Source organism: Franconibacter sp. IITDAS19 (assembly GCF_023079515.1).
Taxonomy (GTDB): domain Bacteria; phylum Pseudomonadota; class Gammaproteobacteria; order Enterobacterales; family Enterobacteriaceae; genus Franconibacter; species Franconibacter pulveris.
On record NZ_JALJCP010000005.1, the window covers coordinates 287,695 to 344,733 of the forward strand.

52 protein-coding genes (1 of these 52 only partly in view) are annotated in these 57,039 nt (G+C 57.2%); 27 read left to right on the plus strand and 25 right to left on the minus strand.

From position 1 onward, the window contains the following. Positions 1 to 44: the 3' end of a rhomboid family intramembrane serine protease GlpG gene (glpG, locus tag MT962_RS15685; RefSeq protein WP_029590580.1), read on the plus strand. Its footprint begins 784 nt before the window's first position; the window shows 44 of its 828 coding nt (coding positions 785-828); the start codon falls outside the window, past its left edge; it ends in the stop codon at positions 42 to 44. A gap of 27 nt (positions 45 to 71) precedes the next feature. Then, entirely contained in the window at positions 72 to 830 is a 759-nt protein-coding gene (locus tag MT962_RS15690) for a DeoR/GlpR family transcriptional regulator (RefSeq protein WP_024557024.1), read from the plus strand. A gap of 99 nt (positions 831 to 929) precedes the next feature. Here the strand turns inward: MT962_RS15690 and malT are convergent, their stop codons facing one another. Beyond that, positions 930 to 3,635 carry an HTH-type transcriptional regulator MalT gene (gene malT / locus MT962_RS15695; RefSeq protein ID WP_024557023.1) on the minus strand — a complete coding sequence of 902 codons (2,706 nt, stop codon included), beginning with the start codon at positions 3,633 to 3,635 and terminating at the stop codon, positions 930 to 932. A gap of 686 nt (positions 3,636 to 4,321) precedes the next feature. On the opposite strand from malT, the gene malP reads away from it, so the two are divergent. Together malP and malQ are read left to right on the plus strand one after the other, a co-directional pair. Continuing rightward, on the plus strand, positions 4,322 to 6,724 hold the full coding sequence (gene malP, locus MT962_RS15700) for a maltodextrin phosphorylase (RefSeq protein WP_247366017.1): 2,403 nt from the start codon (positions 4,322 to 4,324) through the stop codon (positions 6,722 to 6,724). Between the two features lie 9 nt (positions 6,725 to 6,733). Next, positions 6,734 to 8,857 (plus strand): 4-alpha-glucanotransferase, encoded by a 2,124-nt coding sequence (gene malQ, locus MT962_RS15705; protein ID WP_247366018.1) that lies wholly within the window; start codon positions 6,734 to 6,736, stop codon positions 8,855 to 8,857. Between the two features lie 145 nt (positions 8,858 to 9,002). Here malQ and nfuA read toward each other — a convergent pair whose 3' ends face one another. After that, entirely contained in the window at positions 9,003 to 9,578 is a 576-nt protein-coding gene (gene nfuA / locus MT962_RS15710; RefSeq protein ID WP_024554015.1) for a Fe-S biogenesis protein NfuA, read from the minus strand. A gap of 58 nt (positions 9,579 to 9,636) precedes the next feature. Then, complete coding sequence (gene gntX, locus MT962_RS15715; RefSeq protein WP_247366019.1) at positions 9,637 to 10,317, minus strand: DNA utilization protein GntX; 681 nt, start codon at positions 10,315 to 10,317, stop codon at positions 9,637 to 9,639. A gap of 39 nt (positions 10,318 to 10,356) precedes the next feature. Here gntX and bioH point away from each other — a divergent pair, with 39 nt between their 5' ends. Both bioH and MT962_RS15725 read left to right on the plus strand, forming a co-directional pair. After that, positions 10,357 to 11,130: a pimeloyl-ACP methyl ester esterase BioH gene (gene bioH / locus MT962_RS15720; RefSeq protein WP_247366020.1), complete on the plus strand. Its 774-nt coding sequence runs from the start codon at positions 10,357 to 10,359 to the stop codon at positions 11,128 to 11,130. A gap of 154 nt (positions 11,131 to 11,284) precedes the next feature. Continuing rightward, positions 11,285 to 11,554 (plus strand): YdgH/BhsA/McbA-like domain containing protein, encoded by a 270-nt coding sequence (locus MT962_RS15725; RefSeq protein WP_024557018.1) that lies wholly within the window; start codon positions 11,285 to 11,287, stop codon positions 11,552 to 11,554. Between the two features lie 25 nt (positions 11,555 to 11,579). Here MT962_RS15725 and feoC read toward each other — a convergent pair whose 3' ends face one another. The 5 genes from feoC to greB all read right to left on the minus strand — a co-directional run bounded on the left by feoC (position 11,580) and on the right by greB (position 17,995). Then, positions 11,580 to 11,819 (minus strand): [Fe-S]-dependent transcriptional repressor FeoC, encoded by a 240-nt coding sequence (gene feoC / locus MT962_RS15730; protein WP_247366021.1) that lies wholly within the window; start codon positions 11,817 to 11,819, stop codon positions 11,580 to 11,582. 9 nt (positions 11,820 to 11,828) lie between these two features. Further along, a complete protein-coding gene (gene feoB, locus MT962_RS15735; RefSeq protein ID WP_247366022.1) occupies positions 11,829 to 14,147 on the minus strand; it encodes a Fe(2+) transporter permease subunit FeoB in 2,319 nt (772 codons plus the stop codon). A gap of 29 nt (positions 14,148 to 14,176) precedes the next feature. Next, a complete protein-coding gene (gene feoA, locus MT962_RS15740; protein WP_024557015.1) occupies positions 14,177 to 14,398 on the minus strand; it encodes a ferrous iron transporter A in 222 nt (73 codons plus the stop codon). Positions 14,399 to 15,081: 683 nt separating this feature from the next. Next, a complete protein-coding gene (locus tag MT962_RS15745) occupies positions 15,082 to 17,406 on the minus strand; it encodes a Tex family protein (protein WP_247366023.1) in 2,325 nt (774 codons plus the stop codon). Between the two features lie 115 nt (positions 17,407 to 17,521). Continuing rightward, complete coding sequence (greB, locus tag MT962_RS15750) at positions 17,522 to 17,995, minus strand: transcription elongation factor GreB (protein ID WP_024558209.1); 474 nt, start codon at positions 17,993 to 17,995, stop codon at positions 17,522 to 17,524. Between the two features lie 79 nt (positions 17,996 to 18,074). Between greB and MT962_RS15755 the strand changes: the two genes are divergently transcribed. The 5 genes from MT962_RS15755 to envZ all read left to right on the plus strand — a co-directional run bounded on the left by MT962_RS15755 (position 18,075) and on the right by envZ (position 22,038). Next, the gene (locus MT962_RS15755) at positions 18,075 to 18,257 is read left to right on the plus strand and encodes a hypothetical protein (RefSeq protein ID WP_048888789.1); all 183 of its coding nucleotides are present in this window, start codon (positions 18,075 to 18,077) and stop codon (positions 18,255 to 18,257) included. A gap of 46 nt (positions 18,258 to 18,303) precedes the next feature. Next, the gene (locus MT962_RS15760; protein ID WP_247366024.1) at positions 18,304 to 19,146 is read left to right on the plus strand and encodes a DUF3289 family protein; all 843 of its coding nucleotides are present in this window, start codon (positions 18,304 to 18,306) and stop codon (positions 19,144 to 19,146) included. Continuing rightward, positions 19,143 to 19,592, plus strand: a complete 450-nt coding sequence (locus MT962_RS15765) for a DUF943 family protein (protein ID WP_247366025.1) — start codon at positions 19,143 to 19,145, stop codon at positions 19,590 to 19,592. The genes MT962_RS15760 and MT962_RS15765 overlap by 4 nt, the downstream gene beginning before the upstream one ends. A gap of 368 nt (positions 19,593 to 19,960) precedes the next feature. Continuing rightward, on the plus strand, positions 19,961 to 20,680 hold the full coding sequence (gene ompR / locus MT962_RS15770; RefSeq protein ID WP_001157751.1) for a two-component system response regulator OmpR: 720 nt from the start codon (positions 19,961 to 19,963) through the stop codon (positions 20,678 to 20,680). Next, positions 20,677 to 22,038 (plus strand): two-component system sensor histidine kinase EnvZ, encoded by a 1,362-nt coding sequence (gene envZ / locus MT962_RS15775; protein ID WP_024558205.1) that lies wholly within the window; start codon positions 20,677 to 20,679, stop codon positions 22,036 to 22,038. The genes ompR and envZ overlap by 4 nt, the downstream gene beginning before the upstream one ends. 45 nt (positions 22,039 to 22,083) lie before the next feature. Here envZ and pckA read toward each other — a convergent pair whose 3' ends face one another. The 5 genes from pckA to MT962_RS15800 form a co-directional block, all read right to left on the minus strand. Beyond that, positions 22,084 to 23,703: a phosphoenolpyruvate carboxykinase (ATP) gene (pckA, locus tag MT962_RS15780; RefSeq protein WP_024561146.1), complete on the minus strand. Its 1,620-nt coding sequence runs from the start codon at positions 23,701 to 23,703 to the stop codon at positions 22,084 to 22,086. Between the two features lie 396 nt (positions 23,704 to 24,099). Further along, positions 24,100 to 24,978 carry an Hsp33 family molecular chaperone HslO gene (gene hslO, locus MT962_RS15785; protein WP_024558203.1) on the minus strand — a complete coding sequence of 293 codons (879 nt, stop codon included), beginning with the start codon at positions 24,976 to 24,978 and terminating at the stop codon, positions 24,100 to 24,102. Between the two features lie 23 nt (positions 24,979 to 25,001). Next, a complete protein-coding gene (gene hslR, locus MT962_RS15790; protein WP_024558202.1) occupies positions 25,002 to 25,403 on the minus strand; it encodes a ribosome-associated heat shock protein Hsp15 in 402 nt (133 codons plus the stop codon). Beyond that, a complete protein-coding gene (gene yrfG / locus MT962_RS15795) occupies positions 25,400 to 26,083 on the minus strand; it encodes a GMP/IMP nucleotidase (RefSeq protein ID WP_247366026.1) in 684 nt (227 codons plus the stop codon). Before yrfG ends, hslR begins: the two co-directional genes overlap by 4 nt. Before the next feature lie 61 nt (positions 26,084 to 26,144). Next, on the minus strand, positions 26,145 to 28,283 hold the full coding sequence (locus MT962_RS15800; protein ID WP_048888792.1) for an intracellular growth attenuator family protein: 2,139 nt from the start codon (positions 28,281 to 28,283) through the stop codon (positions 26,145 to 26,147). A 331-nt stretch (positions 28,284 to 28,614) separates the two neighbouring features. Here MT962_RS15800 and nudE point away from each other — a divergent pair, with 331 nt between their 5' ends. Then, positions 28,615 to 29,175 (plus strand): ADP compounds hydrolase NudE, encoded by a 561-nt coding sequence (gene nudE / locus MT962_RS15805; RefSeq protein ID WP_048888793.1) that lies wholly within the window; start codon positions 28,615 to 28,617, stop codon positions 29,173 to 29,175. A 55-nt stretch (positions 29,176 to 29,230) separates the two neighbouring features. Here nudE and mrcA read toward each other — a convergent pair whose 3' ends face one another. Beyond that, the gene (gene mrcA, locus MT962_RS15810; protein WP_024561144.1) at positions 29,231 to 31,783 is read right to left on the minus strand and encodes a peptidoglycan glycosyltransferase/peptidoglycan DD-transpeptidase MrcA; all 2,553 of its coding nucleotides are present in this window, start codon (positions 31,781 to 31,783) and stop codon (positions 29,231 to 29,233) included. Between the two features lie 119 nt (positions 31,784 to 31,902). Between mrcA and MT962_RS15815 the strand changes: the two genes are divergently transcribed. The 11 genes from MT962_RS15815 (at position 31,903) to trpS (ending at position 42,054) form a co-directional block, all read left to right on the plus strand. Further along, positions 31,903 to 32,700, plus strand: coding sequence for a pilus assembly protein (locus tag MT962_RS15815; protein ID WP_247366027.1), 798 nt, complete (start codon positions 31,903 to 31,905; stop codon positions 32,698 to 32,700). Then, positions 32,697 to 33,248 carry a PilN domain-containing protein gene (locus MT962_RS15820; RefSeq protein WP_247366028.1) on the plus strand — a complete coding sequence of 184 codons (552 nt, stop codon included), beginning with the start codon at positions 32,697 to 32,699 and terminating at the stop codon, positions 33,246 to 33,248. The genes MT962_RS15815 and MT962_RS15820 overlap by 4 nt, the downstream gene beginning before the upstream one ends. Beyond that, on the plus strand, positions 33,232 to 33,714 hold the full coding sequence (locus tag MT962_RS15825; RefSeq protein ID WP_247366031.1) for a hypothetical protein: 483 nt from the start codon (positions 33,232 to 33,234) through the stop codon (positions 33,712 to 33,714). Before MT962_RS15820 ends, MT962_RS15825 begins: the two co-directional genes overlap by 17 nt. A 302-nt stretch (positions 33,715 to 34,016) precedes the next feature. Continuing rightward, entirely contained in the window at positions 34,017 to 35,276 is a 1,260-nt protein-coding gene (hofQ, locus tag MT962_RS15830) for a DNA uptake porin HofQ (protein WP_247366034.1), read from the plus strand. Positions 35,277 to 35,580: 304 nt separating this feature from the next. Then, positions 35,581 to 36,102: a shikimate kinase AroK gene (gene aroK, locus MT962_RS15835; RefSeq protein WP_024552823.1), complete on the plus strand. Its 522-nt coding sequence runs from the start codon at positions 35,581 to 35,583 to the stop codon at positions 36,100 to 36,102. Between the two features lie 56 nt (positions 36,103 to 36,158). Next, positions 36,159 to 37,247, plus strand: coding sequence for a 3-dehydroquinate synthase (aroB, locus tag MT962_RS15840; protein ID WP_024558192.1), 1,089 nt, complete (start codon positions 36,159 to 36,161; stop codon positions 37,245 to 37,247). Positions 37,248 to 37,342: 95 nt separating this feature from the next. Beyond that, the gene (gene damX, locus MT962_RS15845; RefSeq protein ID WP_247366036.1) at positions 37,343 to 38,704 is read left to right on the plus strand and encodes a cell division protein DamX; all 1,362 of its coding nucleotides are present in this window, start codon (positions 37,343 to 37,345) and stop codon (positions 38,702 to 38,704) included. Positions 38,705 to 38,771: 67 nt separating this feature from the next. Further along, positions 38,772 to 39,584 carry an adenine-specific DNA-methyltransferase gene (gene dam, locus MT962_RS15850; protein WP_024558190.1) on the plus strand — a complete coding sequence of 271 codons (813 nt, stop codon included), beginning with the start codon at positions 38,772 to 38,774 and terminating at the stop codon, positions 39,582 to 39,584. Positions 39,585 to 39,625: 41 nt separating this feature from the next. Then, positions 39,626 to 40,303 carry a ribulose-phosphate 3-epimerase gene (gene rpe, locus MT962_RS15855; RefSeq protein WP_024560244.1) on the plus strand — a complete coding sequence of 226 codons (678 nt, stop codon included), beginning with the start codon at positions 39,626 to 39,628 and terminating at the stop codon, positions 40,301 to 40,303. Beyond that, complete coding sequence (gene gph, locus MT962_RS15860; RefSeq protein ID WP_024558188.1) at positions 40,296 to 41,057, plus strand: phosphoglycolate phosphatase; 762 nt, start codon at positions 40,296 to 40,298, stop codon at positions 41,055 to 41,057. Before rpe ends, gph begins: the two co-directional genes overlap by 8 nt. Further along, on the plus strand, positions 41,050 to 42,054 hold the full coding sequence (trpS, locus tag MT962_RS15865; RefSeq protein WP_024558187.1) for a tryptophan--tRNA ligase: 1,005 nt from the start codon (positions 41,050 to 41,052) through the stop codon (positions 42,052 to 42,054). Before gph ends, trpS begins: the two co-directional genes overlap by 8 nt. Positions 42,055 to 42,113: 59 nt before the next feature. Here trpS and MT962_RS15870 read toward each other — a convergent pair whose 3' ends face one another. From MT962_RS15870 to tsgA, 11 genes are all read right to left on the minus strand, one after another. After that, the gene (locus MT962_RS15870) at positions 42,114 to 42,284 is read right to left on the minus strand and encodes a YhfL family protein (protein ID WP_024558186.1); all 171 of its coding nucleotides are present in this window, start codon (positions 42,282 to 42,284) and stop codon (positions 42,114 to 42,116) included. A gap of 194 nt (positions 42,285 to 42,478) precedes the next feature. Continuing rightward, positions 42,479 to 43,210 carry a GntR family transcriptional regulator gene (locus tag MT962_RS15875; protein WP_024558185.1) on the minus strand — a complete coding sequence of 244 codons (732 nt, stop codon included), beginning with the start codon at positions 43,208 to 43,210 and terminating at the stop codon, positions 42,479 to 42,481. 101 nt (positions 43,211 to 43,311) lie between these two features. After that, positions 43,312 to 44,097 (minus strand): fructoselysine 6-kinase, encoded by a 786-nt coding sequence (frlD, locus tag MT962_RS15880; RefSeq protein ID WP_024558184.1) that lies wholly within the window; start codon positions 44,095 to 44,097, stop codon positions 43,312 to 43,314. Next, positions 44,094 to 44,924 (minus strand): fructoselysine 3-epimerase, encoded by an 831-nt coding sequence (frlC, locus tag MT962_RS15885; RefSeq protein ID WP_029590551.1) that lies wholly within the window; start codon positions 44,922 to 44,924, stop codon positions 44,094 to 44,096. The genes frlD and frlC overlap by 4 nt, the downstream gene beginning before the upstream one ends. Positions 44,925 to 44,975: 51 nt before the next feature. Then, positions 44,976 to 45,998, minus strand: a complete 1,023-nt coding sequence (gene frlB / locus MT962_RS15890) for a fructoselysine 6-phosphate deglycase (RefSeq protein ID WP_188724132.1) — start codon at positions 45,996 to 45,998, stop codon at positions 44,976 to 44,978. Between the two features lie 21 nt (positions 45,999 to 46,019). Next, complete coding sequence (gene frlA / locus MT962_RS15895) at positions 46,020 to 47,360, minus strand: fructoselysine/psicoselysine transporter FrlA (RefSeq protein ID WP_024558181.1); 1,341 nt, start codon at positions 47,358 to 47,360, stop codon at positions 46,020 to 46,022. 294 nt (positions 47,361 to 47,654) lie between these two features. Continuing rightward, complete coding sequence (gene cysG / locus MT962_RS15900) at positions 47,655 to 49,028, minus strand: siroheme synthase CysG (protein ID WP_247366038.1); 1,374 nt, start codon at positions 49,026 to 49,028, stop codon at positions 47,655 to 47,657. 21 nt (positions 49,029 to 49,049) lie between these two features. Continuing rightward, positions 49,050 to 49,853, minus strand: a complete 804-nt coding sequence (nirC, locus tag MT962_RS15905) for a nitrite transporter NirC (protein ID WP_024560248.1) — start codon at positions 49,851 to 49,853, stop codon at positions 49,050 to 49,052. 408 nt (positions 49,854 to 50,261) lie between these two features. Beyond that, a complete protein-coding gene (gene nirD / locus MT962_RS15910; RefSeq protein WP_024558178.1) occupies positions 50,262 to 50,588 on the minus strand; it encodes a nitrite reductase small subunit NirD in 327 nt (108 codons plus the stop codon). Continuing rightward, complete coding sequence (gene nirB, locus MT962_RS15915) at positions 50,585 to 53,131, minus strand: nitrite reductase large subunit NirB (RefSeq protein WP_024558177.1); 2,547 nt, start codon at positions 53,129 to 53,131, stop codon at positions 50,585 to 50,587. Before nirB ends, nirD begins: the two co-directional genes overlap by 4 nt. A 371-nt stretch (positions 53,132 to 53,502) precedes the next feature. After that, positions 53,503 to 54,690, minus strand: coding sequence for an MFS transporter TsgA (tsgA, locus tag MT962_RS15920; protein ID WP_024558176.1), 1,188 nt, complete (start codon positions 54,688 to 54,690; stop codon positions 53,503 to 53,505). A gap of 281 nt (positions 54,691 to 54,971) precedes the next feature. On the opposite strand from tsgA, the gene ppiA reads away from it, so the two are divergent. From ppiA to pabA, 4 genes are all read left to right on the plus strand, one after another. Continuing rightward, complete coding sequence (ppiA, locus tag MT962_RS15925) at positions 54,972 to 55,544, plus strand: peptidylprolyl isomerase A (RefSeq protein ID WP_024558175.1); 573 nt, start codon at positions 54,972 to 54,974, stop codon at positions 55,542 to 55,544. Between the two features lie 107 nt (positions 55,545 to 55,651). Next, a complete protein-coding gene (locus tag MT962_RS15930) occupies positions 55,652 to 55,822 on the plus strand; it encodes a YhfG family protein (protein ID WP_071788492.1) in 171 nt (56 codons plus the stop codon). After that, on the plus strand, positions 55,812 to 56,414 hold the full coding sequence (locus tag MT962_RS15935) for a putative adenosine monophosphate-protein transferase Fic (RefSeq protein ID WP_024558174.1): 603 nt from the start codon (positions 55,812 to 55,814) through the stop codon (positions 56,412 to 56,414). Before MT962_RS15930 ends, MT962_RS15935 begins: the two co-directional genes overlap by 11 nt. 30 nt (positions 56,415 to 56,444) lie before the next feature. Next, positions 56,445 to 57,008, plus strand: a complete 564-nt coding sequence (gene pabA, locus MT962_RS15940; RefSeq protein ID WP_024558173.1) for an aminodeoxychorismate synthase component 2 — start codon at positions 56,445 to 56,447, stop codon at positions 57,006 to 57,008. Positions 57,009 to 57,039: the final 31 nt, after the last annotated feature.

A 57,039-nucleotide genomic window follows, 5' to 3' on the forward strand; every position in this document is an offset into this window, starting at 1 on the left:
CGATGGCGCTGACGGATACCCTTCATGCGCGAAAACGAACATAAAATCCGGGGATACTTCAGGAGAAGAGTGTGAAGCAAACACAACGTCATGACGCGATTATCGAACTGGTAAAAAAGCAGGGCTATGTCAGCACGGAAGAACTGGTCGAGCAGTTTGCGGTTAGCCCGCAGACTATTCGCCGCGACTTAAACGATCTGGCCGATCAGAACATGATCCTGCGCCACCACGGCGGCGCCGCCTTGCCTTCCAGTTCGGTCAATACCCCCTGGCACGATCGTAAAGCGACGCAGACGGCGGAAAAAGAGCGTATCGCCCGGCGCGTGGCAAGCCAGATCCCCAACGGCGCCACCCTGTTTATCGACATCGGCACGACGCCGGAAGCGGTGGCTCACGCGCTGCTTGATCACAACAATTTACGTATCGTGACGAATAACCTGAACGTGGCGAACACGCTGATGGCGAAAGAGGACTTCCGTATTATCCTCGCGGGCGGCGAACTGCGCAGCCGCGACGGCGGCATTATCGGCGAAGCGACGCTCGATTTTATCTCTCAGTTCCGTCTCGACTTCGGCATTCTCGGCATCAGCGGCATCGACAGCGATGGCTCGCTGCTGGAGTTCGACTACCACGAAGTGCGCACCAAGCGCGCCATTATCGAAAACTCCCGCCACGTGATGCTGGTGGTGGACCATTCCAAGTTCGGCCGTAACGCGATGGTTAACCTCGGCAGCATCAATCTGGTAGACGCGGTGTATACGGATGTCATGCCGCCAGCAGGCGTGATGAAGGTGATTAGCGAGAATAATGTGCAGCTGGAGCTGTGCTGAGAATGGGGTAACGGCGGGCAGCGCTCTGGTAAATCAGGCATGAACGATTACGTTCGCCAGAGCGCTGACTGACTAATTCGCTATGCAGCGGGGATACCGTTAAACCCCATATCCCATCATCTTCAGTAGCTGCTGGGCATGTTGTACGGCATCCTGGCGGTGCGCTACGCCGAGCTTCTGGTACAGGTTGCGAATGTGCGTCTTGATGGTGGTCGCCGCCACTTCAAGCTCGCCGGCTATTTGATCGTTGCTGTAGCCGGAATAAATCAGCCCCAGCACCTGCCATTCGCGCTGAGTAAGCGGGCTGGTACGGATAAGCTCCGGCACCTCCGGGTGCGTCAGCAGACGGTTAACAAAGCTCTCGTCGAAGTGGGCGAATTTATGGCGATGATGCTGGTTAATTTCACGCAAAATGCGCTGCGCGCGGTGTTGCTCCAGCTCTGGCAGCGTATTGAGCTGAATGAGCTGGCGAAGTTGCTGCGCCATCGCTTCGCCCTCAATCACAAAGTGGCTGATGAAGCCGGTGCGGTTGGCGAGCGTCAACGCTTCCATCAGCACCCGTTGGGCGTCGCTCTTGCGTCCTGCCTGCCAGTAGAGTTGGTTAAGCAGCAGCAGGTTGCGGTTGATGTCGCTCATCAGCCGCAGGCCGCGGGCGTTTTCGTTCAGCTCTTCCAGCACCATCTCCGCCGGGTCGTAATCGCCAAGCAGGATCTGCACCCGGGCGATGTTGCGCCACTGGCTTTGCAGAAAATGATTATTAGCGAAAGCGGGTTTCGGCGTCTGACGCAGCCAGTTGGCGGCCGATTTTTTATCCCCCGTCATCTGCCAGTAAATGACGCGAACCTTATCGGCGTTCGACACCCAGTCTGTGTGATAAGGGCCATTGCCAAGCAAGTTTTCCAGACGATTCAGGTGGCTGCGAGCGTTGTCGAGATCCCCGCGCGCCAGCGAACACTGCACAAGCAGCGCCAGACACTGAAGCTGCTGCTGCGGCTGATAGCCCGACAGCACGTCCATGCCCATGCGCGCCGACGCTTCGGCTTCATCAAGGCGCGACCAGGCCCACAGCAACTGCGCGCGAATGCGCAGTAAAAATTCATGCAGCGGCAGTTGCTCAAGATGCTGCTCGCGGATAAGCGTGAAGGCTTTATCCTGGGTCTCCCAGGCGGCCTGCAAAAAGCCCTGGGCGAAAAGAATTTCGCTTTGCTGGATAAGACTCCAGAGCGCGTAATGCCAGACGTCGTGTCGGCGCGCCATCTGCTCCGTTTGCTGCATCGTCGAGAGCGATCTCGTGAGTTCGCCTTTGCAGTGCAGCACTTCGCCGTGCACCGAGGTCGCCACAATGCGGCTGTAAAAACTCGCCAGCGGCAAGGTGTCGAGCGCGATCATCGCCAGCCGCTCCGCCTCTTCCGGGTCGCCGTCGTTGATGGCGACCTGCGCGCGCAGGGCGTTAAATTCGCCATGCAGCGTTTCGTCCATCGCCTCCTGCATCTCCTGCTCGGCGCGCGCCAGCAACGTATTCACTTCGCTATAACGGTGCTGGCTTTGCATCAGCCAGGCCTGCAACAGCACTAGTTTAGGATTAGCAAGCAGGCTCTCCCACGGCAGCGCCTTGAGCGACTCTTCAAGCAGCGCCAGCTCGCTGTGGTTAAACAGACCCCACGCATGATTAAGCAGAATATCGCGCAACATACGGGAATCGCCCGCCGCCAGCGCGTGGTGAATCGCCTCGCTCGGGAAGCCTTGCGCCATCCAGCTTTCCGCTGCCGCGCGGTGAATATCCGGCAGCTCTGTTGCCAGTTCCCACTGGCAACGCTGGCGCAAAAAGCCGCCAAACAGCGGGTGATAGCTAAACCATTCGCCCGAGTCGTCCATGCGCTGCAAAAACAATCCCTGGCGTTCAATCTCTTCCAGCCGCATCTGGCCGTTTTCTTCACCCGTTACGCGCACGATCAGCGCGTCGTTCATCGAACGCAGCAGCGAGCTTTTCAGCAGGAACTGGCGCGTGCTGTCGTCTACGTTATCGAGCACCTCATCCACCAGATAATCGGAGAGATGGGAGGCGTTAATGCCCGCCAGGCGACGCGCGGAATGATGCGCGGAACTGGCGCTCTGACGCGCCGACAGGGCGATAAGCTGCAGGGCGGTGGCCCAGCCTGCCACATCGTCGCACAGGCGACTGCTTTCAGCAGGCTCGATAGGGGAGTTAAGGCGGCAGTCGAAAAATTGTTTCGCCTCCTGGTGCGTAAAAGCGAGCTGCTGACTGCCGATTTCCAGCAGCTGGTCACGTACGCGCAGATTAGCGATGCCAAGCTGCGGCAGATTGCGTGAGAGCACCACCAGCGTCAGGTTTTCCGGCTGATGACGCAGGAAAAAGCGCATCGCTTCGTGAATAACCGGGTTAGAAATGAGGTGGTAGTCGTCTATCACCAGATAGAGCGGACGCTCCCACTGCGCAAGCTCAATAAAGAGTTGCGAGAAAAGCGATGAGAGGCTGGCGTACTGGCGCTTTTGCGCCATCACCTCGCTGCTGACACAGTGTCCGCCCGTCGCCTGTTGCACGGCGGCAATGAGATAGCTGGCAAAACGTTCCTGCTGATTATCGCCTTCGTCAAGCGAGTACCAGCCCAGCTCGTTTTTACCTGCGGCCCACTGGGAGACCAGCGTTGTTTTACCGTATCCGGCCGGGCTGGTAATCAGCGCCAGACGATAATTGTTGGCGCCGGATAATTTAGCCAGCAGACGGTCGCGTACTACGGTGTGCTCCAGACGAACCGGGCGACTTAATTTAGACGGTATCAACATAATCGGTCACTTCACTGTGCAGGAATCAGGAGGAATGGAGAATTTTTTTGTGCCTCGTAATTAATGCTGATTATAAGGTCGTTCAGAACGGGAATTATTGCAAGTTATGTCCGGTTTCTGAGAGCTTAAAGTTGCTCTCTGTCACACTTCTATTTATTAGTTCAATAAATTTCACCCGATAGTAGCAAAGCGCCGTCTGGTGCGGCCTGGCGCGCAATGTTGGCCGTTACAGGCAAAGGGGGAATAAAGACTTCGCGCCGCCAGATTACGGCTATTTGCGTATTTACTGATGCAAAAATAATCAATTCTCAGCGATCGGTAAATTTTGTTTACTTTATTTAAAACGGTGATTAATTATTTCTGTTCATTAATTGTTTTTCAAAACGTTATTTCATAAAAATAAAACGTAAACCTTTAGGTCCATTTTTTATCTTTTCCATCCACCACCAAAAACAAATAAGCGCAGGGCGCGTCAGTAAAGAAGAGCGCTATTTTTGGGTGTTTCCGAAGTGATGGTTTGCACGGTTTTTTGCCGCTCCGGGCGGCTTTAAGTGCCGCCGATCACAGTTTTCGCTACTCCCCGCTACTCCTCCCCGTCTAATACCTGGCAGGATGAGGAAGTTAGCCAGGGGGCGCGGCACACTATTATAAAAGATGTTTATTTTGCTACAGGATCCCGATTCCCTATGTCACAGCCTATTTTTAACGAAGAACAATTTCAGGCCGCCCTGACGCGCCAGTGGCAGCAGTTTGGTTTAACGTCTGCAAAAGAAATGACCACGCGCCAGTGGTGGCACGCGGTAAGCGGCGCGCTGGCGGAAATGCTCGCCGCTCAGCCTGCGGTAAACAACACCTCTGCTCAGCGCCACGTTAATTACATTTCCATGGAGTTCCTGATTGGCCGTCTGACCGGTAATAACCTCCTGAATCTTGGCTGGTATTCGCAGGTTGCAGGACTGCTTGAGGCCCATGATGTCAACCTGAGCGATTTGCTGGAAGAGGAGATCGATCCGGCGCTCGGCAACGGCGGGCTTGGCCGCCTCGCCGCCTGCTTTTTGGATTCGATGGCAACCGTTGGCCAGCCCGCCACCGGTTACGGCCTGAACTATCAGTACGGCCTGTTCCGCCAGTCTTTTGACGACGGCAAGCAGATGGAGGCGCCGGATAACTGGCATCGCGGCAGCTATCCGTGGTTTCGCCACAATGAACAACTGGACGTGCAGGTAGGTATCGGCGGCAAAGTGGTGAAGGAAGGCAAAACGTCGCGCTGGCAGCCTGGGTTTATCATTACCGGCCAGGCATGGGACTTGCCAGTGATAGGTTATCGCAACGGCGTGACGCAGCCGCTGCGCCTGTGGCAGGCCACGCACGCGCACCCGTTCGATCTCACGCGCTTTAACGACGGCGACTTCCTGAAGGCGGAGCAGCAGGGCATCGACGCCGATAAACTCACCAAAGTGCTCTACCCGAACGACAACCACCTGGCCGGTAAAAAGCTGCGCCTGATGCAGCAATATTTCCAGTGCGCTTGTTCGGTTGCGGATATCCTGCGTCGTCATCACCTGGCGGGGCGTAATCTGCACGATCTGGCGGACTATGAAGTTATCCAGCTTAACGATACCCACCCTACCATCGCGATTCCCGAACTGCTGCGCGTCCTTATTGATGAGCACCAGTTGAGTTGGGATGAAGCCTGGGCTATCACCAGCAAAACGTTCGCCTACACCAACCATACGCTCATGCCGGAAGCGCTGGAGACCTGGGATGAACGCCTGGTGCGCACGCTGCTGCCGCGGCACATGCAAATCATCAAAGAGATTAACGCCCGCTTTAAGAAGCTGGTGCAAAAGACCTGGCCTAACGATGAAGCCGTATGGGCGAAACTGGCGGTGGTGCATGCCAACCAGGTGCGTATGGCGAACCTGTGCGTGGTCAGCGGCTTTGCGGTAAACGGCGTGGCGGCGCTGCACTCCGATCTGGTGGTGAAAGATCTCTTCCCGGAATATCACACGCTCTGGCCGAACAAATTCCATAACGTCACCAACGGTATTACCCCCCGGCGCTGGATTAAGCAGTGCAACCCAGCGCTGGCGGCGCTGATTGATAAAACGCTGAAAAAAGAGTGGGTGAACGACCTCGATGCGCTGTCAGGGCTGGAGAAGTATGCCGACGACGCGGCTTTCCGCAAGGCTTACCGCGCCATTAAGCAGGAAAACAAAGTTCGCCTGGCGGCCTTTGTGAAAGCCCGCACCGGCATAGAAATTAACCCGAATGCGCTCTTCGACGTGCAGATTAAGCGCCTGCATGAATACAAGCGTCAGCACCTTAATCTGCTGCATATCCTCGCGCTTTATAAAGAGATCCGTGAGAACCCGCAGGCGGACCGCGTGCCTCGCGTGTTCCTGTTCGGCGCAAAAGCGGCGCCGGGCTACTACCTGGCGAAAAACATTATCTTCGCCATTAATAAAGTGGCGGAAGCGGTAAACAACGACCCGCTCGTGGGCGACAAGCTGAAGGTGGTTTTCCTGCCGGACTACAACGTGTCGGTGGCGGAGAAGATGATCCCGGCGGCGGATCTTTCCGAGCAGATCTCCACCGCAGGCAAAGAAGCGTCCGGCACCGGCAACATGAAGCTGGCGCTGAACGGCGCGTTAACCGTCGGCACGCTGGATGGCGCTAACGTTGAGATTGCCGAACAGGTTGGCGAAGAGAACATTTTTATTTTCGGCCATACCGTGGAAGAGGTGAAAGCGCTGAAGGCCAAAGGCTACGACCCGGTGAAATGGCGTAAAAAAGACAAGCTGCTCGACGCAGTCCTTAAAGAGCTTGAAAAGGGCGTTTACAGCGACGGCGACAAGCACGCGTTCGACCTCATGCTGCGCAGCATGGACAAACAGGGCGGCGATCCTTATCTGGTCATGGCGGATTTCAACGCCTATGTGAAAGCGCAGCGAGAGGTGGATGTGCTCTATCGCGATGAGGAAGCCTGGACGCGCGCGGCTATACTCAACACGGCGCGTTGCGGCATGTTCAGCTCGGACCGGTCGATTCGCGATTACCAACAACGTATCTGGCAGGCGAAACGCTAAGGATAATTCATGGATAGCAAACGCCTGGATAATGCCGCTCTGGGAGCGGGCATTGCAGCGAACTACATCAATGCGCACGGCAAACCGCAGGCTATTGGCGCTGAAACCAAGCAGCGTTTGCTGGACGCGATGAACCGTACCGCCGTCAGCGCGAATAAACGCGTGGCGGCGACGCCGGTGCCGAATGTGAAAGTGTTCATCCGGGGCAACCGGATGCAGTTTTCTCTTGAGGGGAAAGGGGACTATCAGTGGCTGCTCGACACCGAACAGGGGCAGCAGCACACCGGCGAGGCGAAAGGCGGTGAAACGCTTGTCCTGCCTACGCGTCTGCCGCTGGGCTATCACACGCTGACGCTGACGCAGCAGAAAAAGCGCTGGGAATGCCGGGTCATCGTCGCGCCTAAGCGCTGTTATGAGCCGCAGCCGCTGCTGGATGGCAAGAAACTCTGGGGCGCCTGCGTGCAGCTTTACACGCTGCGCTCAGAAGCCAACTGGGGGATCGGCGATTTTGGCGATCTGAAAAAGATGCTGGCGGAAGTCGGCGAGCGGGGCGGGGCGTTTATCGGCCTCAACCCGATCCACGCGCTTTACCCGGCGAACCCGGAAAGCGCCAGCCCCTACAGCCCCTCTTCCCGCCGCTGGCTCAATGTGATTTATATCGACGTGAACGCGGTGGAGGATTTTCACTTAAGCGAAGAGGCGCAGGCCTGGTGGCGGCTTCCTACCACGCAGCAATCGCTGCAGGCGGCCCGCGACGCGCAGTGGGTGGATTACGCCACCGTCACGGCGCTGAAACTCACCGCGCTGCACATGGCATGGAAACGCTTTTCCACCCGCAGCGAGGAAGATGAGCAGGCTCTGGCGTTTCACGCGTTTGTCGCCGAGCAGGGGGAGAGCCTTTACTGGCAGGCGGCGTTCGACGCGCTGCACGCCGCGCAAATGAAAGAAGACAAAATGCGCTGGGGCTGGCCCGTCTGGCCTGAGGCTTACCGGGACATTCACAGCCCGGAGGTTAACGCGTTTTGCGAAGCGCAGGCTGATGAGGTTAATTTTTACCTCTGGCTGCAATGGCTGGCTTATACCCAGTTCGCCGGGTGCTGGCAAACCAGTCAACAGCATGAAATGCCGATAGGCCTCTATCGCGACCTTGCGGTAGGCGTGGCGGAAGGGGGTGCGGAAACCTGGCGCGATCGGGAGCTCTACTGCCTGAAAGCGTCCGTCGGCGCGCCGCCGGATATTCTTGGGCCGCTTGGGCAGAACTGGGGCCTGCCGCCGATGGATCCGCACATTATTGCCGCGCGCGGCTACGAGCCTTTTGTGGAGCTGCTGCGCGCTAATATGAAGAACTGCGGCGCGCTGCGTATCGACCACGTTATGTCGATGTTGCGCCTGTGGTGGATCCCCTACGGCGAGACGGCGGATAAAGGCGCCTATGTGCACTATCCGGTAGACGATCTGCTCGCTATCCTGGCGCTGGAAAGCCAGCGTCATCGCTGTATGGTTATCGGCGAAGATCTCGGCACCGTGCCGGCGGAGATTGTCGGCAAGCTGCGCAGCACCGGTGTTTACTCTTATAAGGTGCTCTACTTCGAGAGCGACCATGAGAAGCAGTTCCGCGCGCCGAAAGCCTGGCCGGTGCAGTCGATGGCGGTTGCCACCACCCATGACCTGCCGACGCTGCGCGGCTACTGGGAAAGCGGTGACCTGACGCTTGGTAAAACGCTTGGCCTGTATCCGGATGCCGAGGTGCTGCACGGCCTGTATGAAGATCGCGAGCGCGCCAAACAGGGCCTGCTGGAGAGCCTGCATAAATCTGGCTGTCTGCCGAAGCGAACCGGACATAACGCGTCGTTAATGAAGATGACCTCCACGCTAAACCGCGGGCTGCAACGCTACATCGCCGACAGCAACAGCGCGCTGCTTGGCCTGCAACCGGAGGACTGGCTGGATATGGCGGAGCCGGTGAACATCCCGGGCACCAGCTATCAGTATAAAAACTGGCGGCGCAAACTCTCGACAAGCCTTGAGCAGATGTTCGCCGATGAGGGTGTCAACCGGCTAATTAAGGATCTCGATAATCGCCGTAAAAAAGCGGCGATGGCGAGCTCGCCTGCCGGTAAGCGCAAGAAATAAAAAAAGCCCGCGCAATGCGGGCTTTTTTATAACTGGACGCCGGGGTAAAAGCGGATGGCGCTGCGCTTATCCGCCCCGTGGGCCCTGGCGTTAAAGGTGTTGTAAGGCAAGCGCAACAGCACTCGCCATCTACAGCCGCGCTCTGTTAGTAGTAAGAGTGCTCGCCGCGCTGGTGCTCGGTGAGATCGCGCACGCCTTTCAGTTCCGGGAACTCATTCAGCAGCTGTTTCTCGATACCTTCTTTCAGCGTCACGTCCACCATGGAACAACCGTTGCAGCCGCCGCCGAACTGCAGAATGGCGTAGCCTTCATCGGTGATTTCCATCAGCGTGACGCGACCGCCATGGCCTGCCAGCTGCGGGTTGATCTGCGACTGCAGCAGGTACTCGACGCGCTCCATCAGCGGGGCATCGTCGGAAACTTTACGCATTTTGGCGTTAGGCGCTTTCAGCGTTAGCTGGGACCCGAGCTGGTCGGTCACGAAATCGATTTCCGCATCTTCCAGATACGGGGCGCTCAGCTCATCCACGTAAGCGGTAAGCTGGTCGAATTTCAGGGCAGTGTCCGTTGCTTCCACGGCGTCCGGCGGGCAATAAGAAACGCCGCATTCGGCATTCGGGGTGCCTGGGTTGATGACGAACACGCGGATTTGCGTCCCTTCTTCCTGATTTGCCAGCAGTTTGGCAAAGTGTGATTGGGCAGCATCGGAAATACGGATCATAACAATGGCCTAATAGTTGACTATTTTAGTCGGTTATAATACGCCCATCATCGAGGCTCTACAAGGTTCGACACAGGCACCATACCTGGACAGTCGCCGCGCCGTGCTGCAAAAGCAGGCGCGCGATTTGGGCGACCGTACTGCCGGTCGTAACGACATCATCCACAATAACGATATGGAGTCCTTTAACCGGCAATTCAAGCCGGAAGGCGTTTTTCAGGTTCCGTCGGCGCAGCCGGGCGCTCAGATGATGTTGAATGGCCGTTGCGCGCACCCGACTGATGGCGCGGGCTTCATACTGACAACCAAGCCAGCGCGCCAGGCATCTGGCGAGCAAATCGCTCTGGTTATAACCGCGGCGCCAGGCGCGGCGGCGATGCAGCGGCACGCTAATAATCCTGTCTGCCGGCGGCAGTCCTGCCGTTCTCCTTTCCTGTAACACGTTCAGCAGCAACAGGCGCGCCAGCGCGGCGGCAAGCGTGGTCTGGCGCTGAAATTTAAGCCTGTGCACCAGCGAACTTAACGGCGCGGCGTAATCGCTGATATACACCAGTCGCTGCCACGGCGGCGGCTTTTGCAAACAGCGCCCGCACGGCAAGCGGCCGTGCGCGGCAGGTAAACCGCACTGCGGGCAGTGAGGCGGCGATTTCAGGCTCCTGGCGCAGCGTGAGCAGACTCCCCAGCCAGAACGGGCAAGCGGCATCCGGCATAGCCAACATATCCCCGGTATTGTTAGCATGACGACCTCCTTGTACATCAATCATGAGAAGAGTAACGGATGAACGACATCTGGTGGCAGACCAAAGGGAAGGGAAATTGTCATCTTGTGCTGCTGCACGGATGGGGGCTGAACGCCGAAGTGTGGCATTGCATTTCTGAGGAATTAAGCTCGCATTTTACGCTGCACCTGGTAGACCTGCCGGGCTTTGGCAGAAGCCAGGACTTTGGCGCGCTTTCGCTTGACGCGATGGCGGAAATCGTACTGCGTCAGGCGCCGGAGCGGGCCGTGTGGCTTGGCTGGAGTCTGGGCGGGCTGGTGGCGAGCCAGATTGCGCTCACGCATCCGCAGCGCGTACAGGCGCTGGTGACCGTGGCGTCGTCGCCCTGTTTCAGCGCCCATGGCGAATGGCCCGGCATCAAACCCGATGTGCTGGCCGGATTCCAGCGGCAGCTGCGCGAAGATTTTCAGCGCACGGTAGAGCGCTTCCTGGCGCTGCAAACGCTCGGCACGGAAACGGCGCGACAGGATGCCCGTACGCTCAAGGCGGTGGTGCTGGCTCAGCCAATGCCCGCGGCGGATGTGCTGGACGGGGGGCTTGAGATCCTGAAAACCGTTGATTTGCGCGAACCGCTCGCCGCGCTTTCGCTGCCCTTTTTGCGTATTTACGGCAGGCTCGATGGGCTGGTGCCGCGCAACGTCGCAGCCTTGTTAGACGAAGCCTGGCCGCAAAGCGATTCTCTGGTATTTCCAAAGGCGGCGCACGCCCCGTTCATCTCGCATCCGGCGGAATTTTGTCTGGCCTTACGAGAATTTTCTTCGCCCTTTTTATAAAAATAAGACTGCTTAAGCGCGCCCGTCGTTAATACTTAAAACGTAACTGTCTGCTGACGTTTACGAGGTAGTCAGGGCAGGGGCAAAGGAAGTCTGCGCCTGTCCTGCGTCGGTATCTTTTACTCCTTCGATTGTTTTCAGGAGAGTCATGGCTATGAAAATCATCACTGGCGTAACTACGGCTTTGTTTATCGGTTCTGTTTCCTTCGGCGCACTGGCGGCGGAAGAGATTCAGAAAGAGAAAGTGAAAGAGATGAATCTGACCAAAATCGGCACCATTGTTACGGACGACGCCACGGCGCCGATGGATGCCAGACAGGAACTGTCGAAAAAGGCCGATGCGATGGGCGGCAAGTATTATGTTGTTATCAGCGCGCAGAAACCGGGCAAGGATATTCACGCTACGGCGGACGTGTATAAATAAAAAAACGGCGGGGCGACCCGCCTTTTTAATGCGTAAGCATCCACAGCTCGCGCTGGCAGCCCTGGCTCTCCGGGCAACCTTTGCAACCGCTGCTGAGGCAGGCGTCCGGCTCCGCCTGCACCCTTTGCGCTTTGCCCATTCTTTCCAGTTGCTCCAGCATTGCCGCTACCCGGGGCAGGGGCAGCGCCAGTATCTTGCCGATGCGCTGCGCCTCCATGCGCCCCTGGAACGCCAACAGATCGCGTACGTCAACCAGGCTCGCCATCGCGCCTCCTTAATGGCATTCGCCTGCCGGGCTTTCGCAGCAGGCAGCAGGCGTACGGCGGCGGGCAAGCAGTGAAATATCCACACGGCTGCGTACGCGTCGCAGTCCAGTCAACAGCAGGGCGTTAAACAACGCCACCGCCAGAATGCAAACCAGGCTGTACTGCGGATGTTGATGAAAAGTCACGCTCTGGTAGAAGAGCGTTGCCAGCGAGTAAGCCACATTCAGCCCCCACAGAATGGAAAAGCCCATCCAGCCGCGGCTCGATTCACGGGCGATAGCGCCCATGACGGAAATGCAGGGGATATAAAGCAGCACAAAGATGAGATAGCTATAGGCGGCCGCTTCGCTGCCGAATTTGCTGCTCATGACGCCCATCGCCCCTGTCGCCATCTCGCCGTCGCCTTTGCTTGCTTCAATGGGGTTGGCGAGCACGCTCAGGCTGAAGGTCTCTTTGAGACTTTGCCAGGTTTCCTGGGCCGCGCTCTTTAATTCTTCCGCCAGGTTGAACGTCGTCGCGTCGAAGGCATCCTCATGGATGTTCTCTGCGGTGTAGAGGGTGTTCAGCGTGCCGACGACGACCTCTTTCGCCATTGCGCCGGTGAACAGGCCGACAGTCGCCTGCCAGTTATCGTCCCGCACGCCAATCGGCTGGAGCAGCGGCGTCAGCGCCTGGCTTACCGAGGCCAGCGCGGAGTCGTTAATGTTATTTACCGGTTTGCCGCTGAAAGAGAAGCTGTTTAGCGCGCCAATGAAAACGCTTACCACCACAATCACTTTCCCTGCGCGCAGGGTGAAGGCTTTCAGGCGCTGCCAGGTTTGCAACAGCAGGCTTTTAAGATGCGGCACATGGTAAACGGGCAGTTCCATCACGAACGGCGTGGCTTCGCCGCGCATGATGGTGTGTTTCAGCATCAGGCCGGTGAGAATCGCCATGACGATGCCGAGCAGATAAAGCGAGAAGACCACCAGCGCCCCCTGCTGGCCGAAAAAGGCGGCGGCGAAGACGGCGAAAATCGCCAGACGCGCGCCGCAGGACATAAAGGGCGCCATCATCACCGTCATCAATCTTTCGCGCGGCGCATCAAGCGTGCGGGCGCCCATCACCGAAGGCACATTGCAGCCAAACCCGACAATCAGCGGCACGAAGGATTTGCCCGGCAGCCCCAGCGACTGCATCAGGCGGTCCATGACAAACGCCGCGCGAGCCATATAGCCGGAGTCTTCCAGAAAAGAGAGGAAGAGGTACATCATGCCAATCTGCGGCACCAGCGGCAGAACGGTATTAATGCCGCCGCCAATCCCCTGAGCGAGGAAAATGGTCAGCCAGTCCGGAAAGTGGTATGTGTATCCCACCCATTGCAGGCCATGAATAAACAGGGCGACAGAGCCGGCGTCGAAGATGGGCTGCAGCGCGCCGCCGATATTAATCGCCAGTAAAAACATCAGGTACATCACCAGCAAAAAGACCGGCAGGCCGAGAAAGCGGTTGAGGATAATTTTATCCATCGCCACGGTCAGGCGGTGCGGCTCGGCGGTGAGGCTGTTGCTGACCGCATCGCAAATGGCGGCGATACTCTGATAGCGCGCGTCGGCGATAAGCAGCGCCGGGTCGTCCAGCGCATCAGCAAGACGCGCCTGCACGGCGGGGAGCAGGCTTTCCGCTTTGCCTGCAAACGCGCGGCTGTAGATGTCGCCTTCCAGCATTTGCAGGCCCAGCCAGCGGCGCTGGCGCGGCGGCAGCTCGCCCGGCATAACGGCTGCCAGCGCATCGGCTTCGCGCAGCAGCAGGGAGGGGTAGCGCACCAGCTCAACAGGCAGGTTTTGCGGCTGGCGGTCAATGGCGAGCCTGAGGCTTTCGATACCGCGGGCGCGGGTGGAGACCAGCGGCACCACCGGGCAGCCCAGGCGGGCGGCCAGCGCGTCGATATCGATACGGATATTTTGCTTTTCGGCAATATCGAGCATGTTAAGCGCTACCACGCAGGGAATGCCGAGCTCCAGCAGCTGTAGCGTGAGATAGAGGTTGCGCTCAAGGTTCGAGGCGTCCACTACGTTGATGAGCATATCCGCTTCGCCGCCAAGAATGTAATGACAGGCGATCTGCTCATCCAGCGACGTCTGAGAAGAGATAGTGGTGAGCGAGTAAGTCCCCGGCAGGTCCACCAGAGTGACGTGGTGCTCAAGGGTGGAGAAAAACCCCTCTTTACGCTCGACCGTCACGCCTGCCCAGTTTCCCACGCGCTGGCGCGCGCCGGTCAGCTGGTTGAAAAGGGTGGTTTTACCGGAGTTAGGGTTGCCAATTAAGCCAATGGTTAACTTTTTCATAGTCGCGTGAACTCAATAACGGGTCGCCGTCAGGCGGCTTCAACCTGCAACAGCGCCAGATCTTTTTTTCTCAGCACCAGATTTACGCGTCGGGTTTCAATATGAATAGGGTCGCCAAGCGGCGCCACGCGCACCACGTTAAAAGAAGAGCCTGGCAACATGCCCAGCGACAGCAGTTTTTGACGATATGCCGGGCTGATGGCTGGCGCGAAGCCGGTAATTTTCCACGTGCTGTTAAGAGTGAATCGCATAAAGCCTACTTATCTTTCAGTTGCGGACGGGCTTTTCGGCATGACCGGTAGCCGACAATAAGCCGGAAATCACGCAGGAGAAGGGAATCGATTTATATGGCAGGATGATAATGATAATGGTTTTTATCTTCAACGCCTCGATAAAGCGAAAGGGTGCTTATTTACGGTTTATTTGTTCTGGCGCAAAAAAGAGAAAATAAGTTGCTGAATCTTTTGGGTTTTTACTTTTATTTTATACTTTTCAATGTATTAGGCTGGACAGGAAGGCGAAATAATTTCATTTTTAGCATGAATGTTATTATTTGGTTTCATCTGTTATTTGAATGAGAAAATAAAAACGGTGGGGAATGCCTGCGACAATCGCGACAAAACGTAATGGTTATTTCATCCCGTCTTTTTATTAATTATCGCGTTTAGCCGTGGCGCCGATTTTTGGTCAGCCAATGGGCGAACAGTGCGACGTTTATTCGTGCAGAGAAAGGGAAGCCAACGCGCAAGCGGGGGCTTCGGCTGCCCTTCTGCAGGCGAGCCGGAATGATTAAGGGGGCGATAAGCCCCCCTTAACACATTCACAGGATGAGAGGCGCCATGGTCATGCAACGCTTTGGTGAAGGCGCCGTCCGCCTTGCCCTGGCGCTTCTCATTTCCGCCGCTTCCCTGGCAAAGGGAAGAGACCGCGGCGTTTACCGCTTCTTGCCAAAGGCGGCGGCGAGCGCATCGCTCATCGCGCTGTTGCCGCTGGCGGCATTATCGCGCGGCGGCTTGCGGTTTTGCGCCGGGCGATTGCCCTGCTCACGGCCATTGCCGCCGCCGCGGCGGGCGTTGCCTTCGCCTGGCTGTTCATCCAGACGCATGGTCAGCGCAATACGCTTGCGTTGCAGGTCTACCTCCAGCACTTTCACCTTCACGATATCGCCCGCTTTCACCACTTTATGCGGATCGTCTACGAACTTATCGGCAAGGGAAGAGATATGCACCAGGCCATCCTGATGTACGCCGATATCCACAAACGCGCCGAAATTGGTGACGTTGGTCACCGCGCCTTCCAGCACCATGCCTGGCTGGAGATCGTTCATGGTCTCCACCCCTTCGGCGAACTGCGCAGTTTTAAATTCCGGACGCGGGTCGCGGCCCGGTTTTTCCAGCTCTTTGATGATGTCGGTTACCGTCGGCACGCCGAAACGCTCATCGGTGAAATCCACTGCCTTCACGTTACGCAGCGCATTGCTGTTGCCCATCAGGTCGCGCAAGGACTGCTCGGTCGCCGCCAGGATGCGCTCCACCACCGGGTAAGCCTCCGGGTGGACGGTTGAGGCGTCGAGCGGGTTGTCGCCGTGATTGATGCGCAGGAATCCGGCGCACTGCTCAAACGCTTTCGGCCCGAGGCGGCTAACTTTCAGCAACTGCTGGCGGTTGCGGAACTGCCCGTTCTCGTCGCGCCAGGCAACGATATTCTGCGCCATCATGCGCGTCAGCCCCGCCACGCGGGTCAGCAGCGGCACCGAGGCGGTGTTGAGGTCAACGCCCACGGCGTTTACGCAGTCTTCCACTACCGCGTCGAGCTTGCGGGCAAGCTGGCTCTGGCTTACGTCATGCTGATACTGGCCCACGCCGATGGATTTCGGGTCGATTTTCACCAGCTCCGCCAGCGGGTCCTGCAGACGGCGGGCGATGGAAACCGCGCCGCGTAAGGAGACATCCAGGTCCGGAAACTCCTGCGCCGCCAGTTCGGAAGCGGAGTAAACAGAAGCGCCCGCTTCGCTGACGATCACCTTCTGCGCCGTCACCTTCGGGAACTGCTTTTGCACGTCGAGGAAGAAACGCTCGGTTTCGCGCGACGCGGTGCCGTTGCCGATGGCGACCAGCTCCACGTTATATTTTTCACACAGCGCGGCCACGACCACCGCCGCTTTCGCCGCCTGTCCGGTATGCGGATAAACCGTATCGGTGGCGACCAGCTTGCCGGTGGCGTCCACTACCGCCACTTTCACGCCGGTGCGCAGGCCTGGATCAAGGCCCATGGTGGCGCGCAGGCCCGCCGGCGCGGCCATCAGCAGATCGTGCAGGTTGCGGGCGAAAACATTAATGGCTTCTTCTTCCGCGCGCTCGCGCACGGTACTCATCAGCTCGGTTTCCAGGTGCATCAGCACTTTGATGCGCCATGTCCAGCTGACGACGCCTTTGCGCCAGCTATCCGCCGGGGCGTTGTTCAGGCGCAGGCCGAGGTGGTCGATGATGATCTGCTCGCAGCGGCTTTCGCGCGGCGGCTCGTCAAACTGCGGGTCGGCATTCAGAGAAAGCTGTAAAACGCCTTCGTTGCGTCCGCGGAACATCGCCAGCGCGCGGTGCGAAGGCACCGTGGAAATGGGCTCATGGTGGGAGAAATAGTCGCGGAACTTCGCCCCTTCTTCCTCTTTGCCCGGTACTACGGTTGCAACGAGGTGCGCGTTCTTCCACAAATAATCGCGAACGCGGGCCAGCAGCGTCGCGTCTTCCGCGAAACGCTCCATCAGAATATAACGCGCGCCGTCGAGCGCCGCTTTGGCGTCGGCGACGCCTTTATCGGCATCAATAAACGTCGCCGCTGCCGCTTCCGGCTCGTTGGCAGGGTCGTTCCACAGCAGGTCCGCCAGCGGCTCGAGGCCTGCTTCGATGGCTATCTGCCCGCGGGTGCGGCGCTTGGGTTTGAAGGGCAGGTAAAGGTCTTCGAGTTCGGTTTTGCTGAGCGTGCCGTTAATGGCGGCGGAGAGGTCGTCGGTGAGTTTGCCCTGCTCGGCGATAGATTTCAGAATAGCCTGGCGGCGCTCTTCCAGTTCGCGCAGGTAGCCCAGACGCGTTTCAAGCTGGCGTAGCTGCGTGTCGTCCAGGCCGCCTGTCACTTCCTTACGATAACGTGCGATAAACGGCACGGTGTTCCCTTCATCAAGCAGGCGAACGGCAGCTTCTACCTGTTCCGTCCTGGCCTGAAGTTCGCCGGCGATAATGCGGCTGAGCGAATCATTCATCATGGCAATGTCATCTGTTGAGTACGAAAAGTCAGGGCACAGTTATACGGATTGAGCGGGGAAAATGCCAGCCACAGCCGCGCCGGGGGGAGGAATCGGACACTTCTGTGGCGCAGGATTATTTAACGTATTCGATCTCGTTCACATACCAGGTGGCAAGGCCTGCCGGGGTCTGAACGGTCGCCACGTCGCCAGGCTCTTTTTTCAGCAGCGCGCGCGCCATTGGGGAGTCTATAGAGATGTAATCTTTGCGGCCGAAAATTTCGTCATAACCGACGATGCGAAAGCGCTTAATGTCGCCGTCGTCGTTTTCCACCTCAACCCAGGCGCCGAAGAAGACTTTGCCTTCCTGCTGCGGCGAGTAATCGACGATTTTAAGCTGCTCCAGGCATTTGGTGAGATAGCGGACGCGGCGGTCAATTTCCCGCAGCCGCTTTTTGTTGTACTGGTAGTCAGCATTTTCGCTTCGGTCGCCAAGGCTTGCCGCCCAGGTCACTTTTTTTGTGACTTCCGGGCGCTCTTCGCGCCAGAGATAATCGAGCTCTTTTTTCAGCTTTTCATAGCCTTCGCGGGTGATTAAGGGCGTTTTCATCTGCGGATTTTCCAAAGTAACCGTGCACCGGCGTACCTTAACGAGCGCTGCCGACAAAGGGAAGCGTCGCTGTTAAGAAATGCGCACCGCAGGCGTGGCGGTTTTCGGTTCGAGCGGCAAGCCGGACGCAAAAGCGAAAAGGGCGGCGCGCCACATTCATCCGTTTTACTTTATCCGGGAAAAAGCGTTGTGGGAAAATAAAGACGCCTTACCTGTAAAAACTCCCTTTGTTATTCCAGATCATGCTTTAAAAAATAAATAAGCACGGATAATGCGCAAACAGAACGTGAATAACAGGACGTTATTTTATGGTAATGGCAACCTTCCCCTTAACGATTTATCAAACACGCCGCGGCTTTAATGATGTTGGCGCGGATGACATGCGTTACGGGGATATATCACAGGAACAACTTATAAAAAGATTCCGGCTCACCGCGGTATCGAACGTTGTCGATCCTTATACTCTGACGCGATTAACGCCTTTTAATACGCCGCAGTCGCGCTTTGTTGGCGTATATGGCAACAGAAACGGCGGCCAGCTTAGCATTCATGAGTGCGCCAGATTACTGTTCGAAGAACTCCAGGCCACTTCTTTGCCTTTCGCTTTTTATGGGCCTTACCGGCAGCTTATCAATCAGATGCTGACGCACCTTTATCGCTCCACCGGCGCGCCCTGGCGCGACGCACGGTTAGATTTGGCCTACCGTAATCAAATCCTTAGTGATAACTCAAAAAACAGTACCCGGATTGCGATTAAGCAGGTTATCGATACTTACATTGATTACCAACAAAAGGGGTATCCTGGCGACAAGGTTTTCGCGTTTGCTGAAGCTATTCGCGACAAAATCTTGCCGAAGTTTGATTCATTTATTGATAAAATTAACGGTATGGGAGTCTGTGTGCATGATGTACATGCTACGCAGATTAAGGTGTTGAGTTTAAAGGTTGAAGAAAAACGGTGGCGAGCCAAAATTCTCTTCCAGGGGCAAGACCATTTTGGCCTCGGTATTGAAGACATTCAAAAACGAAAATTTATGCAACTTCAATTTTTTAGGATATGGTTCATTTTGCAGCGCTTTAACCGGTTCGGCTTTCGACCATTTCTGACTAATATGGAAGCAGTCATTGATCTGGAGGGAGGTAGCAGATGAAAAAGCTGCTGCTCATATTAGGGATTGTCGCCATTATGTTGGGGTGTTATTTCCATCTGAATAATAGGAAAGTTACCGTTATAGATGCTCACCATGGACACTATGCTGCGCAAGTCCTTGTGAATCACTTACCTTTGTCAAACTCGGCGCGTATTCAGTGGTGGATTACAAATCAGCCTGAAATATTTTCCAAATATAAAATTGCCCACCACGATGCTGGCGGGCCTTCTCTGATAACTATTTTTGCCTTTGGCAAAGGGTATCAGGAAGAAAATAACGAAGACAGATTATGTTTTAAGGATATGGATACTCCGAAAAACTGCATTGATAAAGACAGTATTATGACTGTTTTTTATTCGCGTAACGGCGACATTGAATTCCGGTTTGATAACGTGGTTTATATTCGTAATAAAGAAGGGCAAATTTATCAATCTGAAGAGGAATAAACGGCCTGCGCGCATTCCCGGCGTTTCTCCTGCCTCAGCAACCTTTTCTACCCACCCTCTTTTTCTCAGCCGCTGGCGGCGCTTTTTTAGTCGCGCCGCGCATGCAACACGGCGCGCTTTCGACGTCACGAGACTGACAGGGTTCCCGCTGCCCTTTGCGGACCCTCCTGACAGCAAGTTTTCCGCTTTTCCGATACCCAACGTAGCGCAAGGAAGCTTACTCTTTATGACAAAGCGCGTATTTAAGCTGCTGTTAAATATGCTTTGTAACAATTTAGGCTAGAATATATACCAGATTTAATTCACCCCGTGGACGCTCAGTTTCTTAGAATACGCCCACCACTGTCCGAGCCTTTGGGAGTAAACACATGCAAGAAAATTATAAGATTCTGGTTGTTGATGACGATATGCGCCTGCGCGCGCTGCTGGAACGTTATCTCACCGAACAGGGCTTCCAGGTTCGCAGCGTAGCCAACGCCGAGCAGATGGATCGACTGCTGACCCGCGAGTCTTTCCATTTGATGGTGCTCGACCTGATGCTGCCAGGAGAAGACGGGCTTTCTATCTGCCGCCGTCTGCGCAGCCAGAGCAACCCGATGCCGATAATTATGGTCACCGCAAAAGGGGAAGAGGTGGATCGTATCGTGGGGCTGGAAATCGGCGCCGACGACTATATTCCTAAGCCCTTCAACCCGCGTGAGCTGTTGGCCCGTATCCGCGCCGTGCTGCGTCGCCAGGCGAACGAACTGCCGGGCGCGCCTTCGCAGGAAGAGGCCGTTATCGCCTTCGGTAAATTCAAGCTCAACCTGGGCACCCGCGAAATGTTCCGCGAGGATGAGCCGATGCCCCTTACCAGCGGCGAATTCGCCGTACTGAAGGCGCTGGTCAGCCATCCGCGCGAGCCGCTCTCCCGCGACAAACTGATGAACCTGGCGCGCGGTCGCGAATACAGCGCCATGGAGCGCTCTATCGACGTGCAAATCTCCCGCCTGCGCCGCATGGTGGAGGAGGATCCGGCGCATCCGCGCTATATCCAGACCGTCTGGGGACTGGGTTACGTCTTTGTGCCGGACGGTTCTAAAGCATGAAGCGAGTGCGCTTCTCGCCCCGAAGCTCCTTTGCCCGTACGCTGCTGCTCATCATCACTCTGCTGTTCGTCAGCCTGGTGACGACGTACCTTGTGGTGTTGAACTTCGCTATTCTGCCGAGCCTTCAGCAGTTTAACAAAGTTCTCGCCTACGAAGTGCGTATGCTGATGACGGATAAACTGCAGCTGGAAGATGGCACGCAGCTGGTGGTGCCTCCGGCGTTTCGTCGGGAGATCTACCGGGAACTGGGCATTTCGCTCTATTCCAACGAAGCGGCAGAGGACGCGGGCTTGCGCTGGGCGCAGCACTACGAATTTTTAAGTCAGCAGATGGCCCAGCAGCTCGGCGGCCCGACAGAAGTCCGCGTCGAGGTGAACAAAAGCTCGCCGGTGGTGTGGCTGAAAACCTGGCTGTCGCCCAACATCTGGGTACGCGTGCCGCTCACGGAAATTCATCAGGGCGACTTCTCGCCGCTCTTCCGTTACACGCTTGCCATCATGCTGTTGGCGATAGGCGGCGCCTGGCTCTTTATCCGCATTCAGAACCGGCCGCTGGTGGATCTCGAACACGCCGCCTTGCAGGTAGGGCGGGGGAATATCCCGCCGCCGCTGCGTGAGTATGGCGCTTCTGAAGTGCGCTCGGTAACGCGCGCCTTCAACCATATGGCGGCGGGGGTGAAGCAGCTGGCGGACGATCGCACTTTGCTGATGGCGGGCGTAAGCCATGACCTGCGCACGCCGCTGACGCGTATTCGCCTCGCTACGGAGATGATGAGCGAAGGTGACGGCTACCTCGCTGAGTCCATTAACAAGGATATCGAAGAGTGCAACGCCATCATCGAACAGTTCATTGATTACCTGCGCACCGGTCAGGAGATGCCGCTGGAGATGGCGGATCTCAACGCGGTGCTGGGCGAGGTGATTGCCGCGGAAAGCGGCTATGAGCGTGAAATTGAGACGGCGCTGGAGAGCGGCGAAATTATGGTACGTATCCATCCGCTTTCCATCAAACGCGCCGTCGCTAACATGGTGGTCAACGCCGCTCGCTACGGCAATGGCTGGATCAAAGTGAGCAGCGGCACCGAGCTCAACCGCGCCTGGTTCCAGGTGGAAGATGACGGGCCTGGCATTAAGCCCGAGCAGCTTAAACACCTGCTGCAGCCGTTTGTGCGCGGCGACAGCGCCCGCAGCACCAGCGGCACCGGGCTGGGGCTTGCTATCGTGCAGCGTATCGTTGACAACCACAACGGCGCACTGGATATCGATACCAGCGAGCGGGGCGGTTTACGCATTCGCGCCTGGTTACCCATTCCGGTGATGAAAAGCCCGCAGCTGAGCAAAAACAGCGTTACCGCGTAAGCATAAAAAAACCACCCGAGGGTGGTTTTTTTTCGCCTTGCGGCTTCAGAGCCGCGGCCCGGCGCTCACCAGCGCGGCGCCAGCCGGCGTGTCGGTGTACTTCTCGAAGTTGGCGATAAACAGCTTCGCCAGCTGCTGCGCTTTCTCCTGCCACTGCTCCGGCGAAGCGTAGGTGCTGCGCGGGTCGAGAATACGTTCATCCACCCCAGGCAGGCTGGTTGGGATCGCCAGATTAAACAGCGGTAGAGTAAAGGTTTCCGCATCATCGAGCGAACCATTTAGAATGGCGTCGATAATGGCGCGGGTGTCCTTAATGGAGATGCGCTTGCCGGTGCCGTTCCAGCCGGTATTCACCAGATAAGCCTGGGCGCCCGCCGCCTGCATGCGTTTCACCAGCACCTCAGAATATTGCGTTGGATGCAGCGACAAAAACGCCGCGCCGAAGCAGGCGGAAAACGTAGGCGTGGGTTCTGTTACGCCGCGCTCGGTGCCTGCCAGTTTGGCGGTAAAGCCAGAAAGGAAATGGTACTGCGTCTGGCTCGCGGTCAGGCGTGAAACCGGCGGCAGCACGCCGAAGGCGTCGGCCGTCAGGAAAATCACTTTGGTTGCGTGACCAGCTTTCGATACCGGCTTCACGATATTGTCGATGTGATAGATAGGGTACGAGACGCGGGTGTTTTCCGTTTTCGACGCATCGTCGAAATCGATGCTGCCGTCGTCGCGCACGGTGACGTTTTCCAGCAGCGCGTCGCGACGGATGGCGTGATAAATATCCGGCTCCGCCTCTTCAGACAGGCGAATGGTTTTGGCGTAGCAGCCGCCTTCAAAGTTAAACACGCCGTCATCGTCCCAGCCGTGTTCGTCGTCGCCAATCAGGCGGCGTTTCGGGTCGGTAGAAAGCGTCGTTTTACCGGTGCCGGAAAGACCGAAGAACACCGCCACATCGCCCTTCTCGCCCACGTTCGCCGAGCAGTGCATGGAAGCGATGCCTTTCAGCGGCAGCAGGTAGTTCATCACTGAGAACATCCCTTTTTTCATTTCACCGCCGTACCAGGTGCCGCCAATCAGTTGGATGCGCTCGGTCAGGTTAAAGGCGATGAAATTCTCGGAGTTCAACCCCTGCGCTTGCCAGTCCGGGTTAGTGCACTTCGCGCCGTTCATCACCACGAAATCCGGCGTAAAGTTCTCCAGCTCCTCATCGGTAGGGCGAATAAACATGTTCTTAACGAAATGCGCCTGCCAGGCGACTTCGGTAATAAAGCGTACCGACAGGCGGGTATCGGCGTTGGCGCCGCAGAACGCATCGATGATAAAGAGGCGCTTGCCGGAGAGTTGTCGGGTGACGAGATGCTTGAGGTGCTGCCAGGTTTCAGGGGAGAGCGGTTTATTGTCGTTCTTGCCTTTGCCGTTATCCGCCCACCAGAGCGTATCACGGGTAGTTTCGTCGCGGACGATATATTTATCTTTTGGCGAACGGCCCGTGAAAATGCCCGTGTCGACAGCAACGGCGCCGAGATTCGTCAGGACGCCGCGCTCATAGCCTTCAAGGCCAGGAGCCAGTTCTTCCTGATACAGCGTATCGTAATCGGGGTTGTAGACCACGTCGTGGGCGTCACAAATACCATAAGCTTCGAGATCCTGGGGAGTTATACCTTTAACACGCATATCACTGCTCCTTAGCCATTTTTACTGCCATAAATTGTAGGGTTGTTCAGAGAGAGTTAACCGCGATGGGCTTCATATATTTACTTCTTCAATGGATAGCCGCAGCGGAAAATACTGTCAGACCGGTCACGACGCGAGACAGAGTATGGCAGGAGTGTATACCGTAAAGCGGGGATTGTTCCGAATATGTTAAAAAAGGTGGGCGGTAAACGAACAGTTTGTGAGTGTAAGCGCTTTCTCAGGAAACGGTTGCGCGCGGCTGGTGGTAAAACCCGGAAAAGATCGCACTCTTTTGCTGGCTGACTGATAACGACAAGCGGAAAACCCATGCCCGTTCAGGTCATAAAAAAAGCGCCGCCCGGACGGGAAGCGCTTTTTATGAAGAAGCAGGGGAAATTAATGTACCTGCGGGTCCGCCGGGGAGGCGTTATTGCGAATAGCGACAATATCCATTGCATCGAAAACGTAATGGTTGCCGCAATAATCGCAGTGCATATCCACTTCGCCATCTTCAGCAATGATGGTATCCACCTCTTCCGCAGGCAGCGTTTTCAGCGCTTCGGCGCAGCGCTCGCGGGAGCAAGTGCACTTAAACTCCACCTCTTGCGGATCGTAGAGCGTCACTTCTTCTTCGTGATAAAGGCGCCACAGCACGTCGTTGGCTGGCAGCGTCAGCAACTCTTCTGCGGTAATGGTTTCGGTAAGCGTCGCCAGGTGCGCGAAGTCGTCCGCCTGGGCGTTTTGCGCTGGCAGCACCTGCAACAGCATACCGCCCGCCGCCGGGCGCCCTTGCGCTTCACCCGTGCGGATGAAAAGGCGTGTCGGCAACTGCTCAGAGCGCAGGAAGTAATCTTCCAGGCATTCCGCCAGCGTATCGCCTTCCAGCCCTACCACGCCCTGATAGCGTTCGCCTTCGCTTGGGGTGATAGTGATAACCAGGTAGCCGTTGCCCACCAGCGTTTTCAGATCCGCATCAGCCGGAACGTCACCCTGTACACGAGCCACGCCACGCATCTGCTGATTGTTATCGCCGTTGATGACCGCAAGGCTCATCGGGCCGTCGCCCTGCAACTGCACGGTGATATCGCCAGAGAATTTCAGCGTAGCCGTCAGCAGGCTGGTGGCGACCAGTAACTCGCCCAGCACGTTTTTCACCGGCTGCGGGTAGTCATGGTTTTCAAGGATGCGCTTCCAGGTATCGGAAACTGTCACCAGTTCGCCGCGTACGGCATAGTTTTCAAACAGATAGCGGTGTAATTGGTCGTGTTGGGCCATAATTGTCTCTCTTGGCGCGACGGTTATTCATTGTCGCTGTATTTAAATTTCATCAGATCGCGGCGCTCTTTTTTATCCGGGCGGCGGTCCGGATGCGGCATGGAGAGCGCGTTGAGTTTGCGCGCCAGAGCGAGTTTTTCGCGCTTCTCAATGCTTTCCGCCGTCTCTTCATAGAGCTGTACCGCTTCGGCTGCCGGGCGACGCTGGTCGGTAATGGCTTTCACCACCACGGTTCGCTCGTCGTTGCCCTGGCGCAGCACCAGCACCGCGTTCAGTTCAATTATCTTGCTGGGTTTGGCGCGCTGTCCGTTGTAGTGCACCTTACCGCCTTCAATCATCTCGCGCGCCAGCGCGCGGGTTTTGTAGAAGCGAGCCGCCCAGAGCCATTTATCCAGGCGCACCCCTTCTGCGGTTTTCTCTTTCATGGCGACTCCCTGAGTTGCAGTGCGGGGATCAACCGTCGGTAGTCATTGAGCGCCGGATGACGCTGATAAAGTTTATCCGCCATCCCTGAATCGGGATTGGTCACGCCCAGGCAGTAACGAATGCCAAACTTCGCGGCGGCATCCAGAATCGGTTCGCTGTCGTCAATAAACAGCGTTCTCGCCGCTTCCAGACCGGTATGGCGGGCGACCGCCTGCCACAACCGCTGATCCTCTTTGGGATAACCAAATGTGTGGGTGGAAAGTAATAAATCAAGGTGCTGAGCAAGGCCGGTATGCTCAAGCTTCACCGCCAGATTATGAGGATGCGCATTGGTCAGCAAAATACGGCGTTTGCCGCGGGCCTTCAGGGCTTCGAGAAACGGCACGGTATCTTCACGCAGCACGGCTTTCGGCCCCTGGGCGGTGGTCATCGCGCAGATATCCAGCCCCAGACGTTCGCTCCAGTAATCCAGACAATACCAGTTTAGCGTATGCTGCACCGCGTGATACTCCTGGCGGATATAGCTGTGGGCTTCGTCGAGCGTAATGCCGCGTTTGGCGCTCAGGGTTTCCGGCACCAGCTGGAGCCAGAAATGGCTGTCAAACGCCAGGTCGAGCAGCGTGCCGTCCATATCCAGCAAGACGGTATCAACGTCCTGCCAGGCGATATCTATATGCATGGTTTCTCCAGCCGGAAGAGCAAAGGGCGTCAGGGTATCATACTCCTGACGCCCTTTTTCATCAGAACAGAGAGCGGACCTCGGGGGAGGGGACCAACTGCGGATTCAGGCAGCTTTCATAGTAGTGCTGAATTTGCGCCAGTCGGCTGCGGTTGCGCTGCCAGCGGCGCAGCGCCATAAAGCCGTTATAAATTACGCAAACCAACATGGCGACCATCAGCAGGGTGGTGCCGATGTAGCGCCACAGGCCCGCGCTGTCGGGAATACTGTGCAGCGCCACGTGTTGCGTGCCGTTCGCATCGGTGCGGATGCTGGTGATAATGCCTTCCGCATGGAAAGGCGTTTGCATCAGCATTTCCGCCAGCCGCTGGAACTCTTTCCATTGCTCCTGCGCCGGATAGTCATAGAGCGACATTGGCGGGTAGGGCTGGTCGACTAAATCTTCGCCTTCATCGCTGACTATCATAAAGCCGCCCGGCGGCGGACTATTAAGCGCCTGCGCCGCCCGGTTGGTTTCACGCTGGAAGAACGGCGCGGTGGAGGTCGTGACCAGACTATCCAGCGACTCAGCGCTGACCGGGCGCAGCAGGACATTAATACCGTCGAGCTTGCCGGCGCTGGCGCGGTGGGTCAGCGTCTCCCAGTCTTTCGTGTTGCCAAGGTTCACCAGCGCGTTTTTAAGGCGAACACACTCATCTTCGCCGGTGCAGAGCGCTTCGGTCAGCAGCACGATTTCCGAGAAATCATCCAGCAGGATCATGCCCGATTTCTGGATAGCGGAGGCCAACTGCGGGTTGATTTTACTTTCGCCCGCCATCGGATGAAGCTGGCGGTTCACCGCTTCGGTCAGCGCCGTGGCTTTGGCGACGACATCAGACTCCGGCAACGGCAGCAGCCGTGCGTTATTCCAGAGGATTTGCGAACAGTCGAACGGCATGAACGGATAGTTTTGCCGCGGCGAATAGCTGCCCGGCAGATGAATATTACACATCCCGGTACCGTTGACGCGCAGGGTATCGCCAACGCGCAGCCCGGCCTGCTCCAGTTGCTCTACGCTTGTCGCTTCAACGGTTTGCGCGCCCTTAAGCCAGGAAACGGTTAGCTTAAACGGCATATCGAGCGGCACCCAGAGCGTGAGCAGCGTTAATACCACCAGCGCGCCCAGCGAGATGATGGCGTTGCGCAGCCAGGGCTGCAGCGGGAAGTTTTTCACCTCTTCATGCAGGGAGAGAAAACGACCCTGCCGCACGACATGGCGATCAAGGTAGATATCAATATCGGTTTTCTGGCCTAAATCCTGGTGAATAAACGGCTGCCAGTGCGGCGGATAGACGAGGTCGATAATGCCAAGCGAAATATTATTGATTTGTTCCTGGTCCGACTCGCCAAACAGCCCCCAGCGCTTTGGCGTGCCGCGCAGGCAATGAATTTCCCGCAACGCGGTTTTCGCAGGCGGCGCGAAAAGCCCCCACAGCCCCGCCGCCAGCAGCATAATGCCGCCGCCCAGCAGCCACGGCAGAAACATCTCTGGCGTCACCAGACAGAGAAAGAAAAGCATAAACGCGCCGCAGATGAGCAGCGCTTCGCGCAGGCCGTCCGGCCGCCCCAGGGAGTGCTCCTCGTGAGTCTCCTGGCGAATGTTAAGCAGTTCGATCTGCTCGCTCTCTTCGCCGCGAATCGAGGCCTGGCGAGAGGGATTGTGCTCCAGCGCGTAGCCGCGCGTTTCGGGCGCCGAATTCTCCAGGCTATAGCCATTTAGCGAGATAACCAGCGGCAGCGTTGCGGTAAGGATAAGCTCGACGCTGTTGTCATCGGTGATGTGCTGCTCCCAGAAGGGCGGCAGGTGCACTTCCACCGAGTCCAGGTAGTAACGCCATTTATTGGGGTCGTCAGTGCTCAAACCGTAACGCGTAATGGAGCGCGTTAAAGCATAGACCGTGTTGCTTTGTGAAGTGAGCGTCAGGCTAATGGGCGCTTTGCTGGCGCCCGTCGGGCCAGGGGCGTCCTGATAGCGAGCCAGCGTCTCAAGATAGCTTTCTACCGCGCTGCGCTCATCCGCAGAAAGTTTACGGGTAGTAGCGCCAGTAAAAGTGTGAGCGGACAGCCTGCCGCCGCGGTGATGTTTTTTACGCTTCAACCACCATCCTGCAATCACCATACAGGCCAGCATAGCAGCTACGAAAATCAATAAGGTGCTCATGCTTTCCCCATCAAACTACGGTTCCTGGTACAGATATCGACAAACGTCACCAGCAAAAAGCAAGTGTGCAAAAGAGCTTTATCGGCAGGTATGAGGTGCAACTTGAGTGAAATTACTGAGGCATACCAGCGGCTGTGAAATGGTAGCAAAGGCGGATCGGCCTAAATATCAGCAAATTCTTATTTCAATTTCAGCCTCTTGACAATTGTTCGCAATTGCGAAATATCTCGAAACAAGGTTACAAAAATGTAAATAACAGCCAATTCACATTGCTCAAACCGTGCGGCATGTCGCACAATGAAGACTATTTCTTACCTCTGTGATCCATGCGATGAGTAAACCATTACAAAAACCCACCATTCTCCGTGTTGAATCTGTAGCCCGTTCCCGTCTGTTTAACGTGGAAACTGTGGATCTGGAGTTCAGCAACGGCGAGCGCCGGGTCTATGAGCGTATGCGCCCCTCCACCCGTGAGGCGGTAATGATTGTGCCCATTATTGATAATGAACTGGTGCTGATCCGCGAGTACGCGGTGGGTACAGAGTCTTATGAATTGGGCTTTCCCAAGGGGTTGATCGACCCGGGCGAAACCGTGTTTGAAGCCGCTAACCGCGAATTGAAAGAAGAGGTGGGCTTCGGCGCGCATGAGCTCACGTTTTTGAAAAAGCTCACCATGGCGCCGTCGTATTTTTCCAGCAAAATGAACATTGTGATGGCGGAAAACCTCTATCCCGAATCGCTGCAGGGCGATGAGCCGGAGCCGTTAGTTCAGGTGCGCTGGCCGCTTGCGGAAATGATGACGCTGCTGGAAGACCCGGATTTTAGCGAGGCGCGTAACGTTAGCGCATTGTTCCTGGTGCGCGAATGGCTCCGGTCCCAGGGCCGCTTTTAACCTGCGCACCGTCATAAAAAAACGCCCCTTTGCAGGGGCGTTTTTGTTTTTGCCATCAGAACAATTCGTGCGTTTCGCCATTATCGATGAGCGTGGTGCCCACCTCATGCACGGCGTGCTGCGTTGGCTGCGTACCTTCAATAAAATACTCTTCGCGGCTGTTGCCGCCGTTCGCTAACTGTCCGGTGCTGCGGTCGATGTTCACCGTCACGATGCCCGGCGGCGGCGTCAGCGGCTCTTCAGGCACGCCCTCAAGCGCGGCTTTCATATAAGCGTCCCAGGCGGGCTGGGCGCTCTTGGCGCCGCCTTCGTAGCCGGAAATCTGGTCCGCAATCGCGCCGGAAGCGCTGGTGCGTCCAAGATCGCGACGATGATCGTCAAAGCCAATCCAGACCGAGGTCACCACGCCCGGACCATAGCCGGAGAACCAGGCGTCTTTGGAGCTGTTGGTGGTGCCGGTTTTACCGCCAATGTCACGACGCTGTAAATCCCGGCCCGCGCGCCAGCCCGTACCCTGCCAGCCCGGTTCGCCAAAGATATTGGTATTCAGCGCGCTCTTAATCAAAAACGACAGTGGCGTATTGATGACATGCGGCGCGTACTGCGGCGCAGGGCTCTGCGCGACCAGCGCTTTGTTAGCCTGCTCAAGCTGCGGCATCGGCACGGTGGCGTTCTGCTGCTCCTGCGACGTCGCCACCTCTTCCACGTCTTTATTTTCAAGCACATTGGATTTTGGCGTATCGCCGTAAATCACCGGAATATCGCAATCCGCGCAGGCCACTTTTGGCATCGCCTGGAAGAGCGTATCGCCCTGTTCATTGAGGATTTTAGTAATGAAGTAGGGGTCGACCAGGTAGCCGCCGTTCGTCATTACCGCATAGCCGCGCGCCACCTGCATCGGCGTAAAGGAAGCGGAGCCAAGCGCCAGCGATTCGGTATGGACAATATTCTGCGCCGGGAAGCCGAAGCGCTGCAGATACTCCGCCGCGTAATCGACGCCCATGGCGCGCATGGCGCGCACCATCACCACGTTTTTAGACTGTCCCAGCCCCTGGCGAAGACGAATCGGGCCATCGTATTGCGCAGGCGAGTTTTTTGGCCGCCAGTCGGAGCCTGCACCCGCATCCCAGCGTGAAATCGGCACATCGTTGAGGATGCTGGCAAGCGTTAGCCCTTTATCCATCGCCGCAGTATAGAGGAAAGGCTTAATATTGGAGCCTACCTGGCGCAGCGCCTGCGTGGCGCGGTTAAACTTGCTTTGGTTAAAGTCGAAGCCGCCTACCAGCGCCATGACGGCGCCATCTTTCGGGTTGATGGAGACCAGCGCCGAGTTCACGTCCGGCACCTGGCCTAGCCACCAGTTGTCGCCGACTTTACGCACCCAAATTTGCTGGCCGGTCTGCACCACATCGGTCACTTTACGCGGCGTTGGGCCTTGCGCGGTGTCGGAGCGGTAAGGGCGCGCCCAGCGCATGCCGTCCATGGAGAGTGTAATAGACGAACCATCCGCCAGCAGCGTCGTCGCCTCCGCAGGCGATGCCTGTGTGACCACCGCGGGCAGCAACGGCCCGTAAGTCGGCAGGTTTTTCAGCGAATCCACAATACGTTGTTGATCCCACGCCGCTTCGCCCACTTTCCACAATACGTTCGCCGGGCCGCGGTAGCCGTGGCGCATGTCGTAATCCATCACGTTGTCGCGCACCGCCTGCTGCGCCGCCTGTTGAAGCCGGCGGGTAATCGTGGTGTAGACCTTGTAGCCGTCGGTGTAGGCGTTTTCGCCGTAGCGATTCACCATCTCCTGGCGCACCATTTCAGAAAGATAAGGCGCGGAGAAAGCGATTTCCGGAGCGTGGTAAGCCGCGTCGATAGCTTCATCGCGCGCGCTATCGTACTGCATCTGGGTGATATAGCCCTCGCTCAGCATGCGCGAAAGCACCACGTTGCGCCGCGCCGTTGCGCGGTCAAGCGAATAGAGCGGGTTGAAGGTGGAGGGCGCTTTTGGCAGGCCGGCGATGACGGCCATTTCGCTTAGGCTCAGCTGGTCGATAGTCTTGCCGAAATAGACCTGCGCCGCCGCCCCGACGCCATAGGCGCGGTAGCCGAGGTAAATCTTATTCAGGTAGAGCTCAAGGATTTCATCCTTGCTCATGAGTTGCTCAATGCGTATCGCCAGGAACACTTCCTTGATTTTACGCACCAGCGTGCGCTCCGGGCTTAAGAAGAAGTTACGCGCCAGCTGCTGCGTGATGGTGCTCGCCCCTTGCGAAGCGTGGCCGGAAAAGAGCGCCACGCTTGCCGCACGAAATATCCCTACCGGGTCGACCCCGTGGTGTTCGTAAAAGCGGCTGTCTTCGGTGGCGATAAACGCTTTCACCATCACCGGCGGGATCTGATCAAGCGTTAGCGGAATACGGCGCTTTTCACCGTACTGGGCGATAAGTTCGCCGTCGGCGCTGTAAACCTGCATAGGGATCTGGAGCCGCACATCTTTCAACGTGGCGACATCGGGTAACTGTGGCTCTATGTACTTGTAAAGACCATAGATCGAGCCGGCTCCCAGCAGAATGCAAAAGACTGCAAGGATGAATAAATACTTTACGAACTTCACCGGGAATTTCTCATTTGGTTTCGTTTGGGCAGTTTATAAACAATCGCGCGGTAGTATAAAGGCAAGCCTGAAGCATTGATATGTCATTTTCACCCGGCACGATAAGGAGATCGGCAATCATGACAAACGGCAGATGGCAAATTGGCTTGCATATTCAAGAAGATAGTGTAAAGGCGGTGGCGTTGAGCCGCAGGCGCGGCGGCTGGGCGCTGTGCCGCTGGTGGCATATTCCTGCCCGTGAACCTCTCTGGCGCGAAGGGGTAATAACAGGCGATAGCGCGCTGCAGTCGGCGTTGCGTCAGTGGCGCGCGCAGTTGCCGCGCGGACATAGCCTGCGCATCGCTTTCCCGGCTCAGCGTACCCTGCAACGTGACATTCCGCGTCCGACCGCCACGCTGTGCGAATCGGAATGCGAAACATGGCTGGCGAGCGCGACCGCTCGCGATCTTCATCTCCCGGCAGACACGCTCTGGCTTGACTACGCGCTTGCTGAAGAGCCTGCCCGGTTTCAGGTAACGGCTGCGCAGAAAAGGGAAGCCGAAGCGCTGCTAGCCAACCTTCGCGCGGCAGGGTTCCAGCCCGAAGCGCTAACGCCGGACGCCTGCGCATTAACGGCCTTCTGGCCTTACGCGCCCGATAATGTAGCGCTTATCGCTTGCGAAGCCGCAGGGCAGTGGTTATGGGCTTCCCGCTCGCGCTGGGGGGTAATCGAGCGGGGCGGTCTGCTGCCCCTGGCCAAACAACTGGCAATAAGCGTCGAACGCGTAGCGGTATGCGGTCCGTTGCCGGCAGAAGCGGAAGGTTGCCTGCGTCTGGATCCGCTTGTTTTTATCACTTTTCAGCAGCCGCCGTTATTAAAAACGCCTGAATGTTACGCGGTGGCGCTTGGCCTTGCGATGAGCGAGGTCGCGCGATGAGCGCGCTTATCAATCTGCTTGCCTGGCGCGCCCGACGACGCAAACGACGCATGCGGCTCTGGGCCGGGCTGTTTGCCAGCGGCGCGCTGGCGGTGGGAGCCGCAACGCTGCTCTGGTTCTGGCTTCTCATACAGGCGCAGGCGCAATGGACCGTCCGCACAGAAGCTGCGCAGCTTCAGCAGCGCGCCCAGGCAAGCCGGCTTGCGAACATCGCGGCGCTTAAGCAGCGCATAGAGACGTTACGGCAACAGGTTGAGCGGCGAGTCGCCCGGCAAACGAGCCTTGCGGCGTGGGAACCTCGTTTGCTTGCGCTCGCGGAGTTCACGCCGTCGGTTCTCTGGTTTACAAGCCTGAGCTTCACTGAAAACTCATTGCTGTTGCAGGGAAAATCGCGCGATCCCGATGCAATAGCGGCGCTGCAGCAAAGCCTGCGGCAGTTGCCCGGTTTTCCGGCCAGCGAGATGGGAGAGACGGCAAAAGCGAGTCATCGCGAATGGCGTTTCTCTATTGCGCTTTATCCGGAGGTGAAGCATGACGCCGCACCTTGAACGCTGGCTCACGGCTCCCGTTAGCGTGCGCCTGCTGTGCTGGTTGGCGTGGACGATGGCATGGCTTGTCGTCGGCTGGCTTGCGCTGGCCCCGACCCGGCAGGAAAACGCGGCGCAGGCGCTTCGTTATCAGAAACTCATGCAGACGGTGGAGCGGCAGCGCCAGCAGCTTGCAGGCCATCAGGATGAAGCGCAGCACAATCGTCAGATAACGGCGCTGGAGGCGAAGCTCAAACCGGAACCTTTCTCTGCGCTGGAGCTGGTGCAGGCGCATGGCGGACGACTGGCGCGCTGGTCGCCGGATGGTCAGCGCGGCGAACTGGTAGTCGATCTTGCGTGGCCGCAGGTACCCGCTTTTTTTGCCCGACTGGCGCGCTACGACATTGAAGCGACGGCATTTACGTTAGCGCCCCATGAGAAATCGTTGCGCCTTTCGCTACAGCTGGAGATGAAACATGCGCAGTGAATGGTTGCTTATCGCGGCGTTAATGCAGCCCGCTATCGCCAGCCGTAATCCTTTTGAACCTCCCGCCGGAGATTGCGATACAGAAAAAACGGAGCGCTGGCGTTATCTCGGCATGGTTGGTCGGGAAGAGGCGGTACGCGGAATTGTCAGGACGCCGGAAGGAAAGTCGCTTCGGGTAAATGTGGGAAGCAGGCTGTACGAAGGCTGGCGCGTTAGCGCCATCGCTGCCGCGCAAATCACGCTTGTGGCGGATGGCGCCTGCGAGGAAACGCCGCAACACTGGAAGCTTAAGGAGCAATCCCATGGTAAGGAAACTTCTTCTTTTATTAGCATTGAGCGCGGCGGCAAGTCAGAGCCTGGGCGCAACGGTCAGCCCGCCGCTTTCCGTGGTGGTGGACGAAGCGCCGGTAGCGCAAGTGCTGCAGGCGCTGGCGGAGAGCGAAAAGCTGAATCTCGTCGTGGCGCCAGGCGTTGAGGGAACGCTTTCTTTGCACCTTATTGATGTGCCATGGCGGCAGGCTTTTCAGGCGGTCATCGACAGCGCCCGGCTGCACTGGCAAAAAGAGGGCGCCATCTTGCGCGTCTATCCGCAGGATTGGGAAGCGCAGCAGCAGGCGCGGCGTTTAGCGGCGCGCCAACAGCGCCAGCTTAGTCAACCTGTCGGGAACGAGACTTTTACGCTGGGGCATGCAGACGCGACAGAGCTGGCCGCCGCCATCGGCGCGCTGGGCGATAAGCTCTTAAGCCCGCAAGGAAGCGTGACGGTAGATAAACGCACTAACCGGCTGCTGGTGAGCGATAACGCCGCCGCGATGAAGCGGGTGCGCGACTGGATAGCGCAAATGGATATCCCGGTAGGGCAAGTGGAACTGGCCGCCCATATTGTTACCATGAATGAACAAAGCCTGCGCGAGCTAGGCGTGAAATGGGGGCTGGCGGAGCCGGAAGGGGATATCAAACGCTGGCACCCCACAAGCCTTTCTGCCGATCTTAGCGTGGCGAACGCGACCACGCATGTGGGTTTTAACGTCGGGCGCATCGATGGACGAATGCTGGACGTTGAGCTCTCGGCGCTTGAGCAGAAAAATCAGGTAGAGATTATCGCCAGCCCGCGACTGCTGGCGGCTCATCAGCAGCCCGCCAGCATCAAACAGGGCAGCGAGATCCCGTATCAGGTCTCCAGCGGCGAAAGCGGCAAAACCTCGGTCGAGTTTAAAGAGGCGGTGCTGGGTATGGAAGTGACGCCCACGATTGGCAACAAAGGCACCATTCGCCTGAAGCTGCGCATCAGCCAGAATATGCCGGGGCAAGTGTTGCAGCAGGCGGATGGCGAAACGCTAGCCATTGATAAACAAGAGATTGAAACACAGGTAGAAGTGAAAGATGGCGAAACCCTGGCGCTGGGCGGCATCTTTCAGCACAAAAATAAATCCGGCAAAGACAGCGTGCCGTGGCTTGGGCAAATTCCATTACTGGGAAGGGTATTTAGCCATGACGGTAAGGGAAACGAACGGCGGGAGCTGGTGGTTTTTATTACGCCGAGGATTGTTAAGAGCCGTTGATGTATTAGCGTGAGCTATGATTTTTACGTTTTAAGTCCTCCGGATGTTTGACGAAGGGGTGGAATTAGCATACAAGGAGTACCGATTTGAGAGTCGGTAAGAAACGGTGCTTTCCGTGATGTTTTTTCACTCCCTCGCACCCGGTACGGTAATTTATTCGGTTGCCAAACTACCTGGAGTGTTGAGATAATTTTTGATCTGACTCTCGCACTATCGCATAAGAGGTTTCAGTTCATTTCCCGTGACGCAGGGTTGTGGCGCACCGGGTTTATCATCAACGAATTGTCTTAGTAGTACCGAAAAAATGGCAGAAAAACGCAATATCTTTCTGGTTGGGCCTATGGGCGCTGGCAAAAGCACCATTGGGCGTCAGTTAGCTCAGCAGCTCAATATGGAATTCTACGATTCTGATCAAGAGATTGAGAAACGGACGGGCGCTGACGTGGGCTGGGTCTTCGATGTCGAAGGCGAAGAAGGTTTCCGCGATCGTGAGGAAAAGGTTATCAACGAGCTGACGGAAAAACAGGGTATTGTGCTCGCGACGGGCGGTGGTTCTGTCAAATCCCGCGAGACCCGTAACCGTCTTTCCGCCCGTGGCGTCGTGGTTTACCTGGAAACGACCATCGAAAAGCAGCTCGCCCGTACCCAGCGTGATAAAAAACGCCCCTTGCTTCAGGTAGAGACGCCGCCGCGCGAAGTGCTCGAAGCGTTAGCTAACGAACGCAATCCGCTTTATGAAGAAATTGCCGACGTGACCATTCGCACCGACGATCAAAGCGCGAAAGTGGTGGCTAACCAGATTATCCATATGCTGGAAAATAACTGATTCCAGTTAACCCAATACTCGTCTGCGGGTACTAGCACATAAGGTTACTGAGCGTCATGGAGAGGTTGACAGTCACTCTCGGGGAACGTAGTTACCCTATCACCATCGCGGCCGGATTGTTCAACGATCCGGCTTCCTTTTGGCCCTTGCGCGCGGGTGACCAGGTAATGCTGGTAACCAACGAAACGCTGGCGCCGCTTTACCTCACCAACGTTCGCCAGGTGCTGGAACAGGCGGGAGTGAAAGTCGACCAGGTTATCCTGCCCGACGGCGAGCAATACAAAAGCCTGGCGGTGCTTGATACTGTCTTTACCGCGCTGCTGGAAAAACCGCATGGCCGCGATACTACGCTTATCGCTTTGGGCGGCGGCGTAGTGGGCGACCTGACCGGTTTTGCCGCAGCTTGCTACCAGCGAGGCGTGCGCTTCATTCAGGTACCAACCACGCTGCTCTCGCAGGTGGATTCCTCCGTTGGCGGCAAGACGGCTGTCAATCATCCCCTTGGCAAAAACATGATCGGCGCTTTCTACCAGCCTGCTTCGGTGGTTATCGATCTCGATTGTCTGAAAACCCTTCCTGCGCGTGAACTCTCTTCCGGCCTTGCTGAGGTCATTAAGTACGGCATTATCCTTGACGGCGATTTCTTCAACTGGCTTGAAGAAAACCTGGATGCGTTGCTGGCGCAGGATGGTGCGGCGATGGCTTACTGCATTCGCCGTTGCTGCGAGATAAAAGCGGAAGTCGTGGCGGCGGATGAGCGTGAAAGCGGCTTACGTGCTTTACTCAATCTTGGCCATACTTTCGGCCACGCTATCGAAGCGGAAATGGGCTATGGCAACTGGCTGCACGGCGAAGCGGTCGCGGCGGGCATGGTCATGGCGGCGCGCACGGCGCAACGCCTGGGCAATTTTAGCGAGGCGGATACGCAGCGCGTTATCGCTCTGCTCAAACGCGCAGGCTTGCCGGTAACGGGGCCGGAATCTATGGCTCCGGAAGCCTATTTACCGCACATGATGCGTGATAAAAAAGTGCTGGCGGGAGAGCTGCGTTTAGTGCTGCCGCTGGCTATAGGGAAAAGCGAAGTGCGCGGCGGAGTGCCGCACGAGGTAGTTATTGGCGCTATTGCTGACTGTCAGCAGGCGTAACTATTAGAACGGCCTGTCGCCAGTTTTTGGCGGCGTTTTTTTTCGGGCGATGTGCGTAGCCGCGGGCCGCAATAAGCCTTAGTGTGGGGTGTTAAATGGATGAATTCAAACCAGAAGACGAGCTGAAACCCGATCCCAGCGATCGTCGTCCTGGTCGTTCTCGTAAATCTGCCGACTATGATAACGAGCCGCAGCTGAACATCGATGACGTTGAGCTGGACGCTGAAGATCCGCGCCCTTCGCGCGCCCGTCGCGCTCGTGATGAAGACCGCGTACGCGAAGAGGAAGAGTACGAAGCGGAGGCAGCGGCAGACGAAGAAGTGGTTGAGCGTCGTCCGCGCAAGCGTAAAAAAGCGCCGGCGAAAGGGCCGGTTTCTCGTCAGCACCTGATGATGGCGCTGGGCATTTTGGTGCTGCTGGTGCTGATTATCGGCATTGGTTCCGCATTGCAGGGGCCGTCGACCGATTCCAGCGCGCAAAACCAGTCAGCGGAAAAAAATATCGATCTCGCAGGCGGCGCTAATAACGGCGGCACGCCAGCCGATCAGGCTAACGGTGCGCAGCCGCAGCCAGGTGAAACCTCTGCGGTAAACGCGGCGCCCGGCAACAATCCGCAGGATGTCTCTTTGCCGCCTATTTCTTCCACGCCGACTCAGGGTCAGGCTCAGACGCAGCCTGCCGGTCAACAGCGCGTTGAAGTGCAGGGCGACCTGAATAACGCGCTGACCCAGCAGCAGGGCCAAATTGATAACGCCGCAGCCGGCTCTTCTACGCTGCCGACCGAACCTGCAACGGTTGCCGCGGTAGGCAACAACAATGCCGCTTCCCGTCAGGCCGCGCCGCAGGAGCCCGCTACACGCCAGGCTGCCGCGCCGCAGCGCCATGAGCGCAAGCAAGTAGTGATTGAGCCGGAACCGCGTAATGCGCAGCCGACCCAGAGCAAACCGCAAACGACCGCGAAAGCGCCGACAAGCGAGCAGAAACCTGCAACGACGGCGAAGCGCAGCGAACCGGTTTCCGCGCCTGCCAGCGGTACGGCCTCCGAACCGGTGAAGGCGCCTGCCGCGACTACCGCCGCGCCGAAGGCTTCCGCTCCGGCAGCCACGGCGACGACCAGCGCGCCAAAAGCGGCCGCGCCTGCGCCATCTTCCAGCGCGCCTGCCGCCGCGACGGGCAACGTCGGCTCGCTGAAGTCAGCGCCGTCCAGCCACTACACGCTGCAGTTGAGCAGTTCTTCGAACTACAACAACCTCAACGCGTGGGCGAAAAAAGAGAACCTGAAAAACTACGTGGTTTATCAGACGACCCGTAACGGTCAGCCGTGGTATGTGCTGGTAAGCGGCGTTTATGCTTCTAAAGATGAAGCGAAGCGCGCGGTTGCCACGCTGCCCGCCGATGTCCAGGCGAAGAACCCGTGGGCGAAGCCGATCCACCAGGTTCAGTCCGATCTGAAGTAATGAGTAAAAGCGCAGTATGCTGTCGGAGCCCTTCTCCACAGCGGGGAAAGGTAAAGTCACAAGCAGCATGAAAAAACATCGCGCTTTTCTGAAATGGGCAGGGGGGAAATACCCCCTGCTCGACGAAATCAAACGTCATCTCCCGGAAGGGGAGTGTCTTATTGAGCCTTTTGTCGGCGCAGGCTCGGTATTTCTCAACACAGACTATTCGAGCTATATCCTCGCGGATATCAACAGCGACCTGATAAGCCTCTACAACACGGTGAAAGATCGCCCGGACGACTATGTTAACGAGGCGCGTTTGCTGTTTACGTCGTCGAATAATCAGTCTGAAGTGTACTATCAGTTGCGTGAAGAGTTTAATCAGAGCGCCGATCCTTTTCGTCGCTCGCTGCTCTTCTTGTATCTCAACCGCCACGGCTACAATGGTCTGTGTCGATACAATATGCGCGGCGAATTTAATGTGCCGTTTGGCCGCTATAAAAAGCCCTACTTCCCGGAAGAGGAGCTGTACCGGTTTGCCGAACGGGCGCAGAACGCGCTGTTTATCTGCGAATCGTATGATGCGAGCATGGCGCGGGCGGGCGCGGGATCGGTAGTTTATTGCGATCCGCCCTACGCGCCACTTTCCGCGACGGCGAACTTTACCGCTTACCACACCAATAGCTTTAACCTGGAGCAGCAGCAGCATCTGGCCCAGCTTGCCGAGCAACTGCACAGCAACCGCATTTCGGTGCTTATCTCCAACCACGATACGGCGCTGACGCGTCAGTGGTATCAGCAGGCGAAGCTCCATAAGGTGCGGGTAAGACGCAGCATTAGCAGCAACGGCGGCACGCGTAAGAAGGTGGACGAACTGCTGGCGCTCTATAAAGCCTGAGCCGTTTCGCCCGCCGTAAAACACTTTTAATGGAGAAGCGGATGAAACAGTATTTGATTGCCCCCTCAATCCTGTCGGCAGACTTCGCTCGCCTGGGCGAAGATACCGCCCGCGCCCTGGCCGCTGGCGGCGATGTCGTCCATTTTGACGTTATGGATAACCACTATGTGCCTAACCTCACCATGGGGCCGATGGTGCTGAAAGCGCTGCGCGATTACGGCATTACCGCGCCTATCGACGTGCATCTGATGGTTAAACCCGTCGACAGAATTATCCCGGACTTCGCCGAAGCGGGCGCAACCTACATCACCTTCCATCCGGAAGCTTCCGAACACGTTGACCGCTCGCTGCAGCTTATCAAAGAGCATGGCTGCAAAGCAGGTCTCGTGCTGAATCCCGCCACATCGCTCAACTGGCTCGATCACGTTATGGACAAGCTGGACGTTATTCTGCTGATGTCGGTGAACCCGGGTTTTGGCGGTCAGTCGTTTATTCCGCACACGCTGGATAAGCTTAAAGAAGTGCGTAAGCGCATCGACGCTTGCGGGCGCGATATCCGTCTGGAAGTGGATGGTGGCGTGAAAGCGGACAATATTGGCGAAATTGCCGCCGCGGGCGCCGATATGTTTGTCGCAGGCTCCGCTATCTTCAATCAGCCTGATTACAAAAAAGTGATTGAGGAAATGCGCAGCGAACTGGCGAAGGTAAGCCATGGATAAATTACAGGCCATTCGCGGCGTGGCGTTTGACCTTGACGGCACGCTGGTGGACAGCGCGCCGGGGCTGGCGTATGCCGTAGACAGCGCGCTTTATGCGCTGGAGCTGCCGCAGGCCGGCGAGCCGCGCGTTATCACCTGGATTGGCAACGGCGCGGATGTGCTGGTGCAGCGCGCGCTGAAATGGGCGCGTGAAGAAAAAGCGGCGCAGCGCATTGCTGCCGGGAAACCTGCGCTGGATGCGATGGATATTCCTGAAGAAGAACAGGCTCGCATGCTGCGAAAACTCTTCGACCGCTATTACGGCGAGGTGGTCGAAGAAAGCAGCTTTCTTTTCCCGGATGTCGAGCAGACGCTGCATGCGTTGCATGACAACGGCATGCCGATGGCGCTGGTGACCAACAAGCCGACCCCTTTCGTGGCGCCGCTGCTGGAAGCGCTGGGCATTGCTAAGTTCTTCACCGTGATTATTGGCGGCGATGACGTGACGAACAAAAAGCCGCATCCTGAGCCATTGCTGATGGTGCTGGAAAAGCTTGGGCTTGCCGCGCCGGAATTGCTGTTTGTCGGCGATTCGCGTAATGATATTCTGGCCGCTCAGGCTGCTGGCTGCTGCTCGGTAGGCCTGACTTATGGCTATAACTATGGCGAAGCGATAGCGTTAAGCAAACCCGATATTATCTTCGACCACTTCCGTGATCTTTTGCCCGCTCTCGGGCTACCCCACAGTGACAATCAGGAATTGAAAAATGAGTAAGCCCATCGTTTTTAGCGGCGCACAGCCATCAGGTGAATTGACCATTGGTAACTACATGGGTGCGCTGCGTCAGTGGGTTAACATGCAGGACGACTACCATTGCATCTACTGTATCGTTGACCAGCACGCCATCACTGTGCGTCAGGACCCGGCGGCGCTGCGCAAAGCCACCCTTGATACGCTGGCGCTCTACCTCGCCTGCGGCATCGATCCGAAAAAGAGCACCATCTTCGTTCAGTCTCACGTACCGGAGCACGCGCAGCTCGGCTGGGCGCTGAACTGCTACACCTATTTCGGCGAGCTGAGCCGTATGACGCAGTTTAAAGATAAGTCCGCCCGCTATGCGGAAAACATTAACGCCGGTCTGTTCGACTACCCGGTGCTGATGGCGGCGGACATCCTGCTGTATCAAACGAACCTTGTGCCGGTAGGCGAAGATCAGAAACAGCACCTGGAGCTGAGCCGCGACGTGGCGCAGCGCTTCAACGCTATCTATGGGGATATCTTTAAGGTGCCGGAGCCGTTTATTCCGAAATCGGGCGCGCGCGTCATGTCGCTGCTGGAGCCGACGAAGAAGATGTCCAAGTCAGACGATAACCGTAACAACGTCATCGGTCTGCTGGAAGATCCGAAATCGGTCGTGAAGAAGATCAAACGCGCGGTAACGGACTCCGACGAGCCGCCGGTTGTGCGTTATGACGTGGCTAACAAAGCGGGCGTGTCTAACCTGCTGGATATCCTTAGCGCCGTAAACGGCCAGAGCATCGCCGAGCTGGAGCAGCACTTCGAAGGCAAAATGTACGGTCATCTGAAGGGCGAAGTGGCGGATGCCGTTTCCGGCATGCTGACTGAGCTTCAGGAGCGCTACCACCGCTACCGTAACGATGAAGCCTTCCTGCAGAGCGTGATGAAAGAAGGCGCGGAAAAAGCTCGCGCCCGCGCGTCTGAAACGCTGAAAGCGGTTTATGAAGCCATCGGCTTTGTCGCCCAGCCGTAAAAAACAAAAAAACCGGGAAATTTCCCGGTTTTTTTATGCCTGCGCTTAGCGCTTGTCTGTTACTGGTCTGCCGCCGGACCACAACCGCCAATGATTCTGGAGATTGAAATCGCCGGGTGGAGCAGATAGTCATAGCTGCAATCTTTCTTTTTGTTTTCAACGTGCCCGGAGCAAGCGGTGAGAGTTGAGAGCGCGACGGCCAGAACAGCCAATTTCATCATACGATTCATCATGTATCCCTTTAGATTAAGTAGTCCTGAGAGTGGCTATGAATTACTCGTTAATGCATAGCGGAAGAGATATAAACGCTTTGCAGGGTTCTCCGTCAATGTCCCCTGAAATGCTGCCTGCAACATAAAAGACTGCATTCTCTTCATCATCTGGTACAGGAAAAGGGATAAGCGAAACGCGCTGGCTTAAAGCTTCAGCGGCGCTGGTTATCGATAGTCAGGCTGACGCGGTTGGCCCGGCAGAACAATTCGGAAATGTGCACGGGACGATCGTGCTGATCGAAAGCGATTTTACTGATGCGAAACAGCGGCTCGCCCAGTTCGCATTTAAGCCACTGCGCTTCAGATTTGGTGGCGGTGAAAATATCGATGGTCTTTTTATCGCTCACCACGCGCGTATCGAACCGCTCCTGAAAAAGCTGGTAGGTCGAGGCGCCCGCAGTGTAAATCTCGTCGAAACCCGGGTAGCGGGCAAGCGGGATCCAGGAGCCGTCGATAAACAGCGGCTCGCCGTCAAGATACATGACCCGGCGCAGCAGGAACATCTCGCTGCCGCCCGGAATGTTCAGTCTTTCGCAAAACGGGTCGGCGCTCACGCGTGCCTGCTCTATCACCTCTTCTTTGGTCGGTTTGCCCTGCGATACGCCGAAATCGGTAAAGCCGCTCACCGTCAGCAGCGCGTTCTCCACTTTCTTGCTCTGCACAAACGTGCCTTTTCCCTGCCAGCGGATCAGCACGCCATCTTTAACGAGGTCGCTGATGGCTTTGCGGATAGTAATGCGGCTAACGTTGTAGAGTGCGCAGAGCTCGCTTTCGGTTGGGATTTGCTGGCCTGCCTGGTAGACGCCCTGCGCTATCTCATCAAGCAGGCGCTGACGCACGGTGGCGTAGAGAAGTTGGTGGGAGTAGCGCTCCGTAGCTGGCATGAATCGACCCTGAAGTTGTAAAAAGCGTGGGGTTGATTATAGGAGCCTTTATTGTGGAGTAACAGGGCGTTGGCGTGAGGCTCGTCACGCCAACGCAGACCTCACCACGCGCCGTGGTAGCCGATGGTCCTTGCGGCGCACTGCGTGCCCTGCTTCATGGCGTCGTGCAGCGGCAGGCCTTCGGCGATGGCGCAAAGGAAACCGGCAATGTAAGAGTCCCCGGCGCCCATGGTATCGACCACCTCCACTAACTCCGGCGGCATCCGCCAGAACTGCTTACCGTCCCACGCCAGGCTGCCGTTTTCGCCGAGGGTGGCGATAGCCGCGCCCGCGCCGCACTGCACCACCGTTTGCAGCCGATCGCGCAGCCACGGCGTGTCGTCGTTCGCGGAGGCGAATACGTAGTCCAGATGCTCCGGCAGCGTGCGCCACAGCGGGCTTTCCCATTTGTCGGCGAAATCAAACGAGAGGATTTTCCCGGCGGCTTTCAGGGCAGGGAAGGCCGTTTCGGCATGGCCCCAGATGGCGGAGTGGATGATGTCAAAGCTATTCAGCCAGGCCAGATCCTCTTCATTGAGCGCAAAATTCGCCATTACGCCTTCGGTATAGTCGCCGAGGATGCGGTCGTTGTTGCGCAGCTCCACCTGGGTTTGCGCCGTCACGCCCGGCTTCACGCGCAAGCGAAACGTATTCACCCCCTTTTGCTCCAGGTCACGCCTGAGCATTTTGCCGTAATCGTCATCGCCTACCCAGCTTACGCAGGTGGGCTGCATGCCGTAGCGGGTGCTGTAAACCGCCACGTTCACGGCGTTGCCGCCGGAGAAAGCCTTGCCGAGCTGCGGATAGATATCGACGCAGTTATCGCCTACCGTCGCCAGCTTTTTCATTGCGCCTCCTGCGTCAGCAGTTCGCGAAAGCGCGACAACGCCTTGCGGGCATACAGCCGCGGCTCGTTCATATACATCGTCACCAGTTCGATGGTGCAATAGCCGTCATAGCCCCGGTCGAGGATATCGCGCATCAACTCACGCAGCGGCATTTTGCCTTCGCCTGGAATGTAGTGGCTGTCGCTTGCGCCGTCGCTGTCGACGATATGCAGATGACGCAGCTTATCGCCAAGCTTGTCGAAATAGCTCATTACCGGTTCGCCCTGCACAAACGGCGCGCAGATATCGACCATGCTGTAAAGGCGCGGCGAAGGCACGAGCGAGAGCGCGCGCAGCACATCGTTAGCGTTGCAAACCACGTTGGATTCATACGGCGTGAGCGGCTCCAGCAGCAGATCCATGCCGATATCTTCCGCGAAATCGCATAATTCGCGCAGGTTATCAGCAAGCCGCTGCCAGATGGCGTCCGGCGTGGCGAGGTAGCCCGCATGGGCGGCGGAAATCAGCGTAAAGCCCGCCTCCATCTCTTTAGCCATCTCCATGGCGAGCTTAATCATGTCGAGGCTTTCGCGGCGCATCCGTTCATCGCCCAGCATCATGTTATACGGATAGCCGTTAGTTTCTGGCGTATAGCCGATGATCGGCATCTGATAGACGCGGGAGAGTTCTTTAACGTGGCGGATGCCGCCCGCGTTTAAGTCCGGCGCGAAGGCGTGCGGCCTGCCGCCCCATAGCTCCAGCCCGTCGTAGCCCAGTTCGTGCGCGTCGCGAAAGGCGTGCTCCAGCGGTAAACGCTGATGCCCGCAGGTAAACATACCCGTTTTCATACCCTTCTCCTTGCATGAATGTCCCGGCCTCCGCAGAGGCCGGGCGGGGGATTAATACTCGACAATGCCGCCGTAGTAGCGACGGTCGTCCGGGTTGTGGTCTTTGTAAATAGAGAGGTAGTAGCAGAGCCACTCCATCGGCACGAACATCAGGAACGGCGCGAGCCATGGGTGCAGCCCCTGGGCAATCTCTTGGTAGTCGATAACGATGACATTATCGGTACGCTCGCGCACGAAGCGGATGGCGCGTTCGGTGGTGTGGCGGCTTTCATCGTTGCCCAGCAGGAAGAGGAACGGCACGCCCGGCTCGACAATTTCCAGCGGGCCATGGCGGAATTCGCCGCTCTCAATCACCGAGCCGTGAGTCCAGGTAAATTCCATTAGCGTGACGATGCCCTCTTTGTAGCCAAGCGGGCGCAGCGGGCCTGCGGAAACGGTGTAGATCATCGGCCACTGCGAAGCCTGCTCGCCAAGCTGACGGCCCTTGTCTTCCCAGGTGCGCACCAGGTGACCCAGCGCCTGCGGCAGCTTGCGCAGGTCGTTTTTGATTTTGCCGATTTCGGCGTGCGGCGCGAGACGGGTGATCATCTCCAGCACTACGCTGTAGCAGAGCAGCAGATGGATTTCCCAGATGCAGTCCGCTTCATACGCCACCACATGTTCAGCCGCATGAACAATCGGGCTGTCCGGGCGTTTGGTGAAGGCGGCGGTGAGCGCGCCGCAGGCGGCGCCCAGCTCCAGCGCCTTGATCACCTCTTCGGTTTTGCCGTAATCGGACACGCCGATAACCGCGCATTTTGCGTCGAGACGGTAAGGCGTGTTGTCACAGAACTCCCAGCCGGAAACGGCGTAAACCTGCAGGCTGGAGAAGCGGTCCGCCAGATGCTTCGCTGTCTGCGCGGCGTTGAGCGGCGAGCCGCAGGCGACGAAGTAGATGCGGTCGATGCCGCGCTTGATCATCTCATCGACGATAGCGTGCACGCGCGGCACATCCTTCTCCAGAATCTTTTCCACTTCCTGCACCATATTTTCGGTTACCAGGAAATCCACGGTGCTTTTATCGATATTCAGCATGAAACAACTCTCCAGACAGGGTTAGGAAACATGAGCCAGACGGCGGTTGCGCTTTTCCCAGAAGGCGTAAGCGGGCAGGCCAGTGGCGATAACAATCAGGGCGCAGATTAGGCCCGGGACGGGCGCCCACACGAAGGTGGAAGCGACCAGGATGAGGCTTGACGCGATGGCGGCGAAGGTCATCAGACCAAAGGCCGGGGTGCGCCACAGCGGTTTGTAATCCTCACGTTTGCGACACCAGATGATGGAGCCGAAGGTGAGGGTGTTTTTGAAGCACATCACCAGCGTGAAGTAGCCGAGCAGGCTGGTGAGGTCGGAAACAAAGATAAAGAAAATGCCGAGCGCGCATTGCAGGATGATGGAAACATCCGGCGTGTTGTATTTCGGGTGTACGTGGCCGAAACATTTGAAGAACAGGTTATCTTTCGCCATCGCATACTCGAGTCGCGGCTGATACATCACGCAGCTGGAAAGCGAGCCCAGAATCACGATCATCGCGGTGACGGCGACGAAAACGCCCGCCACGCTGCCAAGCGCCGGAATATAAGTCAGCGCGTCAGAGATAGGCGTGCCGGAGGCGGCGAGCTTGTCAAACGGCATCAGCCCGGAGATAACCAGCGCTAACAGCGAGTAGAGCACCAGCACCAGCAAACAGGAGCCAATCAGCGCCCGCGGCATCGTTTTGCCGGGGTTTTTGATTTCGCCGGTCATGTAACAGATGGACGCCATGCCGGTATAAGACCAACTGGTGGCGGAAATACCCGCCAGCAGCGCCATGATGCCCGCCGCCGCGCTGGTGGTCGCCGCTGTCGCAGGCGCCGCGAAGTTATCGCCTTTCAGCCAGAAAATGCCGACGCCGATAACGATGGCGAAGGGGATGATTTTGGCGATGGTGATAAGCGTCTGGAACGTCGCGCCGCCTTCTACCGAACGCAGGTGCAGCAGCATAAACGCGAGTATTAACCCGGTGGCGATAAGCTTGCCGGTGAACGGGTCTATCGCGACCAGAAAACCGAGGTTGCTGACTATCGCCAGCGCCATAATGGAGAGCGAAGGCGCATCGTTCGCCCAGAAGCTCGCCCAGCCAGAGAGAAACGCCAGCGGCCGGCTGCCGGCGTTTTTCAGGTAGACATAATCTGCGCCGTTTTCGGGATAGGCGGTAGAGAGCTCCGCATAAACGCACATCTGCGGGATCACAATCAAACCGCCAATGACGAAAGCGAGCACCGTGAGCCACGGGGAGCCTGCCGCTTTCGCCACTTCACCAACCGAAACGAAAATACCGGAACCGACGGTCGTTCCGACGGAAATGGCCAGCACGGCCCAGAAGCCGAGCTTGCGTTGGAGTTCCTGGCCTTCCATATCGTTACCTTTTTTAGTTTTCAAATGGAGTTGTAGGGGTTCAGAGCGCGTCGCCTGGATGAAGGCAGCAGGAGGCCGCATGACCCGAAACGGCGCGGGTCATGAAGAAATCGCTATGCTGTTTTCATGATGAGATGACGCATAACGAATATAACAACATATGATGAATTGTATTGGCGAGATGGATCACAAAATCGCCACTTGTTAGCGGCATGTAACGCCTTATGGCGACATCTTATTGAAAGATAAGGAAAGAAAGTAGCGGGCAAGCACAGCTAGCCCGCACAGGGAGGTTTATTTCGAAGAGAACCAGTTGAGTTTATTACGCAGCGCGACCACGCGCCCGACGATAATCAGGCTCGGGCTTTCAACCTGCTGCGCCAGTTCGCCAAGCTGCATGAGCGTGCCGTCGACCACGCGCTGCTTGACGCTGGTGCCGTTTTCGACCAGCGCAACCGGCATAGCGGCATCCATCCCATGTTCCAGCAGTTTTTCCTGAATGGCGCCCGCCTGGTTTAAGCCCATATAAAACACCAGCGTCTGTTTTTCCGCCGCCAGGTTATGCCAGTCCAGCTCGCCGCCAGTTTTCAGATGGCCGGTGACCAGCCTCACGCTCTGGGCGTGATCGCGGTGGGTGAGCGGAATGCCGGCGTAGGCGGAGCAGCCGGAGGCGGCGGTAATGCCCGGCACCACGGAGAAGGGAATGCCTGCGTGGCACAGGGTTTCCAGCTCTTCGCCGCCGCGCCCGAAGATAAACGGATCGCCGCCTTTCAGGCGCACCACGCGTTTGCCGCGCTGGGCCTCGCGCAGCAGGATCTGGTTAATCTCTTCCTGCGGCACGCAGTGGTAGCCAGCGCGTTTGCCGACAAACACGCGATCGGCGTCGCGGCGCACCAGATTCATGATCTCATCGGAAACCAGGCGATCGTAAACCACGATGTCCGCCTGTTGAATCTGCTGCAGCCCTTTTAGCGTCAATAACCCCGGGTCGCCGGGACCTGCGCCCACCAGCACCACTTCACCGCGGTTTTCCAGCGGTTCGCTGAACAGCGTTTCGGTAATATCCGCCACGTTGGGTTGGTCATTATTGGCGAGCGACTGGGCGAGGCGGTCGTTAACAAACAGTTTTTCCCAAAAACGGCGACGTTCGCTCATGGTGGCGAACGTCGCTTTCACCCGCTTGCGCAGCTTGCCTGCATAGCGCGCCAGTTCGCCGATGTGCTGCGGCAGTAGCGCTTCGAGTTTTTCCCGCAGCAGGCGGGCGAGCACTGGCGAGGTGCCGCCGGAGGAGATTGCCACCATAAGCGGCGAACGGTCGATGATAGAAGGCATGATGAAGCTCGCCTGCTTTGGCGCATCCACCACGTTGCAGAAAATTCGGCGCGCTTCAGCAGCGTCGCTCACCTGTTGGTTAACGGCGTCGTCGTCCGTAGCGGCTATCGCCAGCCAGCAGGTATCGAGCAGGCGGGCGTCGAATTCGCCCGCCGCCAGGTGCAGCATGCCCTGTTGCGCCCAGACCTGAAACTGCGGCGTGAAATCCAGGGCGTTAACGGTGACGATGGCTCCTGCCTCCATCAGCAGACGCGCCTTGCGTTCTGCCACATCCCCGCCGCCAACCAGCAGGCAAGGACGATTGCGTAACTGACAAAATATGGGCAGGTGATCCACGGCTTATCCTTCTTATCGGGCTTATCGGACGGTTTCAGTAGCGGTCTGCGCGGCAGGCTGCGGGCGCTCTGCGCGCGGGGTAGCATACCAATAACCTAAACCCATGAATACGACGCCGGAAAGGGTATTCCCGAGAGTTACCCACAACAGGTTATGGCCGATGCCGGAGAGGGTATAGGCTTCGCTGTGATGACCAAACCATGAGAGCGCGAAGAGCGTCATGTTGGCGACGGAGTGTTCGTAGCCGGAGGCGATAAAAGCCAGCAGGCACCACCAGATAGCGATGAATTTCGCCGCGCCTTCGGTGCGGATAGCCATCCAGATAGCAAGACAGACCAGCCAGTTGCAGAGCGCGCCTTTAAAGAACAGCACGGTGGCGGGCGCGGTGGTTTTGGCGAGCGCTACGGTGTGGACGAGACTGGTATCCACCGGCAGCAGGCTGCCGCCGCCCCAACTGTAGAGCAGGGCGACAAACACCGAGCCTACGAGGTTGCCAAGCCAGGTTTGCGGCAGAATGGCCCACATCTGGCCGTGGCTGATAGCGCCCGCTTTAACGCCAAGCGTCAGGAACATGGTGTGGCCGGTGAAAAGCTCGGAGCCTGCGATGATAACGAGCGTGAGCGCGATGCCGAACGTGGCCCCCATCACCAGCGGGCGCACTGACGGGTCAAGCAGGTTGCCGAGCGTGAAAATCAGGATGATGCCAAGCCCTACATAAGCGCCCGCCATGGCGGAACTGACCCAGAAGCCCAGCGGATTATTTGCCGAGAGGCGAGCGATGCGGGCGGCATTCGCCGCGCACTTGTTGATCGTATCGGTAAACATAGTGGTTATCCTAAAAAGTGAGTGAAATCAAAACGTAAAAAGGTTCGCCTTATGGCGGCGCGGCGGTTTTCCGCACGCGTAATCGTTGTTGTCCTTAACTGACGCTCCGGTAAGCAGAACGCCGATGGAACATTTTTAATGAGCGGAGGCTTGTGCCTCTCTGCTTTACTGCTTTTCTTCGCGTGGCGCGAAGGCACGGGAAAAAACGGGTGGGTGCGCTTATTCATCCTGCCTTGCGCTTGCCCCTCACCCTGGCCCTCTCCCCGGACGGGAGAGGGAACCGGGCAGTGCCGAGCCTGGCGTAAAATTTCGCGCGACCCGCTGTCTCCATGTCAGAGAGCGCGTAGGACGGGTAAGCGAAGCGCGACCCGCCTGAAACCCTGAAGGCGTTGTTGTAGCCTTTCTGGGTTACGCCTTCACCTGCACCTGACCGTCCTTCACGCGCGCCTCAAAATGCGCGACAGAACGGCTTTCATCTTCCATACACAGCCCGTCGCGCAGGCGGAAACGCTGCTTTTTCAGCGGGCTCGCCACCCACAGCTCGCCCTGATGTTCAGCGATGATGCCGCGGGAGAGGACGCTCGCTTCAAAGAACGGGTCGATATTGCTGATGGCGTAAACCTCCTCGTTGGCGCGAGGGCGGAAAATCGCGACCTGTTTATTGCCAAGCAGGGCGCAGACGCCGGTTGCCGGGATAATGTCATCAAGCTGGCAGACGGTGTTCCACTGGCTCATACAGTTTCCTCCTCCACGAAGGTGACCGGAATGCGCTCATACGGCGTGGCCGGACGGTGTTGCTGGCGCTCCGCCACGACCTGCACGTTCGGGTCGCGACGATCGCTGTTGATAAAGTGTTTGAAGCGAACCTGCGCCTGCGGGTTGTTGACCGTTTCAGTCCATTCGCAGATAACCGCTTCGCGCAGACGGGCCATCTCCGCTTCCAGCTGTGCGTTCAGACCCAGCTTGTCGTCGATGATGACGCTCTTCAGGTAGTTGATGCCGCCTTCCATTGCGTCCAGCCATGGCGCGGTGCGGGTCAGCTTATCCGCAGTGCGGATGTAGAACATCATGAAGCGGTCGAGGTAACGCACCAGCGTGTCGCGGTCGAGATCCGCCGCCAGCAGATCCGCGTGGCGCGGTTTCATGCCGCCGTTGCCGCACACATACAGGTTCCAGCCTTTCTCGGTGGCGATAATGCCGACATCTTTGCCCTGTGCTTCCGCGCATTCGCGGGTGCAGCCAGAGACGCCAAATTTCATCTTGTGCGGGGTGCGGATGCCTTTATAGCGGTTCTCAAGTTCAACCCCCAGGCCCACGCTGTCGCCGACGCCGTAGCGGCACCAGGTGCTGCCGACGCAGGTTTTCGCCATACGCAGCGCTTTAGCGTAAGCGTGGCCGGTTTCAAAGCCCGCGTTGATAAGCTGGCGCCAGATCTCCGGCAGGTCGTCTTTGCGCGCGCCGAACAGGCCGATGCGCTGGGAACCCGTGATTTTGGTGTAGAGGTTAAACTCGCGGGCGATGCGGCCTACTTCCATCAGCCCCTCGGGGGTGATTTCGCCGCCGGCGGAGCGTGGAATGACTGAGTAAGTGCCGTCTTTCTGGATATTCGCCAGGAAGTTGTCGTTGGTGTCCTGCAGCGGAGTGTGCTGCGGTTTCAGCACATATTCGTTCCAGCAGGAGGCAAGCAGCGAACCAACGGTGGGTTTACACACTTCGCAGCCATAGCCGCTGCCGTATTTCGCCAGCAGTTCGTCGAAGGTTTTGATCCCTTCCACGCGAATGAGGTGATACAGCTCCTGACGAGAAAAAGCGAAGTGTTCGCACAGGTTATTGGTTATCTCAATACCCTGTTTAGCCAGTTCGGCGTTCAGCACCTGCGTCACCAGCGGGATACAGCCGCCACAACCGGTGCCGGCTTTGGTTTCCGCTTTCAGCGCCGCAACGGTGTGGCAGCCGCGGCCGATGGCGGCGACCAGGTCGCCTTTGGTCACATCGAAGCAGGAGCAAATCTGCGCGCTGTCCGGCAGCTTATCCACGCCGATGGCTGGTTTGCCCTGGCTTGCATGCGCAGGCAGGATCAGCGAATCCGGGTTTTCCGGCAGTTCGATGGCGTTCAGCACCAGTTGCAGCAGGTTGCCGTAATCGCTGGTGTCGCCCACCAGCACGGCGCCGAGCAGGGTTTTGTTGTCCGCGCTCACCACGAGGCGTTTGTAGACCTCTTTGCTTTCATCCAGAAAGACGTAGCTGCGGGAGTTCGGCGTACGGCCATGCGCGTCGCCAATGCCGCCCACGTCAACGCCGAGCAGCTTCAGCTTGGCGCTCAGATCTGCCCCTTCGAAGGCGTTGGCGTTGCCAAGAATATGGTCGACCGCGACCTGCGCCATTTTGTAGCCCGGTGCCACCAGCCCGTAAACGCGGCTGTTCCAGCTGGCGCATTCGCCGATAGCGTAGATATCCGGGTCGGACGTCTGGCACTGGTCGTTAATCATAATGCCGCCACGCTGGGCGATAGCAAGATCGCACTGTTTCGCGAGCTTATCGCGCGGGCGAATACCGGTGGAGAACACAATGAAGTCCACTTCCAGCTCGCTGCCGTCGGCAAAACGCATGGTTTTACGCGCTTCAACGCCTTGCTGAACGATCTCTTGCGTATTTTTGCTGGTGTGAACTTTCACGCCCATGCTTTCAATTTTGCGACGCAGCTGTTCGCCGCCCATCTGATCAAGCTGTTCGGCCATCAGCATCGGCGCGAATTCGATAACGTGCGTTTCCACGCCTAAGTTTTTCAGCGCCCCGGCGGCTTCCAGACCGAGCAGGCCGCCGCCCACTACCGCGCCGCGCTTACTGCGACGCGCGCAGGCTTCAATGGCGTTCAGGTCTTCAATGGTGCGGTAGACGAAGCAATCCTGGGTTTCCGCGCCTTTGATAGGCGGGATCCACGGATAAGAGCCGGTCGCCATGATCAGCTTGTCGTAATAGACGCTGCGTCCGGAGCTGGAGTGAATCACCTTCTCCTGACGGTTAATGGTAATGGCGCGTTCGCCCACCAGCACTTTCACGCCGTGTTTTTCGTAAAAGCCTTCACGAACAAGAGAGAGTTCTTCAGCGGTATGGTGAGAGAAGTAAGAGGAGAGATGCACGCGGTCATAGGCGATGCGCGGCTCTTCACAGAAGACGGTAATGTCGAACTGGCCCGGTTCGGCTTTGTCGAGAAGGTCCTCGATAAAGCGGTGGCCGACCATGCCGTTACCGATAATAGCGAGTTTGACGTTGCTCATTTTTGCCTCGATTTCTTTTCTATTACTGCCTACCTTAACGATTCAGCACCCCCGCTTATTGATATGGATCAAGTGCGCTTCTATATACCCATTAAGAGGTATATGTTTGATTTTCCTTTTATTTTCTAAGTTATGGAAATTTCTGGAAATTCACGTTTGAGGATTTTCTGAACAAAAAAGGACAATTAAGGCGGCGAGGCGCTAATTTTTTCACAAGGTGTTAACAACTAAAGAAACTGACCAGAAATGCCTGTGAAGGGGAGGCCATGCGCAAGAGGAAAAGCGTTAACCGGGGACGGAGCGGCGTTCATGGCTGAACGCCGGGATCTGAACGATGTCCCCTTCCAGGCGGAAAGGGGACATTAGGCTTATTAGTGCGCGGCGGCGGCGGCCGAGTGCTGGCGATGACGAGTCACAAAGCCCAGCGCGAAGCACATAACAAACACCACAGCGTAAAGGCCGTTAGCGGTAAACAGCGCAGCCTGCGCGCCGTGATTCGCCACAATCGGGCCGGTCACGATAAAGGTCAGCATGGTGCCGACGGTGCCGCAGGTCAGGATAAAGTTAACCAGCTTCGGCGAGGCGACTTTGGTCTGCAGCGAGCCCAGCGTAATGATGGTGGTGTAAATCGCGCTGGAGAAGAAGCCCAGCGCCAGGATGAACCACGACATGTGCTCCGGTTTGCTGGTGATGAAAAAGTACATCAGCACCGTGGCGAGGCCCGCCAGCACGGTCAGGATACGCTGCAAGTCAAAGAAGCGCAGTACGAAGCTGAACACCCACATACCTATCATGTAAGACATCCAGAAGTTGCTCACCAGCGTACCGGCGTCATTCAGATTCATGCCAAGACCTTTGGTGGCGTACTCCGGCACCCAGCCGATAAAACCGAGCTGACCCAGAATGTAGCAAAGCGCAGCGATGGAAAGGAACAGCACGCCGACGCCCCATTTTTCTTTCGCAACCGGCAGATCGGCTTTCGGCGCATGTTTGCCGAGCACCGGAAAATCGCAGCCGAAAGTCAGGATGAAGATAGCGACGTAGACCAGACCGATGCAGGCGTACACCCAGTACCACTCAATGGCGCGCGCCAGCAAGAACGCGGCGACCATCGGGAAGATCATCCCGGCCATACTGAAGAAGGAGTCGGTAAACAGCAGGCGGGAACCGCGCTGACGGCCTTCATACATATGGGTGATAAGGAAGGTGCCGATAGACATGGTGATCCCGCTGACCAGGCCCAGCACGAACATTGCCGCGGAGAACAGCGCAAGGCTCTGGCTGTACATCAGGGCGGCAACGGCGACAACCATCAGCAAAAAGCCGAAACGCAGTTGGGTTTTCAGCGGCACAATTTCCATCAGCCAGGCGTTCAGGAAGATAGAGATAAGAATGCCGGCGTTAAGGAACGTAAAGGTATTGCTCATGCTGGATACAGGCAGATGAAAATACTCTGCAATGTTGCCCATCACCATGCCGGTGACGATAACCAACGCGCCGGTTAACGCGTAGGAGAAGAAACTGATCCATGTGAGTCTGATGCGGTTACTGTTAGTCATGGGGAGCCTGTGCATAGATATGTAAAGCGCGTTGACAGCGCCGGAAGCATGCGCATTTTATGCTCGAACGTGATCCAATTAAACATTGAGATACTTTTTTGCTGCAACTTATCTGTTATTACTTGAGATCTATCACATAAATTAACCGGTCAGGATAAAGTGATAGCGACAATGCGGGTTTTTAGCGTTACGTAAAGCCTGGTAAATCGCTGGCACGTTAAACAAACGCTCTTTAGAATCGATCCACTTGCATTCATCACTGCCCACGTAAGGAATTTTTCATGTTTAAAACGACTCTGGCGGCTGTCGCGGCTGTGTTTGCTCTCTCTGCGCTTTCTCCGGCCGCGCTGGCGGCGAAAGGCGATCCACGCGTACTGCTCACCACTTCAGCAGGCAACATCGAGCTGGAGTTAAACAGCCAGAAAGCCCCTGCAACGGTGAAGAATTTTGTCGATTACGTGAACAACGGTTTTTATAACAACACCATTTTCCATCGCGTTATTCCGGGCTTTATGGTCCAGGGCGGCGGTTTTACGGCGGACATGCAGCAAAAAACCACGAACCCGCCGGTGAAAAACGAAGCGGACAACGGTCTGCCGAACACGCGCGGCACCATCGCTATGGCCCGCACCGCCGATAAAGACAGCGCCACCAGCCAGTTCTTTATCAACGTGGCCGATAACGCTTTCCTGAATCACGGCCAGCGCGACTTTGGTTACGCCGTATTTGGTAAAGTTGTGAAAGGCATGGATGTGGCCGATAAAATCGCTCAGGTGCCGACGCACGATGTGGGTCCGTACCAGAATGTGCCGTCAAAACCGGTAGTTATCCTCTCTGCGAAAGTCCTGCCTTAATCTTTTCCGACGCGGGTGGCCCTCACCCGCGTTTCTTCCTGCTTTCTGCGCATCTGCCAATTGCTGCTTATACTTGTGGCAAATACGGTTACGTTCAGGGAGGCGTTATGGCGAAAAAACTTACCGACAAACAGAAGGCCCGGCTGTGGGAGCGGCAAAAGAACGCCAACTTCCAGGCCAGCAACCGTCTGGAAGGGATCGATATCCCTCTTATCACCCTGTCGCGCGAAGAAGCGCTGGCGCGCATCGACGAACGGAGGGGGCACTATGAGCGATAAATTTGGCGAAGGGCGCGACCCCTATTTCTGGTCGGGCAGCGAAGTGCTGCGCAACCGGCTGAACATCCATTCTTTGCAGGACTTGCAGCACGCCGAGCGTGAGCTTACCTCGCTGCGAGCCGCCACCCTTGAACTGGGGCCTTTGCCGCGTGGGTTGCCGCACCTGTGCGCCATCCACCGCCAGCTTTTTCAGGATGTCTATGAATGGGCGGGCGAGCTGCGCGAGGTGGATATCTACCAGGGCGATACCCGCTTTTGCCACTTCGAATATATCGAAAAAGAGGGCAACGCCCTGATGCAGGAACTGGAGGACGAAAAGTATCTGGTCGGCCTGGAGCCTGACGCTTTCATTGAGCGCCTTGCCCACTACTATTGCGAGATAAACGTCCTGCACCCGTTTCGTATCGGTACCGGCCGCGCCCAGCGGGTTTTCTTCGAACAGCTGGCGCTGCATGCGGGTTACAGCCTCGACTGGCGCGACGTGGATGTAACGGCCTGGAATGCGGCCAACCAGGCGGGCGCTATGGGCGACCTCGCGCCGCTGCGCGAGATCTTCAGCAAAGTGGTGAGCGAGGCGCGCGAAAGCGAGTAGAATGACGCGGTTCTTTTTTCCGGAGCCGCCATGCTACTGCTTATCGACAACTACGACTCATTTACCTGGAACCTCTATCAGTACTTTTGCGAGCTGGGGGCGCAGGTGGTGGTGAAGCGCAACGACGAGCTAACGCTTGCCGACATCGCGACGCTGGCGCCGCAAAAGCTGGTTATCTCTCCCGGCCCCTGTACCCCCAACGAAGCGGGTATTTCGCTTGCGGCCATTTCCCACTATGCGGGCAGGCTCCCGATCCTTGGCGTTTGCCTCGGTCATCAGGCTATCGGCCAGGCCTTTGGCGCTTCGGTCGTACGGGCAGAAAAAGTCATGCATGGCAAAACGTCGCAGATTCAGCACACCGGAGAAGGCGTCTTTGCCGGGCTCAATAATCCGCTTACCGTTACGCGTTATCATTCGCTGGTTATCGACCCGCCGACGCTGCCGGATGATTTTTCCGTCACCGCCTGGACCGATCGTCAGGAGATCATGGGCATTCGGCATAAGCGATGGGATCTCGAAGGGGTGCAGTTTCACCCGGAGAGCATTCTCAGCGAGCAGGGGCATCAACTGCTGGCAAACTTCCTTAACCGCTGAATTTTTATTGCCATTAATTGATTTATTATGC

What these genes read in the sequence shown, in the direction of transcription:
- malT (WP_024557023.1), bottom strand. Translation starts at nt 3,635, where the DNA reads ATGTTGATACCGTCTAAATTAAGTCGCCCGGTTCGTCTGGAGCACACC.
- malP (WP_247366017.1), top strand. Translation starts at nt 4,322, where the DNA reads ATGTCACAGCCTATTTTTAACGAAGAACAATTTCAGGCCGCCCTGACG.
- malQ (WP_247366018.1), top strand. Translation starts at nt 6,734, where the DNA reads ATGGATAGCAAACGCCTGGATAATGCCGCTCTGGGAGCGGGCATTGCA.
- nfuA (WP_024554015.1), bottom strand. Translation starts at nt 9,578, where the DNA reads ATGATCCGTATTTCCGATGCTGCCCAATCACACTTTGCCAAACTGCTG.
- gntX (WP_247366019.1), bottom strand. Translation starts at nt 10,317, where the DNA reads ATGCTAACAATACCGGGGATATGTTGGCTATGCCGGATGCCGCTTGCC.
- bioH (WP_247366020.1), top strand. Translation starts at nt 10,357, where the DNA reads ATGAACGACATCTGGTGGCAGACCAAAGGGAAGGGAAATTGTCATCTT.
- MT962_RS15725 (WP_024557018.1), top strand. Translation starts at nt 11,285, where the DNA reads ATGAAAATCATCACTGGCGTAACTACGGCTTTGTTTATCGGTTCTGTT.
- feoC (WP_247366021.1), bottom strand. Translation starts at nt 11,819, where the DNA reads ATGGCGAGCCTGGTTGACGTACGCGATCTGTTGGCGTTCCAGGGGCGC.
- feoB (WP_247366022.1), bottom strand. Translation starts at nt 14,147, where the DNA reads ATGAAAAAGTTAACCATTGGCTTAATTGGCAACCCTAACTCCGGTAAA.
- feoA (WP_024557015.1), bottom strand. Translation starts at nt 14,398, where the DNA reads ATGCGATTCACTCTTAACAGCACGTGGAAAATTACCGGCTTCGCGCCA.
- MT962_RS15745 (WP_247366023.1), bottom strand. Translation starts at nt 17,406, where the DNA reads ATGATGAATGATTCGCTCAGCCGCATTATCGCCGGCGAACTTCAGGCC.
- greB (WP_024558209.1), bottom strand. Translation starts at nt 17,995, where the DNA reads ATGAAAACGCCCTTAATCACCCGCGAAGGCTATGAAAAGCTGAAAAAA.
- MT962_RS15755 (WP_048888789.1), top strand. Translation starts at nt 18,075, where the DNA reads ATGCGCACCGCAGGCGTGGCGGTTTTCGGTTCGAGCGGCAAGCCGGAC.
- MT962_RS15760 (WP_247366024.1), top strand. Translation starts at nt 18,304, where the DNA reads ATGGTAATGGCAACCTTCCCCTTAACGATTTATCAAACACGCCGCGGC.
- MT962_RS15765 (WP_247366025.1), top strand. Translation starts at nt 19,143, where the DNA reads ATGAAAAAGCTGCTGCTCATATTAGGGATTGTCGCCATTATGTTGGGG.
- ompR (WP_001157751.1), top strand. Translation starts at nt 19,961, where the DNA reads ATGCAAGAAAATTATAAGATTCTGGTTGTTGATGACGATATGCGCCTG.
- envZ (WP_024558205.1), top strand. Translation starts at nt 20,677, where the DNA reads ATGAAGCGAGTGCGCTTCTCGCCCCGAAGCTCCTTTGCCCGTACGCTG.
- pckA (WP_024561146.1), bottom strand. Translation starts at nt 23,703, where the DNA reads ATGCGTGTTAAAGGTATAACTCCCCAGGATCTCGAAGCTTATGGTATT.
- hslO (WP_024558203.1), bottom strand. Translation starts at nt 24,978, where the DNA reads ATGGCCCAACACGACCAATTACACCGCTATCTGTTTGAAAACTATGCC.
- hslR (WP_024558202.1), bottom strand. Translation starts at nt 25,403, where the DNA reads ATGAAAGAGAAAACCGCAGAAGGGGTGCGCCTGGATAAATGGCTCTGG.
- yrfG (WP_247366026.1), bottom strand. Translation starts at nt 26,083, where the DNA reads ATGCATATAGATATCGCCTGGCAGGACGTTGATACCGTCTTGCTGGAT.
- MT962_RS15800 (WP_048888792.1), bottom strand. Translation starts at nt 28,283, where the DNA reads ATGAGCACCTTATTGATTTTCGTAGCTGCTATGCTGGCCTGTATGGTG.
- nudE (WP_048888793.1), top strand. Translation starts at nt 28,615, where the DNA reads ATGAGTAAACCATTACAAAAACCCACCATTCTCCGTGTTGAATCTGTA.
- MT962_RS15815 (WP_247366027.1), top strand. Translation starts at nt 31,903, where the DNA reads ATGACAAACGGCAGATGGCAAATTGGCTTGCATATTCAAGAAGATAGT.
- MT962_RS15820 (WP_247366028.1), top strand. Translation starts at nt 32,697, where the DNA reads ATGAGCGCGCTTATCAATCTGCTTGCCTGGCGCGCCCGACGACGCAAA.
- MT962_RS15825 (WP_247366031.1), top strand. Translation starts at nt 33,232, where the DNA reads ATGACGCCGCACCTTGAACGCTGGCTCACGGCTCCCGTTAGCGTGCGC.
- hofQ (WP_247366034.1), top strand. Translation starts at nt 34,017, where the DNA reads ATGGTAAGGAAACTTCTTCTTTTATTAGCATTGAGCGCGGCGGCAAGT.
- aroK (WP_024552823.1), top strand. Translation starts at nt 35,581, where the DNA reads ATGGCAGAAAAACGCAATATCTTTCTGGTTGGGCCTATGGGCGCTGGC.
- aroB (WP_024558192.1), top strand. Translation starts at nt 36,159, where the DNA reads ATGGAGAGGTTGACAGTCACTCTCGGGGAACGTAGTTACCCTATCACC.
- damX (WP_247366036.1), top strand. Translation starts at nt 37,343, where the DNA reads ATGGATGAATTCAAACCAGAAGACGAGCTGAAACCCGATCCCAGCGAT.
- dam (WP_024558190.1), top strand. Translation starts at nt 38,772, where the DNA reads ATGAAAAAACATCGCGCTTTTCTGAAATGGGCAGGGGGGAAATACCCC.
- rpe (WP_024560244.1), top strand. Translation starts at nt 39,626, where the DNA reads ATGAAACAGTATTTGATTGCCCCCTCAATCCTGTCGGCAGACTTCGCT.
- gph (WP_024558188.1), top strand. Translation starts at nt 40,296, where the DNA reads ATGGATAAATTACAGGCCATTCGCGGCGTGGCGTTTGACCTTGACGGC.
- trpS (WP_024558187.1), top strand. Translation starts at nt 41,050, where the DNA reads ATGAGTAAGCCCATCGTTTTTAGCGGCGCACAGCCATCAGGTGAATTG.
- MT962_RS15870 (WP_024558186.1), bottom strand. Translation starts at nt 42,284, where the DNA reads ATGAATCGTATGATGAAATTGGCTGTTCTGGCCGTCGCGCTCTCAACT.
- MT962_RS15875 (WP_024558185.1), bottom strand. Translation starts at nt 43,210, where the DNA reads ATGCCAGCTACGGAGCGCTACTCCCACCAACTTCTCTACGCCACCGTG.
- frlD (WP_024558184.1), bottom strand. Translation starts at nt 44,097, where the DNA reads ATGAAAAAGCTGGCGACGGTAGGCGATAACTGCGTCGATATCTATCCG.
- frlC (WP_029590551.1), bottom strand. Translation starts at nt 44,924, where the DNA reads ATGAAAACGGGTATGTTTACCTGCGGGCATCAGCGTTTACCGCTGGAG.
- frlB (WP_188724132.1), bottom strand. Translation starts at nt 45,998, where the DNA reads ATGCTGAATATCGATAAAAGCACCGTGGATTTCCTGGTAACCGAAAAT.
- frlA (WP_024558181.1), bottom strand. Translation starts at nt 47,360, where the DNA reads ATGGAAGGCCAGGAACTCCAACGCAAGCTCGGCTTCTGGGCCGTGCTG.
- nirC (WP_024560248.1), bottom strand. Translation starts at nt 49,853, where the DNA reads ATGTTTACCGATACGATCAACAAGTGCGCGGCGAATGCCGCCCGCATC.
- nirD (WP_024558178.1), bottom strand. Translation starts at nt 50,588, where the DNA reads ATGAGCCAGTGGAACACCGTCTGCCAGCTTGATGACATTATCCCGGCA.
- nirB (WP_024558177.1), bottom strand. Translation starts at nt 53,131, where the DNA reads ATGAGCAACGTCAAACTCGCTATTATCGGTAACGGCATGGTCGGCCAC.
- tsgA (WP_024558176.1), bottom strand. Translation starts at nt 54,690, where the DNA reads ATGACTAACAGTAACCGCATCAGACTCACATGGATCAGTTTCTTCTCC.
- ppiA (WP_024558175.1), top strand. Translation starts at nt 54,972, where the DNA reads ATGTTTAAAACGACTCTGGCGGCTGTCGCGGCTGTGTTTGCTCTCTCT.
- MT962_RS15930 (WP_071788492.1), top strand. Translation starts at nt 55,652, where the DNA reads ATGGCGAAAAAACTTACCGACAAACAGAAGGCCCGGCTGTGGGAGCGG.
- MT962_RS15935 (WP_024558174.1), top strand. Translation starts at nt 55,812, where the DNA reads ATGAGCGATAAATTTGGCGAAGGGCGCGACCCCTATTTCTGGTCGGGC.
- pabA (WP_024558173.1), top strand. Translation starts at nt 56,445, where the DNA reads ATGCTACTGCTTATCGACAACTACGACTCATTTACCTGGAACCTCTAT.